This window comes from Thermonema lapsum (genome assembly GCF_011761635.1).
GTDB classification, from domain to species: domain Bacteria; phylum Bacteroidota; class Bacteroidia; order Cytophagales; family Thermonemataceae; genus Thermonema; species Thermonema lapsum.
Genome location: NZ_JAASRN010000003.1, coordinates 57051 through 114721, shown reverse-complemented (window position 1 = coordinate 114721; position 57671 = coordinate 57051). Strand labels below are relative to the sequence as shown.

At 48.1% G+C, this 57671-nt stretch carries 46 protein-coding genes, 1 tRNA gene and 1 other RNA gene (2 of these 48 cut by a window edge); 31 read left to right on the top strand and 17 right to left on the bottom strand.

The window, feature by feature from the left end; translation table 11 throughout:
- The 3 genes from FHS56_RS10130 to FHS56_RS10120 form a co-directional block, all read left to right on the top strand.
- On the top strand, nt 1-471 hold the end of the coding sequence (locus FHS56_RS10130; protein ID WP_166920435.1) for a penicillin acylase family protein. 2031 nt of this gene lie to the left of the window's left edge; the window shows 471 of its 2502 coding nt (coding positions 2032-2502); the start codon falls outside the window, past its left edge; it ends in the stop codon at nt 469-471.
- A gap of 111 nt (nt 472-582) precedes the next feature.
- The gene (locus FHS56_RS10125) at nt 583-933 is read left to right on the top strand and encodes a hypothetical protein (RefSeq protein ID WP_166920433.1); all 351 of its coding nucleotides are present in this window, start codon (nt 583-585) and stop codon (nt 931-933) included.
- A gap of 20 nt (nt 934-953) precedes the next feature.
- Nucleotides 954-3539, top strand: coding sequence for a ligand-binding sensor domain-containing protein (locus FHS56_RS10120; RefSeq protein ID WP_166920430.1), 2586 nt, complete (start codon nt 954-956; stop codon nt 3537-3539).
- On the opposite strand, the gene FHS56_RS10115 is transcribed toward FHS56_RS10120, so the two are convergent.
- Nucleotides 3536-4522: a GSCFA domain-containing protein gene (locus FHS56_RS10115; RefSeq protein WP_166920428.1), complete on the bottom strand. Its 987-nt coding sequence runs from the start codon at nt 4520-4522 to the stop codon at nt 3536-3538. The two genes, FHS56_RS10120 and FHS56_RS10115, sit on opposite strands and share 4 nt — an antisense overlap.
- Before the next feature lie 98 nt (nt 4523-4620).
- Between FHS56_RS10115 and FHS56_RS10110 the strand changes: the two genes are divergently transcribed.
- Both FHS56_RS10110 and FHS56_RS10105 read left to right on the top strand, forming a co-directional pair.
- Nucleotides 4621-6003, top strand: coding sequence for an exonuclease domain-containing protein (locus tag FHS56_RS10110; RefSeq protein ID WP_166920425.1), 1383 nt, complete (start codon nt 4621-4623; stop codon nt 6001-6003).
- Between the two features lie 297 nt (nt 6004-6300).
- Entirely contained in the window at nt 6301-6708 is a 408-nt protein-coding gene (locus FHS56_RS10105; RefSeq protein WP_166920423.1) for a DoxX family protein, read from the top strand.
- A gap of 77 nt (nt 6709-6785) precedes the next feature.
- Here the strand turns inward: FHS56_RS10105 and FHS56_RS10100 are convergent, their stop codons facing one another.
- The 8 genes from FHS56_RS10100 to FHS56_RS10065 form a co-directional block, all read right to left on the bottom strand.
- The gene (locus FHS56_RS10100; RefSeq protein ID WP_166920421.1) at nt 6786-8912 is read right to left on the bottom strand and encodes a penicillin-binding protein; all 2127 of its coding nucleotides are present in this window, start codon (nt 8910-8912) and stop codon (nt 6786-6788) included.
- Nucleotides 8913-8924: 12 nt separating this feature from the next.
- Nucleotides 8925-9299: an FtsL-like putative cell division protein gene (locus FHS56_RS10095; protein ID WP_166920419.1), complete on the bottom strand. Its 375-nt coding sequence runs from the start codon at nt 9297-9299 to the stop codon at nt 8925-8927.
- A gap of 74 nt (nt 9300-9373) precedes the next feature.
- The gene (rsmH, locus tag FHS56_RS10090) at nt 9374-10303 is read right to left on the bottom strand and encodes a 16S rRNA (cytosine(1402)-N(4))-methyltransferase RsmH (RefSeq protein ID WP_166920417.1); all 930 of its coding nucleotides are present in this window, start codon (nt 10301-10303) and stop codon (nt 9374-9376) included.
- A gap of 98 nt (nt 10304-10401) precedes the next feature.
- Nucleotides 10402-11085 (bottom strand): hypothetical protein, encoded by a 684-nt coding sequence (locus tag FHS56_RS10085; protein ID WP_166920414.1) that lies wholly within the window; start codon nt 11083-11085, stop codon nt 10402-10404.
- Nucleotides 11086-11141: 56 nt separating this feature from the next.
- A complete protein-coding gene (locus tag FHS56_RS10080; RefSeq protein WP_166920412.1) occupies nt 11142-14588 on the bottom strand; it encodes a S8 family serine peptidase in 3447 nt (1148 codons plus the stop codon).
- Between the two features lie 119 nt (nt 14589-14707).
- Nucleotides 14708-15520, bottom strand: a complete 813-nt coding sequence (locus FHS56_RS10075; RefSeq protein WP_166920409.1) for a DUF4843 domain-containing protein — start codon at nt 15518-15520, stop codon at nt 14708-14710.
- Between the two features lie 85 nt (nt 15521-15605).
- On the bottom strand, nt 15606-17033 hold the full coding sequence (locus FHS56_RS10070) for a RagB/SusD family nutrient uptake outer membrane protein (protein ID WP_166920407.1): 1428 nt from the start codon (nt 17031-17033) through the stop codon (nt 15606-15608).
- Nucleotides 17034-17052: 19 nt separating this feature from the next.
- Nucleotides 17053-20088: a SusC/RagA family TonB-linked outer membrane protein gene (locus tag FHS56_RS10065; RefSeq protein WP_166920404.1), complete on the bottom strand. Its 3036-nt coding sequence runs from the start codon at nt 20086-20088 to the stop codon at nt 17053-17055.
- A 575-nt stretch (nt 20089-20663) separates the two neighbouring features.
- Between FHS56_RS10065 and prfB the strand changes: the two genes are divergently transcribed.
- Both prfB and FHS56_RS10055 read left to right on the top strand, forming a co-directional pair.
- A protein-coding gene (gene prfB, locus FHS56_RS10060; protein ID WP_166920402.1) for a peptide chain release factor 2 occupies nt 20664-21762 on the top strand; the annotation gives its coding sequence in 2 pieces (ribosomal slippage) (nt 20664-20723 and nt 20725-21762; 1098 coding nt in all).
- A 150-nt stretch (nt 21763-21912) separates the two neighbouring features.
- Nucleotides 21913-24918: a glycosyltransferase family 117 protein gene (locus tag FHS56_RS10055; protein ID WP_166920400.1), complete on the top strand. Its 3006-nt coding sequence runs from the start codon at nt 21913-21915 to the stop codon at nt 24916-24918.
- Between the two features lie 69 nt (nt 24919-24987).
- Here the strand turns inward: FHS56_RS10055 and FHS56_RS10050 are convergent, their stop codons facing one another.
- On the bottom strand, nt 24988-25416 hold the full coding sequence (locus FHS56_RS10050) for a nuclease A inhibitor family protein (RefSeq protein WP_166920398.1): 429 nt from the start codon (nt 25414-25416) through the stop codon (nt 24988-24990).
- A 246-nt stretch (nt 25417-25662) separates the two neighbouring features.
- Here FHS56_RS10050 and FHS56_RS10045 point away from each other — a divergent pair, with 246 nt between their 5' ends.
- The 3 genes from FHS56_RS10045 (at nt 25663) to FHS56_RS10035 (ending at nt 29478) form a co-directional block, all read left to right on the top strand.
- Entirely contained in the window at nt 25663-26919 is a 1257-nt protein-coding gene (locus FHS56_RS10045; RefSeq protein WP_166920396.1) for an OmpP1/FadL family transporter, read from the top strand.
- A 31-nt stretch (nt 26920-26950) separates the two neighbouring features.
- Nucleotides 26951-28366: an SGNH/GDSL hydrolase family protein gene (locus FHS56_RS10040; RefSeq protein WP_166920394.1), complete on the top strand. Its 1416-nt coding sequence runs from the start codon at nt 26951-26953 to the stop codon at nt 28364-28366.
- Nucleotides 28367-28488: 122 nt separating this feature from the next.
- Nucleotides 28489-29478: a hypothetical protein gene (locus FHS56_RS10035; RefSeq protein WP_166920392.1), complete on the top strand. Its 990-nt coding sequence runs from the start codon at nt 28489-28491 to the stop codon at nt 29476-29478.
- Nucleotides 29479-29667: 189 nt separating this feature from the next.
- Here FHS56_RS10035 and upp read toward each other — a convergent pair whose 3' ends face one another.
- Nucleotides 29668-30336 carry a uracil phosphoribosyltransferase gene (gene upp / locus FHS56_RS10030; RefSeq protein ID WP_243844207.1) on the bottom strand — a complete coding sequence of 223 codons (669 nt, stop codon included), beginning with the start codon at nt 30334-30336 and terminating at the stop codon, nt 29668-29670.
- Nucleotides 30337-30364: 28 nt separating this feature from the next.
- A complete protein-coding gene (locus FHS56_RS10025) occupies nt 30365-32944 on the bottom strand; it encodes a PAS domain S-box protein (protein WP_166920390.1) in 2580 nt (859 codons plus the stop codon).
- 83 nt (nt 32945-33027) lie between these two features.
- Here FHS56_RS10025 and FHS56_RS10020 point away from each other — a divergent pair, with 83 nt between their 5' ends.
- The 4 genes from FHS56_RS10020 to FHS56_RS10005 all read left to right on the top strand — a co-directional run bounded on the left by FHS56_RS10020 (nt 33028) and on the right by FHS56_RS10005 (nt 37171).
- Nucleotides 33028-34503 carry a nicotinate phosphoribosyltransferase gene (locus FHS56_RS10020; RefSeq protein ID WP_166920388.1) on the top strand — a complete coding sequence of 492 codons (1476 nt, stop codon included), beginning with the start codon at nt 33028-33030 and terminating at the stop codon, nt 34501-34503.
- A gap of 96 nt (nt 34504-34599) precedes the next feature.
- A complete protein-coding gene (locus FHS56_RS10015) occupies nt 34600-35706 on the top strand; it encodes a bifunctional 3-deoxy-7-phosphoheptulonate synthase/chorismate mutase type II (RefSeq protein ID WP_166920386.1) in 1107 nt (368 codons plus the stop codon).
- Nucleotides 35703-36770 (top strand): 3-dehydroquinate synthase, encoded by a 1068-nt coding sequence (gene aroB, locus FHS56_RS10010; protein WP_166920384.1) that lies wholly within the window; start codon nt 35703-35705, stop codon nt 36768-36770. The genes FHS56_RS10015 and aroB overlap by 4 nt, the downstream gene beginning before the upstream one ends.
- Entirely contained in the window at nt 36767-37171 is a 405-nt protein-coding gene (locus FHS56_RS10005) for an OsmC family protein (protein ID WP_166920382.1), read from the top strand. Before aroB ends, FHS56_RS10005 begins: the two co-directional genes overlap by 4 nt.
- Nucleotides 37172-37173: 2 nt before the next feature.
- On the opposite strand, the gene rnpB is transcribed toward FHS56_RS10005, so the two are convergent.
- From rnpB to rbfA, 3 genes are all read right to left on the bottom strand, one after another.
- Nucleotides 37174-37591, bottom strand: an RNA gene (rnpB, locus tag FHS56_RS10000) — RNase P RNA component class A.
- Nucleotides 37592-37642: 51 nt separating this feature from the next.
- Complete coding sequence (locus FHS56_RS09995; protein ID WP_166920380.1) at nt 37643-38446, bottom strand: class I SAM-dependent methyltransferase; 804 nt, start codon at nt 38444-38446, stop codon at nt 37643-37645.
- Between the two features lie 2 nt (nt 38447-38448).
- Nucleotides 38449-38874 carry a 30S ribosome-binding factor RbfA gene (gene rbfA / locus FHS56_RS09990; protein WP_166920378.1) on the bottom strand — a complete coding sequence of 142 codons (426 nt, stop codon included), beginning with the start codon at nt 38872-38874 and terminating at the stop codon, nt 38449-38451.
- A gap of 145 nt (nt 38875-39019) precedes the next feature.
- On the opposite strand from rbfA, the gene FHS56_RS09985 reads away from it, so the two are divergent.
- Together FHS56_RS09985 and FHS56_RS09980 are read left to right on the top strand one after the other, a co-directional pair.
- On the top strand, nt 39020-40435 hold the full coding sequence (locus FHS56_RS09985) for a hypothetical protein (protein WP_166920377.1): 1416 nt from the start codon (nt 39020-39022) through the stop codon (nt 40433-40435).
- 98 nt (nt 40436-40533) lie between these two features.
- A complete protein-coding gene (locus tag FHS56_RS09980; protein ID WP_166920375.1) occupies nt 40534-40752 on the top strand; it encodes a hypothetical protein in 219 nt (72 codons plus the stop codon).
- Here the strand turns inward: FHS56_RS09980 and FHS56_RS09975 are convergent.
- Together FHS56_RS09975 and FHS56_RS09970 are read right to left on the bottom strand one after the other, a co-directional pair.
- Nucleotides 40732-41745 carry a glycosyltransferase gene (locus tag FHS56_RS09975; RefSeq protein WP_166920373.1) on the bottom strand — a complete coding sequence of 338 codons (1014 nt, stop codon included), beginning with the start codon at nt 41743-41745 and terminating at the stop codon, nt 40732-40734. The genes FHS56_RS09980 and FHS56_RS09975 overlap by 21 nt on opposite strands.
- Complete coding sequence (locus FHS56_RS09970) at nt 41730-42986, bottom strand: MATE family efflux transporter (RefSeq protein WP_166920371.1); 1257 nt, start codon at nt 42984-42986, stop codon at nt 41730-41732. Before FHS56_RS09970 ends, FHS56_RS09975 begins: the two co-directional genes overlap by 16 nt.
- Nucleotides 42987-43053: 67 nt before the next feature.
- Here FHS56_RS09970 and FHS56_RS09965 point away from each other — a divergent pair, with 67 nt between their 5' ends.
- The 15 genes from FHS56_RS09965 to FHS56_RS09895 all read left to right on the top strand — a co-directional run.
- Nucleotides 43054-44499: a DUF389 domain-containing protein gene (locus FHS56_RS09965; RefSeq protein ID WP_166920369.1), complete on the top strand. Its 1446-nt coding sequence runs from the start codon at nt 43054-43056 to the stop codon at nt 44497-44499.
- A gap of 359 nt (nt 44500-44858) precedes the next feature.
- On the top strand, nt 44859-46388 hold the full coding sequence (gene dnaB / locus FHS56_RS09960; protein WP_243844208.1) for a replicative DNA helicase: 1530 nt from the start codon (nt 44859-44861) through the stop codon (nt 46386-46388).
- Between the two features lie 27 nt (nt 46389-46415).
- Nucleotides 46416-47201 (top strand): lysophospholipid acyltransferase family protein, encoded by a 786-nt coding sequence (locus tag FHS56_RS09955; RefSeq protein WP_166920365.1) that lies wholly within the window; start codon nt 46416-46418, stop codon nt 47199-47201.
- A gap of 25 nt (nt 47202-47226) precedes the next feature.
- Entirely contained in the window at nt 47227-47514 is a 288-nt protein-coding gene (gene gatC, locus FHS56_RS09950) for an Asp-tRNA(Asn)/Glu-tRNA(Gln) amidotransferase subunit GatC (RefSeq protein WP_166920363.1), read from the top strand.
- A 20-nt stretch (nt 47515-47534) separates the two neighbouring features.
- On the top strand, nt 47535-50528 hold the full coding sequence (locus FHS56_RS09945; protein WP_166920361.1) for a tetratricopeptide repeat protein: 2994 nt from the start codon (nt 47535-47537) through the stop codon (nt 50526-50528).
- A 3-nt stretch (nt 50529-50531) separates the two neighbouring features.
- Nucleotides 50532-51245 carry an ABC transporter ATP-binding protein gene (locus FHS56_RS09940; RefSeq protein ID WP_166920359.1) on the top strand — a complete coding sequence of 238 codons (714 nt, stop codon included), beginning with the start codon at nt 50532-50534 and terminating at the stop codon, nt 51243-51245.
- The gene (ltaE, locus tag FHS56_RS09935; protein ID WP_166920357.1) at nt 51242-52279 is read left to right on the top strand and encodes a low-specificity L-threonine aldolase; all 1038 of its coding nucleotides are present in this window, start codon (nt 51242-51244) and stop codon (nt 52277-52279) included. The genes FHS56_RS09940 and ltaE overlap by 4 nt, the downstream gene beginning before the upstream one ends.
- A gap of 100 nt (nt 52280-52379) precedes the next feature.
- Complete coding sequence (locus FHS56_RS09930) at nt 52380-52934, top strand: cob(I)yrinic acid a,c-diamide adenosyltransferase (RefSeq protein ID WP_166920355.1); 555 nt, start codon at nt 52380-52382, stop codon at nt 52932-52934.
- A 19-nt stretch (nt 52935-52953) separates the two neighbouring features.
- A complete protein-coding gene (locus FHS56_RS09925; protein ID WP_208409674.1) occupies nt 52954-54012 on the top strand; it encodes a branched-chain amino acid aminotransferase in 1059 nt (352 codons plus the stop codon).
- Nucleotides 54013-54074: 62 nt separating this feature from the next.
- A tRNA-His gene (locus tag FHS56_RS09920) sits at nt 54075-54150 on the top strand.
- A 70-nt stretch (nt 54151-54220) separates the two neighbouring features.
- Nucleotides 54221-55174 carry a hypothetical protein gene (locus tag FHS56_RS09915; protein WP_166920353.1) on the top strand — a complete coding sequence of 318 codons (954 nt, stop codon included), beginning with the start codon at nt 54221-54223 and terminating at the stop codon, nt 55172-55174.
- Nucleotides 55171-55791 carry a dephospho-CoA kinase gene (coaE, locus tag FHS56_RS09910; protein WP_166920351.1) on the top strand — a complete coding sequence of 207 codons (621 nt, stop codon included), beginning with the start codon at nt 55171-55173 and terminating at the stop codon, nt 55789-55791. Before FHS56_RS09915 ends, coaE begins: the two co-directional genes overlap by 4 nt.
- An 88-nt stretch (nt 55792-55879) precedes the next feature.
- Entirely contained in the window at nt 55880-56092 is a 213-nt protein-coding gene (locus FHS56_RS09905) for a Sec-independent protein translocase subunit TatA/TatB (RefSeq protein ID WP_166920349.1), read from the top strand.
- Between the two features lie 22 nt (nt 56093-56114).
- Nucleotides 56115-57539: an Asp-tRNA(Asn)/Glu-tRNA(Gln) amidotransferase subunit GatA gene (gatA, locus tag FHS56_RS09900; RefSeq protein ID WP_166920347.1), complete on the top strand. Its 1425-nt coding sequence runs from the start codon at nt 56115-56117 to the stop codon at nt 57537-57539.
- A 94-nt stretch (nt 57540-57633) separates the two neighbouring features.
- Nucleotides 57634-57671, top strand: partial view of a lytic transglycosylase domain-containing protein gene (locus FHS56_RS09895; RefSeq protein WP_166920345.1) — the beginning only. 1327 nt of this gene lie beyond the right edge of the window; only the first 38 of its 1365 coding nucleotides appear in the window; it begins with the start codon at nt 57634-57636; the stop codon falls past the right edge of the window.

The following is a 57671-nucleotide window of genomic DNA, read 5'->3' as shown; positions in this document are numbered from 1 at the left end:
ATAGATACCACTGCCCGCTGGTTCGACGACCGCCAGACCATAGAAGTAGAAGACTACCGGGCAATAGCCATCCGCTCATTCCAACAGACCATTGACCAGTTGCAAAACAAATACGGAAATATAGGAGAGGATTGGCAGTGGTGGAAGCACAAAAACACGCACATAGACCACTTAGCAAAAATACCCGGCTTCGGCACTGGTCCCCTGGAAATAGGCGGCGGCAGCCGCATGGTCAATGCCACAGGCAGCACACATGGTCCCTCGTGGCGCATGGTGGTGCAATTGGGCGAAGTGGTACAGGCATGGGGCATTTATCCTGGCGGGCAGTCGGGCAACCCGGGTAGCCCCTTTTACGACAATATGATAGAGACATGGCGTGTGGGAAGTCTTGCCACCCTGCTCTTTCTTAGTCGCCCCGAAGAGATAGCAGAAAACAGATTGCTTTACCAACTTAAGTTGTCAAAGCCCTAAAAATAAATACTTTTCTTACACCGTTTTACCCACTCCTTTTGACTACTATCCCTCACAAATGATTATATTTATATCATTGTGAGGGATAACTTTATTGAAACCATGAAATATTTGCGCTTATCAATAATCATGCTTTTTTTGGGCAGTGGGTGTGTGCCCATGTACAAGTACCAAGCCCTGCAGCGGGAATTAGAGTCTCAACGCTATCTCGCTCTCGAAGGTAAAGCTTCGGTCTATGCCTACCGCCAACGGCTGGAGATGCTCGAAAATGAACGCGAAACTCTGGTCAAAGAAGTGCAAGTTTACGAAACAAAATATCAAAGCAGCCGCAACAAAGACGTACAAATCAGACAATTACAAGCCCGCATACAAGAGTTGGAACGAGAGTTAAAACAGCTACAAGGAAATAAAAAAGCTGTTTACAACAAAGAAGTAGAGAAAAAACAAAAAAGTTCTTACTAAGAAAAAAAAACCTTAACAAAATGCGCAGCGTTGGGCTCATTTTTTCAATTTTTTTGGCAGTAATTTACTCGGCAGCGGCTCAAATTTATCCATTTCGTAATTATAGCTTGGTAGAAGGACTCCCCGAGTCTCACATCCGTGCCATTGTAGAAGACTACAACGGCTTTTTGTGGTTGGCTACCGAAGGGGGCATTTGTCGCTTCGACGGCGCTACTTTTCAAGAGTACACCACCGAGCACGGCTTACCCAGCAACAACGTCAACCACATCATTCAAGACAGTAAACTGAATTTGTGGATAGCCACACGTGCCGGTGTTAGCCGCTTCGATGGGCGCACTTTTCAAAACTTCACCACCAAAAACGGGCTCGTCAGCGACGACGTTTACTACATCTTCGAGGACAACAAGGGTTTTTTGTGGTTTGCCACTACTGGCGGTGTCAGCCGCTTCGATGGAAAGAAGTTTACCAATTATACCACCCAAAACGGATTGCCCAGCAACCGCGCTTGGTATATTTACCAAGACAGGGAGCACTATATATGGATTGCCACTTCCAATGGAGTCGTTCGTTATGACACCCGTTACTTCAAAACATTCACCGAAGAGGACGGCTTGCCCAGCCGCATTGTGAACTGTATCATCGAAGATGAAAGTGGGTACCTTTGGTTCGGTACGTCCAATGGCTTAGCCAAAATGGATGCGCGAGGCAACATCTCGCCCATAGTACTTAATTTAATAGACAAAAACATATTCGCCGCAAGCAAGACACAAGATGGCAAACTGTGGTTTGGCAGCTTGGATGGTGCCTTCTCAATTGTCGCCGATACCATTCACGAGACACTCACCACACTGAACGGGCTCATCAGCAATGAGATAAACGTTATTTATCAAGACCGCAACCTGAATCTATGGTTTGGCACCGATGCGGGTTTGTCCAAATTAGCCAACCGGCGTTTCGACATATTGGCGCAACCTTTTGTCATAGGTAGAGCGGTTACCTCCATATTGCAAGACGTGCAGGGTTATTTGTGGTTCGGCACCTTGGGCAATGGTTTGGTACGATACGATGGTAAGCAAAACTTCAAGGTATTCACCAGCGAAAACGGATTGCCCAACAATTTTATACGCACACTCTTTGAATCGCAAGACGGTACCCTTTGGATAGGTACTGCCGGTGGCGGTTTCTGCCGCTATAGCAATGGCACCTTCAAAGTCTTCAACAATCCAGAAACCCGTGCAGACGATTACGTGTACTGTATTACCGAAGATGATTTGGGGCACATTTGGGTAGGAACCGACAACGGTCTGCTTCGTTTCGATGGTGAAAAGGTACTTCATTATACCGAAAAACAAGGGCTGCCCAGCAACTACATCCGCGCGGCTCTACGTGATAGCCGAGGGCGCCTCTGGTTTGGCAGTTACAAAGGCTTGAGCCGCTTTGATGGCAAAAAGTTCATCAACTTCACCGTTCAAAATGGATTAGCCAACAACTTGGTATTGTCTATCTACGAAGACCGTAGCGGCACTATATGGATAGCCACTGAAAATGGGCTTTGCCGTATGCACGACAACGCAAGCCCTACGCAAACCAACTGCTTCACCTGCTACGGCAAGAAAGACCAACTCAGTGCCCAAAATGTATGGTCTATCATTGAAGACAATGAAGGAAATCTGTGGCTCGGACACCGAAATGGGGTGGATAAGTTCGACAAAAAAAGCCGTTTCAAGTATTACGGCTATATCGATGGCTTCAAACTCATTCAGACATACCCCAACGCCGTAGCCAAAGACAAGGAAGGCAACTTGTGGTTTGGGGCTTTCAATGGAGTAGTGAAATACAACCCTAAAGAAGACCGTCCTAACCCGATGCCACCTATCACGCACATTACCTCGGTGCGTTTATTCGGCAAAGAAGTGGACTGGCGGCAATATGCCGACAGCATAGATACCTACTTCAACCTGCCCCGCCCAAAAGAAGGCGAAAAGTATGCTGTAGTGCTTCCCTACAACCAAAACTATATTACTTTTGAATTCATAGGCATACATTTTACTATTCCGGAGCGGGTACGCTATCAATACTATCTCAAAGGATTCGACAAGGAGTGGAGCGAATGGACCACACAGCGAAAAGCCACCTACACCAACTTGCCACCAGGTGAATATGAGTTTCAAGTGAAAGCCGCCAACAGCGACGGAGTAGAAAATAAAATATACACCTCTTTTGCGTTCAAAATAGCCCCTCCCTATTGGGAGCAATGGTGGTTCTATGCAGCAGAGATAGCTTTCTTTCTGAGCCTACTCGTTGCCTCTTTTTACTTTGGCACCAAAAAACGGGGGCATAAAGTCAGCATCATTCTGGCTATCACCACCTTGCTTATTGTGTTTGAGTTTATCAATGAAAATATCATTGAGGGATACATCGAACAAAAGGTGGGCAATGTTACCATTTTCAAGGTCATAGCCAATGTGGCATTGGCAGCCATCGTAAGCCCCCTCGAAAAGCTGATTTACCGTATTCTTTCGACCCAAAACCGCCCCAAAGAAGAAGACCCTGCCGAAAAAGCGAAAAACAATGTGTGGCAACAGGGTAACAGGGGGCGCATTTAATGAAACGTGTCGGCTTCTTGAAGCTGCCTTTGCACTTGGGCTATTTCTTCATGCAAAGGCAGTTTAGTTGACAAGCGCTGCAATGCTGAAAGCAGACGCTGCAGCCGCTGCTTGTTTTCTGCTGTATGCGGAAACAAGGCACGATGCGCAAGCTGTTGGCTTAACTTCCGCCACGCAACATAGGTCTTTTGCGTTTCTGCCTCGAAGCAATGGGCAGTGAATACGTCCCATATGTAGCCAATAGCCTGTGCGGAAGGGTGCACCAAGTCTTCGGCATAAAAACGATAATCCCGAAGCTCGTCTATCATGATTTCGTAAGAAGGGAAATAGAAGATGTTTTCATGCTGTTGCCGCCATGCTTCCACCGCCACACGCAGCAGCGATTTGCTGTATTGGTTTTCCACCAAACCCTCTTTCACATGGCGCACCGGGCTGACGGTTACTATCCAAGCTTTGGCACCTTTCCACAACGCATGTAGGTGGTTGAGTGCCTCCACTATTTCTGCAAGTTGCAAAGTGCGCTTGCGAAAAAGACTTGCCGGCTGCTTATGACAGTTCGCCACTACTTTACCACTCGCACAGTGCTCATACACAATGGAGGTGCCTAAAGTCAGCAATATGATTTCGGGCTGCCAAGCACGCACTTCCGCACCGATAGACATGATGCGCTCTATAAGCGACTGTTCAGAACTGCCATACACTTTGGAATGGCAGTCATAGTGTAGATAAAGGTCTTCGGATACTTTCAACACCCCTTCCTGCCATGCTGCTTCCTGAGCATACACAGCAGCCGAATAACAGCGATAAAGTGATACGGGATTGAAAAGCACCCCAAAAGGGTTGTTCAATACCGAGAATTTAGCTTCTGTCAATAATTTCCCCATTTCATCGGCAAAGCAAGAACCAATGCAAAGAATACGCTGCCCATAAGAGAGCATCGGCAGACGAAGCGTTTCAAACGACAGGGGCGTAAACCATTTCATATGTTTTTTATTGTTTCGCCAGAGCAAAAGCAAAGCACCTATGGTAATCCTCGCAGCTTGGGTAAAGTTATTAACTTTGCAGCATTATGTGCTAAAAGATGTTATACGCAGTTGTTGACTTAGAGACGACGGGAAGTCGCCCGCTGCTCGATAAAATCATAGACATAGCCATCATCATCCACGACGGAAAGCGCGAAATCAAACGCTTCAGCAGCTTGGTCAATCCAGAAAGTAAAATACCGCCAGCCATCAGCCGACTTACAGGCATATCTGATGACATGGTGAAGGAAGCACCTCGTTTTTTCGAAATTGCTAAGGAAATAGTGGAGCTTACTGAAGGCTGTGTGTTTGTGGCACACAATGTTCAATTCGACTATTCATTTCTCAAAGCCGCCTTCCATGAGTTGGGCTATCGCTATCGTCGCCCCACCCTTTGCACCCTGCGACTGTCGCGCCTGCTGATGCCGTATCTCCCCAAACATGGGCTAAACACCATAAGTGAAGCCCTCGATATTCCCAACCGCGCCCGCCATCGGGCTTTGGGCGATGCCGAAGTAACTGCCACCTTGCTGCAAAAGCTAATTCAAATAAGCGAAACACAAGCCCAACAGGCGATTGTGCAAGAAGAAATTCAAGCTGTAAGCCTTCCGCCCTACATAGAACGCTGCGAGATAGAAAATCTTCCCGAAGACACGGGTGTGTATTTTTTTAAAGACGAAAACGGAGAAACGCTTTATTTGGGCAAAAGCCGCAACATCTACCGGCGCGTGTTGCAGCACTTTCAAGTAAGCGAGAAACAAGGGCGGCGACTGCGCTTAAAAGAAAGAGTGCGGGCAGTGGATTACCGCCTCACCGGCAGCGAGCTTGTAGCTCTGTTGTTAGAAAACCACCTCATCAAGCAGCTTAAACCGCCTTTTAATCGTGCACAAAGGCGCAAGCATTTTCAAGCTGTGTTGGCAATGACACCCGACGAAGCCGGTTATTTACGTTTAAGCATACAAAAAACCGAAAAGCTACGGGGCACAGCCCTGCAATTTTTTCCTGACATAGCCAAAGGACGCGAATATCTTTACCACTTGGTCAAAAAACATGAATTGTGCATGAAACTGTCCCACCTGTACGACAGCCGCCATGCCTGCTTTGACTACCATGTGGGTTTGTGCCGAGGGGCATGCATAGGAGCTGAACCGCCCGAAAGCTACAATCAAAGAGTACAACAGGCATTCAGTCACTTAGCCGGTGCTGCCTCTGGCAATATGCTTATCTTTGAGCGTGGGCGCCACAGCCATGAAAAAGCCTTCGTTTTAATCGAAAATAACCAGTACTTAGGATTTGGCTATGTACCTGCTCAGCTGAGTGAGGAAGAGATTTTGGCTCAAAGACATGATTTCCTGCAGGCATATCCCGACTACAAAGACCAACATCATATTATCAGAAGCTACCTAAAGAAGCATCCACACACGCGCATTCTGTATTTTTAAGCGAAGAAAAACGCCACTCGCTGCAACCACAGCGCTTGTTTTGCATCAGGCAGCGCCATAGCACAGACTGCATTTCAAATGGAGCGGAGCGTAGTGCGAAATTTCAGGCTCCTCCTTCCCAACCACCACAAGCAATAGGTTGCTCGCTATGGTTCGAAATGACAAAAAGGAAAATAAAACAGACAAAGCGACATAGTCGCAAGGGCAAACACACAAAACACCTACGACCCACACTTATGCAGGCATTTTTTATTTTTTCGCTAACTTTCCTTGACATTCACCAAAAAGACACGCAAAATGGAAACATTTACTCACTCTTTGGCTTTACTACAATGCTTAGGCGCAGCATTTTTTGCTATTTTGTTCCTGCAATCGGGCTTGGACAAAGTGTTTGACTGGCAAGGCAATCTTAGCTGGCTCAAAGAACACTTTGCCAAGAGTCTGCTCAAAGGGATGGTACCCTTGCTCTTAGGCGTGCTCACCCTGATGGAGGTAGCTTCGGGAGTAGTATCCACCGTAGGGGTGGTTTGGTTGCTCTTTAGCGGAAATAGCGAAGTAGCTTTTTGGGGTGTGCTACTCTCTGCTATTTCGTTGCTCATGCTTTTCTTTGGGCAACGCATGGCAAAGGACTATGCCGGCGCTGCTTCTTTGGTGCCTTACTTTCTGTGTGCTCTTTTTGTGCTCTTTTTATTCTTGCACCAATAAGCAGCCTTTGTTTTTACTTATTTACACGCAAGCCCAAAAAAGGGAAGGCACTCCTTCCCTTTTGTCATTATCCAATGTTATGGATGCTCCAGATGCAGAGTAACGGACTGCCCTCGTTGGATAGCCCTACCCGGCTCGATGCTTTGATTCACTACCTTACCTTTGCCCTTCACCCACACATTCAAGCCTTTATTTTCAAGGATAAAAAGTGCATCGCGCAGGCTCATGCCACGCACATCTGGCATATTATCGTCATCGAGCAGCAGCGGTTTCCAAATCACCGTACTGTCGGAAGCCGTAGAAGAAAACACCCAGCTGTATTCATCTACGCCTTCCATTTTCTTTTGTGGAATGCCCAGCTCATCGAATATACGCCACAAATCCCCTGCCCTGCCTATTTCATTATAGGGAATTTGCTTGTTCTTTACACGGTGGCGCGTGATTACCTTATCGCTGTGAAGGCTGAGGTCCATACTATAAATTTCATCGGCTATCTTGCGAAAGACGGGCGCTGATACTTCGCCCCCGTACTGCAAATTGCGCCGGGGATTGTCTATCACCACAATGCAGCTATATTTGGGTTTGTCGGCGGGGAAATAACCAGCAAACGCCGTATGGTATTCTTTGATGTACTGCCCATTTTTGAATTTTTGAGAAGTACTCGTTTTTCCTGCTATCTTGTATCGATTGCTTTTGATATTCTGCGCAGTGCCTCTTTCCACTACACCTTCCAGCAGGCGCCGGGCTTTGTCGAGGGTTTGGGGTGAGCAAATCTGCTCGCGCAATACTACGGGTTCATAGTCCACAATTAAACGCCCATCTTTATCTCTGATTTCATCTACAATGAAGGGCTGAATCATCTTTCCATTATTTGCCACGGCATTGTAGAAGACAAGTAGCTGCAGCGGCGACACCACCGTTTCATAGCCTATGGCTATCCATGGTAGCGACAGACGGCTCCAAGTGGGGTCGTTGGTGTTTTTGATGTAGGGTTTGACCTCGCCTACCAATTGAAAATCAAGGGGGGTGCTCAATCCAAACTGATGCAAGTAGTTGATAAAGCGTTGGGGGTTGGCTTTGAAGTGTTCATAGACCAAGCGAGCTATGCCTATACTTGAAGAATACTCAAAGGCTTGCTGCAGAGTGATGGTTCCGTAACCGCTGGGTTTGGGGTCGCGCAATACTACATCCCAAAAACGATATTGACCGTTGCCGGTTTCCACCAATGTATCGAGTGAGAGCTGTGGATTATCTTCAAAAAGTGCCATCACAGAAGCCAACTTAAACACAGAACCCGGGTCGGTGCTGCCTTTACTGCCTATGGCATAGTTGTAGTCTTCGGCATAGTGCGCGCTATCTATTCGCCCGAGGTTGACCATAGCTTTGATAGCCCCAGTTGCTACTTCCATGACCACCACACAACCAAAATCAGCATCATTTTCTATCAAGGCTTTGAGCAAAGCATGGTGTGCTACATCCTGAATGTTGATATCGAGGGTAGTATAAACATCCATGCCGTCTTGTGGTTCTATGTATGAACCATCGTGAAAGGGCACCCATTGGTTGCCTGCCGAACGCCTATACACTGCTTGTCCGGGCTTTCCCCGCAAATATTTATCGAAACTCAGCTCGATACCTACGATTCCACGCCCTTCGTTGTTGACGTAGCCAATAGTGCGGCGTGCTAGTGAATGAAAGGGATTAAAGCGGCGCGTTTCCTGCTCAATGATGATGCCACCTCTCAGGCGCCCCTTGCGCAAGATGGGCCACTGTATAATTTTCTGCATGGCACTGTGGTCCACTGCTTTGTCGCCCAGAGGCAAGTAACGGCGTCCTTGCTTTCGGGCATTCACAAACAGCTGTTTGTATTGCTGGGAACTACGGTCTTGAAAGAAGCTGGCAGCATACCACGCCAAAGAGTCGATGCCCGCCTTGAAAGTAGCTTCATCGGGCGCCATGGGGTCGAAGGCTATTTTGTAAAAAGGCAATGAGGTGGCAAGCAGACGTTGGTCATCTGCCAGTATATTGCCACGCAGGGCGGGGATAGGTTGTAAGCGCACGTCGCGGCGCTCGGCTTTCTGTCGCCAATAATCGCCTTCCACGAACTGCAAGTACACCATGCGCGCCACAATTGCCGTTGCCACTGCTGCTACCATCAAAAAAGAAAGGCGCACACGCAAAAGTATCGATTGCTTGATATTCAAGGCTTTGCTTTTTTAGTCGTCCAACCGAATGACATAAGGGGGTTTGTGCCCGCTTTCCAGTCCCAGCTTTTGTGCTTTTTGCTTCACCACCGACTGGCGGGTCAAGCTCATATAATCTGCTTTACGGGTGGTGTATTCCGTACGCAGGTTGTTTACCTCCCTACGCAGCTGCATCAGACGGTGCTGACTACGCTCGGCATAGTGCCTGTTGGCGATATAAACGATTGCCAGCAATGCCGAAAAAAGCAGATAAGGCACTACGTTCTTTCGGTGTTTGTCATCGAGCAAAAAGTCTAAATTCAACAATTTGTCTATCCAACGAAACAGACCGCCAGGGCGTTTGCTTTCTGTTTGAAAAGGCGGCTTTTTGTATGTATTTTCTGCCATGGTATTTCTTGTTGCAGCATTTAAAGATGCACAGAAAGGGGCTAAAAAGCAAACCTACAGCTGGCGGTAGGTTCCTATGTTATCCGCTCAGCCACCCGCAGTTTGGCACTGCGGGCACGTGGATTGCGCCGTATTTCTTCTTCGGACGGTCCCAAAGCCTTACGGGTTACCGGCTGCAAGGGAGTCAGTAGGTTGCCATACAAATCGCGCGGGGGCTCCTGTCCACGGAAACTACCCGTAGCAAAGAAGTGTTTTACCAGACGGTCTTCCAAAGAATGATAAGAAATCACGACAATACGTCCACCGGGGCGCAAGTATTTGGCAGCCTGCTTAAGCATTTCACGCAGCGCCCCCATTTCATCATTCACCTCTATGCGTATTGCCTGATATACCTTGGCAAAGTACTGTTGGGCTTTATGGCGGGGGGCGTGCTTCTCTATTACTGCATTTAAATCGGCTACTGTACGTAAGGGACGCACCGAGCGGGCAGCTAAGATGCTTTTTGCCAAGGTGCGGGCATTTTTTACTTCACCATACCAGCTCAATACCCGCTGCAACTCTTCGGCACTGTAGTTGTTCAAGATGTCGGCAGCAGAAAGCGGCGCCTGCCGGTTCATGCGCATATCGAGCGGCTCTTGGGGAAAGCGAAAAGAGAAGCCCCGCTCCGGAGTATCGAACTGATGCGAGGAAACCCCCAAGTCTGCCAAAATAAAATCGGCGCCTTCTTGGGCTTGCGCTTCAAGGAATTGACCGAAAAAACGAAAATTTGCCTGAAAGAATCGAAAGCGGGGGTCGGTGATTTGCTTGGCTTGCATGGCAGCGTCGCTGTCTTGGTCGAAAGCCCACAGAGCCGCCCTTTCGGGCATGTTTTGCAAAATAGCGCGACTGTGCCCTCCGCCTCCAAAGGTTAAATCTAAAAACAACAAAGATTCTTTGGGCTCAGTAAATGCAGGCACAAACGCCAGTACCTCCTTCAACATCACCGGCTCATGATAATGACTCATAGCTGTTTTTTTCTGCAAAGATACAGAAGCCAAGTACATCAATAGCAAAAGCCCCCACCTGGGGGCTTTTGACCTTTTCTTGAAAGCAGGCTTTTTGCTTACATGGACTCTACGGCTGCCATCAGCTGAATGATTTCCTCTTCTTTCTTCAGCTTCATTTTATTTTTTGCTGCATATGCTTCTGCCGCTTTGTCGTTCAATGCATTCAATATGTCTTTTTTATTGAGAAGTACCGGATGCATTTTGCCATCTTTGTAGATATAATAGCGCTTCTTGCGCACAAAAGATGTTTCATTTACAGCAGAACCATAAGTAGGTGCATTCTCAAAAAGCTCTACTTTCGTGCGATACAAGAAGACAGCTTTCTTGCCTTCATACAGCACCCTGTAGAAGGTGTTTTTACTGTTATTATCTACTTCCGGGTAGCCATTCTTATACACGTAAGGCTTGGCTTCCAAATCCGAAGATTCAGGAACATAGACCACAAAGCCCCGAATGGTTGCCGGGTTCAGTCGAAAACTTTTTCCCTCTTTGAACAGTACTACGTCATCGGCATACTCATCGTAGCGCAGCTTTACATTTTTCAGGCGCTGCTCACCTTCACCCCAGACTTCCCCATCCAGCCAGGCATCCACCAGCCAAGGCGAACCTTTTACATTCGGATACCTGTTTTCTTTAATCGGTGTGCCATCAAAGGCTGTTAAATTTGAAATTTGGGCGTAGCCTGCAACACAGAGAAGTGTAAGTAGGGTAGTCGAAATAATTTGAAATAATCGTAGCATAAGAGATGGATATTTTAACAGTTTAACTCTTTCACTCAAACGAAAAGTATCAAGATTTATTGCTTTACGATGCGTTTATGAACTAAGAAATCATCGGTTTTAATGGTAAATATGTAAACCCCCGGTGACAACTTCACAGGTAAGGTCTCTACAAAGGAGAAGCCTTTTTTAGTTTTTTTACAAGTTTGTTGTGTGCGTCCTGCGAGGTCGGTAATGATGATTTCCAGCTCACCCTGCCATGCATGGCTTAGCTCCACATGCAGCTCATCAGCAAATGGATTGGGATACAACTCTATACCCTCCGATATCTCCTGGGCAAGCCCATTTACAAACAAGGGTTGGGTTCGGTAAGCACAATTGGTATTGCCTACCACTGCATAGTAATCCCCAATACCATAATTACCTACTGGCAAGCCATTGCTGGTGAAGTCAGGAATAAGAACACCGTCTTTGAACCAACGGTAAAAGCCAACATTTCCATTCACATACAACTTTCCACTTACATATGACAAATAAGGTTCAGAGGTATAGTTGTAGTTGTTTACCTGAATGGTCTTGCTGTTTATGTGCGTATTGGTGCCATCGGAGACGGTAAGAGTAACCAGATAGTTACCCATCGTCGCATAAGTATGCGTAGGATAAGGCTCAGTTGAGGTGGCACCGTCGCCGAAATCCCACAGATAGCTTTGGATATTACCACTGGATTGATTATTAAAGAAAGTAGTTCCTCTTGCTACACAAGAATATTGGGCAGTAAAATCAGCAAACAGTACCTCGCCGCAAGCTTGCTGCAACCACCCGCTTGCATTGGTCAATGTGCTTTGCGTAGCAGTAGCCACCAATGGAGCTATTACGTTTACATCATTAATCACTAAATGAGAAGCGCATAGTTTCATGTTATTCATTGACGATAATTGGGCACTTCCGCCTACACCGGAAAGCGTAGTAGCATTGGAAGCACTTCCCGTGATAGCAGAGCCCTCGCCTATCGACAAGGTTTTGGCAGCCTTTATTCGAATAGCAGTAGCCGGCATGGCTGTAAGCCTTTGCACGGCAAGGTCATTATTCACTATCAAGCTGCCGCTGTTGAGTGTCAGGCGTTTCAAAGAAGCTCCATCTAAACCATTCACAGATAGCGTAGCCCCATTATCGACCGTAATGTCGAAGTCATAGATTTGGTTTTTCAGAGACAAAGAAACAGTGGCTGAAGGTGAGGTATTGATGCGGGCACCTGCCGACACAACATTCAAGTTGGCACTGTTGAGGTCGATGTCTTGCTCAACGGTAAGCACCGCATTCTCTAAGTTCAGCTTTTTCTGCGAGTTTCCACTGGGGTAAATGTTTTGCACCCTGAAAGTCTCACCGGAGAAGTCGGCTTCTCCTTGATAGAGGGTAAGCGTACCCAATGAAGCTACATTTTGAAAGTCAGCTTTGGCATTGGGGTCCAGCATCAGCACAGAGACGTTAGCCATGCTCCAATCCGATTCGTTCAGATTGGCTATTAAATCTCCGGAGTTGCTACCCAATAAGACAGTGCCGGCTCCGGTAACATTTAGCTTTCCTCCATTTATTAAAAACGAACCTCTTACATTGAGCGTATTGCCTTGCAGATTCAGCTGCTGGTTCCCAGAAGCTGTCCAATAGATTTGAGCGGCATCGATATCTTGCGAGAGCGTCAGGAGGTTGCCATCACCTGTAAAAGCATTGGCACCAAACACCAAACGTTTGGTAGCATCGGGCATGCCGGAGCCTGTGCCATCAGGAGCGGTTGCCCAACGAGTAGGGTCTGCCAAGTCGCCGCTGCCGCCCTTCCAATAAAGCACCGCACTGGATGCCGAGGCATCCGGCGCTTCCAAGATAATAGAAAATGCTTGAGGTGCGTTTTCAAGCGTGCCTTTGTGCGACACTATCACAGTATAATTTCCTGGCGCCGCTGGGGTAAATTCTATTTTTTCCACGTTGTCCACATTGTTCACCCCCTTAGTAGCCGGTCCGGTAGGCGTAGTAGGACCAATCCATGGGAAATACACATTGGAAGGGTCAGAAGCATCGATAATCTTCACATCCAAGTCGTTGACCAAGGTGGGCGTAGGGTCGTCCAGTCCGCTTGACAGATGGTTGCTCGGCACATCGGTCCAGCACAGGGTAAGCACCACCGGGGCAGTTCCGTCTGTATAAAAAGTAAACGAATAGGTGCTCCCGTTGTTCAATGTGGATTCTATGATGCGAATGTTCTGCCCATTTTCTTCCCATATCACTTTGGCAGCATGCTCTATGTCGGCGAGCCCCCAACCATACCAGTGGTCGGGTCCAGGGTGAGCGCCTGCTTCTTTGGCAGTTTGAATCACCAAGCCTTTAAGGGTTGCCGAGCGCATGTATCGCCCATGCAGCTGATAATAAAGCTGCTGGAGCAAAATCAAAGAACCCGATAAGTTTGGGGTAGCCATAGAAGTGCCGCTCATTGGGCCGTAGGCATTATCGGCGCTGCTCACCGAGGAGGTAAGGTTCACACCAGCCGCTGTAATGTCGGGCTTGATGCGTCCGTCGTCGGCGGGTCCTCGAGAACTAAAGTTTGCCAGCTCCACGCTGGAAGGTCCAGTGTAGTTAGAGTTTGTTCGTACAGCCCCTACTGCCAAAATATTTTTAGCCATTCCTTCCGGTCCTATGCAGTCGCCACCGTCAATGGAACAATCGGGTGGCTGTGGTCCGATACCGACATCATTATTATCATTGCCAGCAGCCCAGCAGATCAGGTAATAAGGTGCGTTGTATGCCACGTTGTCAATAGCTCTTGACAGCGCGGTGTAAGCCCCAAAGTCGGGGTCTTCGTTTCCGCTGCCACCGGTCCATTGCCATCCGGAGCCACTGTTATACCACCCCTGCACGGTGCCATAGGAGTGATTCGATACCAGCAAGCCGTTGGCTGCCTCCTGCGCCATCTCTGCCAAATCGTTGTTCCAGTAGTAGGTGTGGGCTTCGGCTTCGGGCGCCATGCCTTTGGCAGCAGGGTTCACGCCGGCAGCTATCATGGTGCCCGTTACGTGGGTAGCGTGTGCGCTGAGAGAGGGTCCGTCGTTGGCAGCGATTACCCGCCCTCCGAACTCCTGGTGAGAAGCACGCACATTGCCGCCATCCCACACGCCTACGAACATGCCTTTGCCGGTGAGGTTAAGCCCCAGCCTGCCTCCCGGATGCAAGTGGTTGGTGCCTATGGTGGCGGCTGCTCCTGCATTCTTGGTTTCTCGGTAAATGGGCTGACCGTCGGGGGTTACATCTACTATCTCTATGACTTTGCCGTTGGGCAATTCCACCCGGGTCCTTACTCCCTTAGCAGCAGCGTATTGTGCCACCCGCTCGCGTGCCGCCTCATATTCATGGGTATACTGCTGCGCCAGCTCCAGCAAGCGCGCTTTGTTGGTTTGTTGCTGGGCATACACTTGCCCCCCCAGCAAGAAAACACACAACATCCATAGCCGAGTGACCTTCTCAAAGAAGTAGTTCATGGTTTTCTTGATTTTATGATGAAATTCTATGTTTCAACATCAATGAAGCCCTTCTCTAAACGACTATAGGCATCTTGCGATGCCTATAGCCTCCAACCTACATAAAATAAAGTAAGAAGTTATCTCTTAGTGAAGGTATGAGTATTATTCTCAACAACTCCTCCTGCCTGGAAGCGCACCTCATAGTCCACCTTGAAAGAGCCACTGCAGGTGCTAGGCTTTGAGGGGCTTGCGCCATCTACTACTAAGTTGTAAGGTCCATATACAAACGGTTGAGTGGGAATGGTTACTGAGCTACCATCTGCGGCAAAAACGTAGTTAATCTGCGCCCCTACATCCCAGAAATTATCGTTTTTAACAGTTGTTCCGGAAACTCGAGTGAACTTTACAGGATATACCTTGTAACCCGGCTCATCGCAGTTGTAATTACCAGTGAAGGTATTAATATTAAAAGGACATACCCCAAAGACATAAGGCAAGTTTTTAAATTTCTCAGCAGGTACGTATCCATCTCCACCCTCAAGAACGAGCCACAACGTATCAAACCGCCCTACAGTTAAATTATCATCTAAGATTTCGACTACTAGATTCCCAGATGTTTGTCCGGCAGGAATGGTAACCTCCGTGCTGGGCAAGTTATAATGTGTTCCGGCTACGGCAGTAGAAGCGCCCAATACAGAGACCTTAATCTTCACTTCTTGCTGGGGAACTTTTCCCACTAAGTTTATTTTAAAAGATTTCACCGTAGGTACACCATCCTCAACAATATCGATTCCATCTGGTGGAAGTACATTACCTGAGGTAAGAATATCAAACTCGACAAAGGATTGTCCATCATACTTGATGGAGGTACCGGGGTCTTCTATTTTACACGAGCTTAGCAAGAAAGCACTCGTGACAAATACGCCCATGGAATAGAGTATCTTTTTCATAGTTCTTTAACTTTTTAATGCTTCTATAAATACACAAACCAATGAAGAGGTAACCGGCAAGTAGCCGGCTACCTCAAAATAATTATTAATTGTATCCGGGGTTTTGTTTTAATACATTACCCGAGGTAATGATGTCCTGGTTAGAAAGCGGTGCCAACACTTTGAAGTCGTTGTAGGGCAAGGGAGCTCCATCGTCTTTCCGGATGTCTAGCCCCAAGCGTTTGAGGTCAAAGAAACGATGCCCTTCGAACATCAGCTCTTTACGACGCTCATTCATGATGAGGTCGATAAGTGCTGAACCAGTGTCTGAAGTATTTGGCAAACCGCGGTTGCTACGCAAGGTATTGATAGTAGTTTGAGCTTCAGGGTCTTTACCTTGGCGCGCTTCGGCTTCAGCTTGAATCAGCAATACCTCGGAGTAACGAATGACCGGGATGTTGCGGCAGTTGGGATCTCCTCCTTTACCGCCACGCCACTTTCTCAATCTATAGAACCCAGTTCCAGTGTCTTGGTCCCAAAAATTTTTGCGAACGTCGGCGCCACCTTCCGAATTCAACAGCGTCAACAGGTCGGCTGATGCCTGCACGCTAAAGTTGTTACCCGAAGTGTAGTTGTTAGTCAATGAACTCAAGGAATTGTTCACGCCATCTACAGTGCTCCAGTCTGTGCCGGGGTTGATATCCAGCTCAAAGATGGACTCCCGATGGGGGACATTAGCAGCAGCCCAATCGCTTACTACACTAGCAGCTGGTGAAATCGTAGCCGTTGTGGAACTTAAAGCGTCCTGTGCATAAGTTTCGGCGTTAGCCCAATCACCTTTGTAGAGATACAAGCGAGCCAAGAGGGCTTGGGCAGCGGCTTTGTTTGCGCGACGCCGTACATCTGTTGGGTTAAATCCATCCAACAAAGTAATGGCTTCTAATAAGTCCTGCTCTACTTGCGCATACACCTCTGTGTTGGTAGCACGAGGTTTGGGTTGGGCATCTGAAGCCCCTTTGATAGGTGCGGTGCGAATAACAGCACTCAAATCCCAGCCATTCACTTCTTTTCCCGGCTCATAGCCATAAGCGCGAGCAACATCAAAGTGGCAAAGCGCACGCAAGAAAAGCGCCTGCCCTTTGATTTGGTTAGCAGTAGTTTGTCTAATCTTACCTGCGTTCAACAGCTCGTCTGTTTTGGCTATGGCGTAGTTAGCATAGTTGATGACAGCATAAGCATTGAACCAGAAGGTATAGTGTGCATAAATCTGATTGGCATTTTGAGCCACATAGCGCCCTGTGTTATTGGCAATTTCAGCGTTGTCTGCCAGCACATCGCCCATGACCATCATTTGTTGACCATAATAGCCAAAGACGTGCATGTTTCTATAAGCTGAATTCAAGAAGCCAAGTGCTACAGTCGAGTCGGTTAAAAGATCCTCAGTTACCGCTGTGTTGGGCTTTACGTCCAAGTCACAGGAGGTAATACCTCCCATGAGCAAGGCGCTCAATATGAACAAATATATTTTTCTCATAGTCTGATTGTCTTTTGAGTTAGAAACCTAACTGGATACCGGCACTAATTTGTTTGGGGTTAGGATAGTTGATGATGGTTGAAGCCAAAGCACCATTCAAGGCATTGGCATTCACTACCTCGGGGTCCATCAGGTTGGACTTGGTCCAGGTCCACAGGTTCAAGCCCTGCACATACACGCGCAGGCTACGAGCACCTATCGACTTCATGATGTTTTGTGGCACATCATACGATAGCGTCAGCTGCTTCAAGCGCACATAAGAAGCATCTTCCAAATAGAAGCTTGAAGCGAAGAAACCACCACCATTCGAATACACCCCACCTTCAATAGGTTTGGGTATATTGGTAATGTCACCCGGCTGCTGCCAGCGGTCCAGAATCAACACAGACTGGTTGCTGCCGTCAGGTGCACCGTTCAAGAGGTTTGCCCAGAAGTCGCCGTTGAAAGTTTTGTTGCCAATTTGGTACTGGAAGAACACAGTCAGCGACAGTCCCTTGTAGGAGAAGACGTTGTTCCAGCCACCAAAGAATCTGGGAGTATTAGAGCCCAAGAATTTATTGTCTTGCAGGGTAGGCTGATAGGTAATGTTTCCGTCGACATCATAGTACATCGGAATACCATTTGCCGAGTTTACCCCTGCATATTCGGGCAACCACCATACGCCTATGGGCTGTCCTTTGTGCAAGGTAGTGACCCCTACACTCAGGCGCTCTTGATTGTTCGGAAGTTGCTCTACTTTGTTTTGCAAGAAAGAGATGTTAAAAGAAGAGGTCCATTTGAAATCGCCTTTGTCCAAGGGTATACCTCCAATCTCTATGTCTATCCCACGGTTGCGGATGACTGCATCGGTATTGCCGGTGATAGAGTTAGGACTTCCTGCATCGTCCACCAAATCCACGGGCAAGAGCAAGTCTTGGTTCTTTCTATCCCAGAGGTCAATGGAACCATACAAGCGATCAGCAAACAAGCCAAAATCCAAACCTATGTTGGTTTGATAAGAAGTCTCCCATGTCAAGAGATCATTACCCAACACATTGGGACGAAGTGCAGGACCCGCCAAATACTGCCCACCAGAAGCAAAGGTAGTGAGGTTACGGAAGTTACCAATTTCGGCATTGCCCACTTTTCCATAGCCCACACGCAGCTTCAAGTTAGACAAGAAAGCTACCCCGTCCATAAAGTCTTCCTCAGTGATAGCCCATGCGCCCGACACACCCCAGAAAGTACCGTAGCGATTCTTTGCACCGAAACGCGAGGTACCATCCCGACGCAGGGTGGCATCTAAGTAGTATTTGCCAGCATAGTTGTATTGTACTTTACCAAAAATACCTTGGCGTATGTATTCACTGGTAGCACCACTTACAGCAAGAGGAGTAGCCACAGCATCTAAGCCGGTCAAGCCTTGGTTGGGTAGGTTTCTTCCTTGTGCGAAGGTTCTGGTAAATGTCTCGCGACGCACCTCACCCCCTGCAATGGCAGCTACGTTGTGTACATCTGCAAAGGTACGCTGGAAGTTTAAGGTGGCACTGGTATTGTAGTCAAAAGTACGGCGATAAGTTTCTGAAATCAAACCATTGTTGGCAGCAAAAGCAGGAATAGTAGCTGGGCGGAAGTTGAAGTCTTTGTTCACCGAATAGTCTATACCACCAAAAGCCACCAGTCTCAGCCCTTCTACAATCTTATAGTTCATCTGCACGGAGCCTATGGTTTTGAAGATAGAGCCTTCACGACGCTCCTCGTTCACTCCTTGCACGATGTTGTAGTTAAAAGCCCACAAACCATCGGTGCGCCGAGCATAGCTACCATCGGGGTTATAAGGACTGGTAGTAGGCGTACTCACAAAGGCACCAAAGAATGGCGAGTTCAAGAAATTTCCTACTGTTCCACTCGTTACAATGTCATTAGAAATTGCCCCAAATATTTCCTGGTTCGATACGTTCAAAGTCATATCCACGGACAAGCGATCCGAAAGCTGTTGCGAGGTATTCAAACGCAAAACGTAACGTTCCCAGTAGTTTTTGATGATTTGTCCATCTTGTCTGTCATAGGCACCGCTCACAAAGAAGGAGCCTCTGTCATCCCCTTTGCTTGCAGACAACGAATAAGAGCTTAGGCGTCCCGTCCGGAACAGCTCATTCACCCAGTCGAAGTTGGTCAGGTTCGGGTCATTAGGGTCGCCATAGCGGGCTGCCCCAGTAGGATAGTAGGTACCGGGTCCGAACCTGTTTTCCCAAGCTTCTTTCTTGATTTGTGCAAATTGAGGTCCATTCAATACTTTGTAAGGGTTCAAGGGCTGGTTGATACCTTCCTGCACATTTAAGTCAAATCTGGCTTTGCCCTTGCCACGTTTGGTGCGAATAATCACTACCCCATTGGCAGCCTGTGCACCATAGATGGCAGCCGCCGAGGCGTCTTTCAATACCTGAATAGACTCAATGTCGTTGGGGTTGATACCGCCCAACACGTTGTTAGAGCCTTGTGCAGAAAGACCACCTTCTCGTATCTGTACACCATCCACTATGTAAAGCGGTGCATTAGAAGCCAAAGCAGAGCCTGTACCACGGATACGGACCGTCAAAGCGCCACCGGGTGCACCACTGGTAGCTTGCACCAATACACCTGAAAGGCGCCCTTGTACGGCGCGGTCAAAGGTTTGCAGCGGCAGGTTTTCAAATTCTTCGCCTTTGACCGCCGCTACCGCACCACTGATGCTCAGCTTGTCGATGGTACCATAAGAGGTAACCACTACTTCCTTCAAGCCGATGGGCTTAAGCGCTACATTCAAAGAGGTTTGGGTACCTACGGCAATCACCTGCTGTTCATACCCTACGAAATCCACCACCAGAGTAGCGCCCTCGGGCACGGTCAGCGTAAAGCTACCGTTGGCATCGGTCACTGTCCCAATGGAAGGATTGTCCTTCACATACACGCTGGCTCCGGGCAGGGGTTGTCCCTGGTCATCTTTAACAGTACCGGAGATTGTTCTGTCTTGCGCAAAAGCCCAGAGGCTTGTCAACAGCGCCAAGACAAAACTCATGAGTACACGATTTCTCATAAGACTTTTTTGTTTTTGTTTAAAGATAAACATACGGTCCAAATATATATATTTTCTTTTCATGAAACCAAATTTTTAGACAAAATTTAAACATCACACAAGAATAAGCAGGCATCTTTTTCATACAAAGCAAAATATCTTTTTAAGCAAAAGAAATGAAAATTGCTTTTTCAAAATTTTACCACGAGAATCATTACATGCATCAAAATAAAAATATGTACTATTCTTTTGTGCGGCTGTCTGCTTTCAAGCAGCTCCTTTTCCTATGGTCCCTTGGTTATTTCGCCCTGCCCAATGGTGATTTTGGGTCTCCCTCTTCGTTGTTTCGAGCGCAAGCCGGCAATCGCTTCCTTCTTGTTGCTTGGTTAAGAGGGAGCTTGCTTACTGCGCCGTGCTGCGTTTACCACGACAGGCTGCCTAAGGAAATGACAAAAGCCGCTACATGAAAGCCAAAATGACAAGCGATACAGTGCTCTGTGCAAAGAGACAGGCAGCGCTTGTGGTTTCTTTTGTCTCTTATAATAATTAAGTACGAATCACGTATATTTGCAGAAAAACAAAACAAGCGGTCAATCATGACACAAGAACAACTAAAGGAATTAAAAGCCGGTGTTGCGGCTTTGGGAGGTTATCTTTGACTACGCTCGGCGAAAAGAAGAAATCCAACAATTAGAGAAAAAAACCACACAAGCCGGCTTTTGGGATGCCCCCGAAGAGGCACAAAAGACCATGCAGCAAATCAAGCGACTCAAGGGATGGGTGCTTCCTTATGAAGCGCTGCTGCGCAAAGTAGAAGACTTGGAGGTGCTCTATGAGTTCATGGAACTGGGCGAGGGCAGCGAAGCCGAGGTGGAGCAAAGCTACCAAGAAGCACTGCGCATGCTTCAAGACCTGGAGCTCAAACGCATGCTTGGGCGCGAAGAAGACGCACTCAGTGCCATCTTAGAAATCAACCCGGGTGCCGGCGGCACTGAAAGCCAAGACTGGGCATCGATGCTGCTGCGCATGTATATGATGTGGGCAGAAAAGCATGGCTACCAAGTGCACGAGCTCAACTATCAAGCCGGTGAGGTAGCCGGCATCAAATCGGCTTCTATAGAGGTAGAAGGCGATTTTGCCTATGGTTACCTGAAATCCGAAATAGGCGTGCACCGCTTGGTGCGGGTATCGCCCTTCGATGCCAGTGGGCGCCGCCATACTTCTTTTGCTTCGGTGTTTGTGTACCCGGTAGTAGACGACAACATAGAAATAGAAATCAACCCTGCCGACTTGGAGTGGGATACCTTCCGCTCCGGAGGTAAAGGCGGACAAAACGTAAATAAAGTAGAAACTGCCGTCCGGGTACGCCACCTTCCGTCGGGCATCGTAGTAGAATGCCAGCAAGAGCGCTCGCAGCACCAAAACCGGGAAAAAGCCTTGCAAATGCTGCGCTCCCGCCTCTATCAGTTGGAATTGCAAAAGCGCGAAGAAGAACGTGCTAAGATAGAAAGCACCAAAAAGAAGATTGAATGGGGCTCGCAAATCCGCAACTATGTGCTACACCCCTATAAGTTGGTCAAAGACCTGCGCACAGGAGTAGAAACCAGCGATGTGCAGTCTGTATTGGATGGCGAGCTGGACGATTTCATCAAAGCCTATTTGCTGCAAGAGAGCAACGCCGCAGACAACGTATAGTGTTTCATTCCCTTCTTTGAATGACCAGACCGCCGCAACAAGCCGTTGTGGCGGTTTCTTTTGTCTTTGGGTTTTTTGTAATATTAAGCCGCCAAAGTGTATGGTGTTTTTCTGAATTCTAAAAAAGCAAAACAACAAAAAACTACAGCAATGCAGCATTTTCAACGAATGAATACCATAGTCGGCTGGCTTGTTTTTCTCATTGCCACCACTGTCTATTGGCTGACACTGGAACCTACTGCCAGTTTCTGGGATTGCGGCGAATTTATCGCCTGTTCATACAAACTGGAAGTACCTCACCCACCGGGGGCTCCTTTCTTCTTGCTTTTTAACCGTTTGTTCTCTTTTTTGGCAGCCGGCGATGTGTATAAAGTAGCTTACTACATCAACTTAAGCTCGGCGCTTGCCAGTGGTTTCACTATCCTTTTCCTTTTCTGGAGCATCAGCATGTTGGCGCTCAAGCTGCTGCCTGCCGAGCGTCGGCAAGCCCCCTCTGCTGCCGACACCCTGCTGGTGATAGGGGCTTCGAGCATCGGTGCGCTTGCCTATGCTTTCAGCGATTCGTTTTGGTTTTCTGCCGTAGAAGCCGAAGTGTACGCTATGTCCTCGTTCTTTACGGCATTTGTCATTTGGGCAATGCTTAAATGGGAACGAGAAAGCGACGTTCAAAAAGCCCAACGCTGGCTGTTGCTCATTGCTTATATGGTAGGACTTTCCATCGGTGTGCACATCCTCAACTTGGTATGCTTGCCTGCCCTTGCTTTGATTTATTATTACAAAAAACAGCAGGAAAAACAAGCTGCGCCTACCTTATGGGGCGCGCTATGGGCAATGGCTATTGGGGGTGCCATCATTCTGGCAATCATCGTATTTATCATTCCGGGCTTGCCCGAACTTGCTGGCAAGTTCGAAATCTTCTTTGTAAATAGCTTGGGGCTGCCTTTCAACAGCGGTCTCATCTTCTTTAGCCTTTTGCTGTTGGGGGGGCTGGTCTGGGCACTGGTCTTTAGCTTACGCAAGCAAAAACACGCCCTCCATTTGGCACTGCTCATGCTTACGCTCGTTTTGATAGGCTACGGCTCCTATGGTATTGTGTTGATACGGGCGCAATTCAACCCACCTATCAATGAAAACGCCCCCAGCGATGCCATACGTATCGTTTCTTACTTGAAACGCGAGCAATATGGCGATCGTCCCTTGCTTTATGGTCCGGTGTTTACCGCTCGCCCCATCCGCAGCGAGAAGGTAGCGCCGCTTTATCGGAAAGATGAAGCACAGGGCAAATATGTAATTTACGACTACAAAGAGAAATACATCTACAACAAAAACATGCTCTTCCCGCGCATCTATAGCCGAGAGGGGAATCATGGGCGTGTGTATCGTCAAATATTGGGCTTGCGAGAAGGGGAAGAGCCCACCTTTGCCGACAACATCGCCTTCTTACTGAAGCACCAAATCGGGCATATGTATTTCCGTTACTTTATGTGGAATTTTGCCGGCAGAGAAAGCGACATTCAAAATGCTGGTTTCTTGGCACCTTGGGACAGCAACCAAGATTTACCCGAGCTGTTAGCGAAAAATAAAGGCAGAAACCAATACTATAGCCTGCCACTTCTGTTGGGCATCCTGGGCTTATTTTTTGCTTATGGGCGCAACCGTCAAGTGTTTTATTTCACCCTTCTGCTCTTCTTTTTTATGGGCATTGCCTTAGTGCTTTATCTGAATTCCCCGCCCGTTGAGCCACGCGAACGTGACTATATTTATGTAGGCTCATTCTACGCTTTTGCCATGTGGATAGGCTTCGGCGTGATGGCTTTAGCCGACTTGGTAGGCAGCTTCTTGAAAAATAAACAGCTGCAAGCTGCTTTGGCTACTGTGCTGTGCCTGCCCGTGCCGGGTATCATGGCTGCCGAAGGCTGGGACGACCACGACCGTTCGGACCGCTACTTCCAAATCGATATAGCAAAGAACATACTGAACTCCTGTGCGCCCAATGCCATCTTGTTCACCGCAGGCGACAACGATACCTTCCCTCTGTGGTATGTACAGGAAGTAGAAGGCTTCCGCACCGACGTGCGCGTGTGCAACCTCAGCCTCTTTGCTACCGACTGGTACATTTCGCAAATGAAAAGACAAGTGTATGAATCAGCGCCCCTGCCCATTTCGATGGAAGAAAAAGACTTTGCTGCCGGAGTCAACGAGCAGGTGATTGTTACACCAGCACCACAGCTGGGCGAAACCCAAGCCAAGGCGCTCTATGAAAAAGGGGTCGACCTGAATACTTTCTTCAAGCTGTTGCAGGAAAACCACCCTGTAGTGCGTGTACCCAACCCTGAATATGGACAGGCAATTGCCATTCTCCCCTCTAACAAGGTATATTTGAAACTGAACCTAAACCCTGAAAAAGTAAAAAACTGGCTGCCCGCAGGCAAAGCCGAAGACCTACCTGCGCAAATGGAATGGACCTTGCCCACCGGGCAGTTCTTCAAAAACAGCTTGGCTGTCTTAAATGTGATAGCTACCAACAATGCCAACGGATGGGAACGCCCCATTTACTTTGCCCCTACCTTGGGTAGCTCCGACTACATGGGGCTGGAGCCTTACCTGCAAGTTGAGGGCTTTGCTTACCGTCTTACCCCCATCAAGCTGGGCGCTGCAGGCGACCTATTCGTAAATACCGACATCATGTACGAAACCATGATGCAGAAGACGTTTTGGCGAAATCTTGACCGCCCTGACATACACTACAACGAAGACTATCGCCGCTTTGTACTCATTGCTCGCAATGCTTTTGCCCGCTTGGCAGAACAGCTGATTATGGAAGGTAAGAAAGACAAAGCCCAAAAGGTGCTACTCGAAAGCCTGCGCCTCATGCCCGACGCCTCGGTTCCTTACGATGTGTATTCCGTTCAATACATTCAACTGCTCTTGCTGGTAGATGAAACCACCAAAGCCAAAGAAATAGCAGAGGTCATGGCAAGAAGAGCCAAAGAGGAAATAGAGTACGCGCTCCGACAACAAGACCTTTACTCCAACAACCTCATGGCAAACTTGTACACACTCAACCATATCGTACAGGTCTTTGAGCAGTACAAGCTGCCAGAAGCTACTCAATACAAACAGTGGCTTCAAAAATATGAAGGATTGTTGCAATAGGCACAGCTACCACCCAAACAACAAAAGCGGGGCGTTTTTACTTGCCCCGCTTTTTGTTTTTCCTCCTCATCAGGTCTCTACTATCTTCGTTTTTAAGCCTGCCCAGAAGTTATGTTCTTTTACCTTGCCTACAATATAAACCTCTTTCTCCACCTCGCCGCCCACCACAAACACTTGTGGCTTGCGTAGCAGCTTCCGAAGCTCAAAAATCATCTCTTGGAATTGGTTTACCAACTCCAACTCTTCTTCACTATGCCAGTCTTGCGGTACTGCTACAGGGTAAAAGAAAGCATCGAAGCGACGCTCTTCTATGGGCACCTCGTCCGGCAAATCCAATATTGCACGCACCTCTTCTTTCGTAAGAGCACCTTCTGTTTTTTCTATCAGCCAGTAAAAACCCTCAAAAGGTTCATCTGTTTCGCTTGGATATAACAAATTGGCAGCGATGGCATCTAAGCGAAGAGCAATTTCTGCTGCTTTGTCTTCTTCCTGTATCATAGGCACTGGAACTCTTTTTTCAGTTTTTTCAACTTACAATATTACAAAACATATGAAAATTCATCCTACTATGTTATGTATTGTAGGCTTCATGCATTTTTAATTTTTATAATTCTTTGCTTTCTCAGTATAAAAAACCACAAAAGTTGCATAGTACAATTAAAAAATTGCAATTTTTTTTATCATGAATGAATACTTATTTTATATTTGCTTTGTATTATCAGTAAAAACAAAACGTAATGTATTATGAAAAAATTAGTACTTAGCCTATTGGTCGGTGCTAGTAGCTTTGCGGCTTACGCCGGCGGCTTCCAAGTGGTATTGCAAGGTGTTAGGCAAACCAGCATGGGCAATGTAGCCACTGCCGTGCCCGATGCAGCCAGTATGTTCTTCAACCCTGGGGCTGTGGCGATGCTCGAGGGTAACGTAGTATCGGCGGGGGTAAGCCCCATTATCTCGCGCGTCTCCTACTTAGAGAGTGAGCCTTACTACTCCGAAGCCAAAACCGACAACCCGGTATCGCTGCCTTTCTACCTGTATGCAGCTTTTGGCTTTGGTCCAGAAAATGCCAATGGTGTGAAGCGCCTGAAGGCAGGGGTTGGCGTTTTCACTCCCTTCGGCTCTACTGTCAAGTGGGAAGATGGGTGGGCTAAACAATCCTATTTGCGCGAATTGTCATTGCGCGCTATTTACATTCAGCCTACCGTTTCATTTATGCTGAGCGACTACATAGGCATTGGCGCCGGCTTGGATGTGGTCGTGGGTAGCATCGACCTCAAAAGAGGCATTCCCGATCCGACCACTGGGAACTTCGCCGAAGTAAAATTCAGCGGCACTACCGAAACAGCCCTTGGATACAATCTGGGCTTGTTCGTAAAATCGCCCGATGGGTTTTCTTTTGGTTTGAACTACCGCTCGAAAGTGACGTCGGAAGTAAAAAATGGCGATGTAACTTTTGACCTGACCGGCACAAGCCAAACATTCCAACAAAATGCAAACTTGCAAGACACCAAGTTCAGCTCTTCGCTGCCTCTGCCGGCTGTGCTCACCCTTGGTTTTGCCTACAGCAACGACAAGCTTACTGTGGCTACCGACTTACGCTATACGCAGTGGAGTGATTACAAAGAACTGAAGTTTGAATTCCAAGACCCCATAGCCGGTGCTACCCGGTCTGTATCGAAACGTAAATACAAAGATGCTTTGACCTTGGGCATTGGTGCTGAATATGGTGTAACCGATGCGCTCAAAGCACGTATCGGTGCTTATTATGACTTTACACCTGTTCCTCAGGGCTATATGACTGCTGAAACCCCCGATGCCAACGCTTTGGGCTTGACTGCCGGCTTGGGTTACTCCTTGGGCAAGCTGAACATCAACGCAGGCTTCTTGTTCGTAAACAAAGAAAAGCGTAGCCAGTTGGCAGCCAGCGATGCCAATACTATCAGCGGCACCTTCAAAACTCAAGCATACATCCCCTCGTTTGGCGTATCTTACAATTTCTAATGATGTAAAAGTGTAAAAAAATAGAAGAGCCATGAAGAAGAACATATTATACATAGCCATAGCAGCTGCCTTGGGCTTTACTGCCTGCCAACCTGAAATAGACTCCCCCATCAGCAAAGGCAGCGAAATCGACCTGACCAAGTACGTAGCCGTAGGCAACTCGCTTACCGCAGGCTACATGGATGGAGGTCTTTATAACGAAGCCATCGAAGCTTCTTATCCTAACTTGATTGCTAAGCAATTCAAATTGGTAGGTGGGGGAGATTTTGTGCAAGCCTACTTCCCCGAAGGAAAAGAAAACGGCAGTGGTTACTTCAAAATAACTGGCTTCGACAGCAATGGCATACCAATCGTAGGAACAGAAACCAACAATTTGGCTACTACGGGTCAAACGTTGCCCGGTGGAGCACAACTTACCGCTTATAGCGGTCCGCTACCCAACAACTTGGGCATTCCGGGTATTGCAGTAGCCCACCTACAAAACGCAGCCTATAGCCAAGCCAATCCTTTCTTTGAACGTTTGAAGCCGGGAACGCCTACTTCTTATATTGACCTGGTAGGCGAGGCTTCGCCCACTTTCTTCACCTGCTGGATAGGCAACAACGACGTATTGGGCTTTGTAACCAGTGGTGGCAGTGGCACTATTACCCCTAGTGCTACCTTCCAAGCCAACTATCAAGCTTTAATTGACAAGCTCACAGAAAATGGAGCCAAGGGCATCATTGCCGACATACCCAACGTAACTTCTATCCCTTATGTGTATGCACCCAATACTTTAATTCGCCAGCAAAATGGGGGAAACTTCCCCGTCATCCCGATACCAAATGCAGCTACAGCTGCTGCCTTCAATGCTGCTTACCAAGCAGCTGGCTATAGCAACCCCAACTTCGTAGCAGGCAATAACTTTCCCGTGATAGTGGTGGACGACCCCAGTACTCCTACAGTAATAGAAGTACGTAAAATGAACCCATCTCAAGACTTACTACTTTATCACTTCCTAAACCCTGCCAACCCCACGGGCTATGCAGGTCAAATAGCCACGGGTCTCGGCTGGATGAGCGATACCGATAGCGACAACGTTCCAGACACTCCTACCCCTATTGCTGACAGAGACGTGTTGGACCAAGGCGAGCTTGCTCAAGCCATCGCTGCGGTAACTACCTTCAATACCATTATTCAACAAATTGCAAGTGCCAAGAACATTCCGGTAATAAATTCTAACTCTTATCTCTTACAAGTATTGAGTGGCGCAGGCATCGAGGGTGTACAAGTCAATGGCAATCCTTTCAGTGGTGGTTTCTTCTCTATAGACCAAGTGCACCCCACGCCTAAAGGATATGCCATCTTGGCAAATATTTTCTTGCGTCGTATCAATCAGGCTTACAATGCCAACATTCCTTTGATTGATATCAATGGAATGAATCCCAGAGGCGTAAAATTCCCCTAAGATTTACAAAGCCTCATGAATTTCCCAAAACCTGCCTTAAAGGCAGGTTTTTTTGTGTTAAATATAAGCATGGCACAAAATTTGAAAAGCATGCAAGAGTGCAACAAAAACTATTTTGTCCTATGAGAAAAATGAATTTAATCCTACTGAACTTACTGGTAGCAGCCAGTGTCGTATTTCTTAGCTCTTGTAAAAAGGACCCTGAAGCCCCGCTACCTACTATTGACTTCACAAGCACACCAGATGCTACCTATGCTTTCAACACTGGCACCACCTTCACATTAGGTGTAAAAATCTATGCTCCAGAAAAGCTAAGATTGGTGAATGTGGAGCTAATTGTCTCCGGCTTGCCGGTTCAAAACCTTGAAAACTACCCCAAGAAAAGCGGCTTCACCGAAGACAATACTACTTATGAAGCTACTTTAAATGTCCCTGTTTCCAGCAACTTGATTAACGGCACGCGAGTACAAGTACGGGTAAGTGCCAAAGACAGAGGCGCCAACGGCGGGCGTACCGTAGAGCGTTCGTTCTTCTTTACGGTGGGTCAAGCTGGCAGCGGTCGAGTAGAAAACGTGAATGTTGGTTCCGGAGGTTCTGCACCACTTCTTAGCAGCATAGTAACAGTTACCTTAGGAGACCAAGGTGCTATCGAAGGCAGCTATCTGCGCACTGACAACGGAACAGTATATACCACTTCGCAAGTGGACGCTCTTTCCAACACCGATGCCAGCAAAATAGATATTACGCTCGGACGAACTACCGGTGGCAGCGTAGGTCCCGATAAAATTGTCCTAATCTCTCCTGCTTTGCGCGCTTCCGATAATGATGCTGCCTTGTTTGGCACCAACTTCAACTTTGGTTCTGCCGGGGCAAACAAATCTTCCAGTACCAACACCTATTTTGCCACCACCACGCTAAGCCCCGCTACTGCCACTGCCGATGATGTGGACGAATTAAGCTTCAGCAGCAGCCAAGAATATATAGTCATTACCCAAGGTGGAACATATTCTTTCGTTAATGATATGGGCAAAAAAGGGGTGATAAAAGTAGAAAGCATTGAAAATTCAGGCACAGGTAAGAGGGTGGTAATGAAATATGTAGTGCAAAGATAAACGGCACCTTCACAAGCCAAAATACTTAAAAAGAGGGGCTTTCTTAAAGTCCCTCTTTTTTTATGCCTCTGAGAAAAACGCTGGTATGCCTACTTTCCTTTTAATCGGAGCACAAAGGAGCATGCCATTGCTCACTTCATGTAACAAGGCAATAAAAGCGCAAACACAGCATTCGGGCTTGTGCTTACATTACAGTTTCTCGCCAAAAGCCAAATCGCCGGCATCGCCCAAGCCGGGTACAATGTATGCCTTATCATTCAGGGCAGGGTCTAAGTCTGCTGTCCAGCAATGCACGCCGGGCAGATGCTTTTGCACATACTCGACCCCTTGACGAGCCGCAATCACCGAGATAATATGCAAGGCTTGTGGTGTACCTCCCTTGTCTGTCAGGGCACGGTAAGCCGTTACAATAGACTTGCCAGTAGCCAACATGGGGTCTATCAAAATGAGGGTGCGCCCTGAAAGCGAAGGAGTAGCAGCGTAAAACTGCTCTATTTCTACCCCTGCTGCTCCTTTCTTTTCACTTCCTTCTTTGCGATATTCCCCTACAAAAGCGGTATCGGCTTCGGGGAACATACGACGCACCCCTTCGTAGAGAGGAATAGCCGCCCTTAAAATAACTCCCAGCACCAGAGGCGACGACAAGCAATAGTGCTGTTTGGTACCTAAGGGGGTGGTCACGGTGACCCACTCATAGCGAAGTTGCTTAGAGAGCTCGTAAGCCAGCAAATAGCCCAGGCGTTCCATGCTCTCCCAAAAAAGACGCCGGTCTCGTTGCTTTTCCAATGAGCGTACATCTGCCAAAAAGTGATGGGCAATAGATGGCTGTTCACTCAAAACAAACAGTGTGGACATCATTTTATATAGTTGAAACAGCCCAAAAGTACTAAAGCTGTTTGAGCTCTTCAATATTTCGCTCTAAACGATAAACTTTTTTCTCGAGAGCTTCCACTTTTGCTTGCAAATCTATCTCGCGGTGTTTATCTGCCGACAAGTCTAAACCAATGAAAAAGACGTGCTCTATTTCTTGATTGATGTTTCGGGCAGCCACTGCAGTCAAGCGCACATATTTGTACTGAAAATCTTGGGCAGCCATCAGTACATCGCCACTGACTACCTCATCTTGCTCAAGGCGGCGGAGGAGGTCATCAAAATCAAGACGCCCCAGCACCAGTTCATCGAGATGAGCATGCAATGCTTGCTCACGTTCAATGCCCAACAAACGACAGGCATACTCATTGATGTCCAAAATATGAAAATGTTTATCGGTTTCTATACTAATGCATGCGCGCTCAAAGGCAAGCTGCTTGGCACTCAACTCCTGTTGCGAACGCATCATGCGCTGCGTGCTTTGCACCTTACCCGTGATGTCGGTGGCTATACACAATACTTTTTTGAATTCACCTTTTTCGTCATGGATAGGGAACAACTGTGCGCGCAACCAAAAAGGCGTACCGTCTTTACGGGAGCGTTTGAGCTCTTTTTCCAGATAAACACCGCTGCTCAACTGTGACCACAGCAGGTTAAATTCAGCGGGGTCAGCGTCTGCCGGCGCATATATCATGCGCGACTTACCGAGAAGGTCCTCTTTCTCGAAGCCAGTGATTTCACAAAAACGCTCGTTTACGTAGATAAAGTTGCCGTTGCTGTCAAACTCCATCACAATGGCTTTTTCACGAATGGCATCCAGCAAGGTGCGATATTCTTTGCTCTCATATTTCAGTTGTCTGACTTCTCCTACCAGACGGTTAATTTCCTTTTGCAACTCTTCTTCCTGCAGGCGCATCTGTTCGGTAATGAGGCGCGACTCTTCCAACAGACGGCGCGTTTGTTCGGCGCTTTGCAACGAAAAGAGGGTTGAGCCTATGTCGCTTGCAAGCTCTTCGACAAAACGACGCTCTTTTTCACCCATCGGATGAAAAGAAGCCAGCTCCAACACCCCTAAGGTTCTGTCGCGTGCTTTCAAGGGTACTATCAACAAAGAGCGAGGCTTTTCACTTCCCATGCCACCACTAATTTCTACATACTGCTCCGGCACCTTCAGTAAATAGATGGTGTTGCCTTCCACCCAGCATTGCCCCACCAAACCTTCTCCTTTGCTTATCTCTTTTTTCATCAGGCGTTTGCGGTCAAAAGCGTAAAAAGAGGTCAGTTCCAAGTGCGTCTCTTCGTCTTCTTCGCTTTTCAAAACGAAAAGAGCGGCTTGTTGAGCGCCCACATAACGCACCAGCTCACGCATCAATTCATCGTACATCGCCTGTACGTCGTCGGTACGACGCAATATATCGGCAAAGAGATTTAAGCCTTCGGTTATCCAACTGCGCTCTCTTTCTTGCTGAGCCACCTCGATGAGCGCCTGCCGCATCTTCTTCAAGGAAACCGCCACCTCGCCTTCGGGCAAGCCTTCCAACTCAGCTTCTAAGTGCCCTTTGGCAACCTCTTCGGCAAAATTTCGGATAATCTGCATGTTTTCACGTATTTGTATCCCATCAACGCACAAACGCCCCAGCTCGTCTTGTGAAACAGGCACTGTTGCGGGCACATTCGTCTGAGCCAACTCAGCAAAGAAATGATGCAGGCGACGCAAACCAGAAGATAAGCGCACATAAGCCCAGCGGCTTCCCAAAAGCATCAACACAAACAGGACAATCAAAACAATCACCCCTTCTATAATCATCAGCAGGCGATTGCGGGCGACCAGCTCGCGCGACAAACGCAACTGCCCGTCGAAGTTCAGCAACAGGCGTGCTGTCTCTGCCTGCACTTTATCGGCTATAGGTGCCACTCTGCGTTGATATTCCTGCAGCAAAGGATTGCTGGTTCTTGTTTCTGTGGGTGCATCAAGCAAGCTGCTTTCTTTCCCGTCAGAGGGGAAACCCTCTGGTAGCTCTTGCGGCAAGGAGTCTGTAACAGCGACTTCGGCAAGCGAATCTTTCACCACGGGAGTATTGAAAAGGCTGGGCGTAGCGCCTTCTCGCTTCACTTCTTCCAATGCCTGCTCATACATTTCCTGCTCACTCTTGAAAGCCTTGTCTATTTTGTACTTTTTAATAAAAGCAAACTGCTGAATATAAAGCTTCTGCAGGCTGATGGTTACATCTTGGAGCAAGGTGCGGTCATCAACACTATGCCAAGTGCGCTCTTGCGCTTGGAGGCTATCCATCAGGGGTTGTATTTCATATTTCCACAGCCGACTATGCTCCAGTTCATATTTTTCATCATCAAACAAGATGCGAAAAAGTGTGGCTTGGTTGGTACGCTCAACCAAACGGCTCACTGAAAGCAAGTGCCGCTGCGAAGGGTACAACACTTCTTCTATGTAGGCATGCTCGTCCTCGGTAGTCTGCCATAAGCGCCACGAACTCCAAACTGCAAACATCACCAAGAGGGTAGCCGCAGCAGTACTATAGAACATGCGCCTGCGAATAATAGAAGGAAATTTGTTCTGAACCGCCTTGCCTTTCATAAAAACACTTTGAAAAACTGCACATACTTATTCCAAAAATAAAAATTATTTTCAATTTATTGCGTTCAAAAAAGCATGCGCTTATGCATACACGTCTTTACAAGGAATCGTTGAGCCTGCATACCGACTTCTACCAAATCACGATGGCTTACGCCTACTGGAAAAGCGGCAAAGCAGAGCAAGAAGCTATTTTTCATCTTTATTTTCGCAAACATCCCTTTCAGGGTGGATTTACCATAACATGCGGTTTAGAAGACGTCATAGATTACCTGCAGCATTTCTCTTTTACCGATGCCGACCTACACTATTTGGCAACACTCACCGGCAACGACGGCAAACCTTTGTTTGAGGAGGCATTTTTGAATTTTCTAAAAAACAGCTGTTTCAGCTGCGACCTGATGGCGGTACCCGAAGGGAGCGTGGTTTTTCCCAATGAGCCTTTATTGCGCATACAAGGTCCTTTGTGGCAGTGCCAGATATTAGAAACGCCCCTGCTCAACATCATGAATTTTCAAACACTCATAGCCACTAAGGCAGCCCGCATCCGATTGGCAGCTAAGGAAGACCCAGTGTTGGAGTTTGGTCTGCGTCGTGCCCAAGGTATCGACGGGGGCTTTTCTGCTTCGCGCGCCGCCTATATTGGCGGGTGCGACGGCACCTCCAACGTGCTGGCAGGCAAGCTGCTGGGTATTCCTGTCAAAGGCACCCATGCCCACAGCTGGGTGATGTCGTTCGACAGCGAAGCAGAAGCCTTTCAAGCCTATGCGCAAGCCATGCCCAACAACTGCATTCTGCTGGTAGATACCTACGACACCATCGAAGGGGTGAAGAAAGCCATACAAGTAGGACAAGCACTGCGTGCCCGGGGCTACGAGTTGGCAGGCATACGCCTTGACTCCGGCGACTTAGCTTATTTGAGCATAGAAGCCCGCAAGCTGCTCGACGACGCCGGCTTCCACAATACCAAAATTGTAGCCAGTAACGATTTAGACGAGCACATAGTCGAGAGTCTCAAACAACAGGGGGCACGCATCGACATATGGGGCATTGGCACCAAGCTGGTTACAGCCTTTGACCAACCTGCTTTGGGTGGCGTGTACAAAATAGCTGCGCTGAAAGATACCCAAACAGGCAAATGGGAATATAAAATCAAGCTATCGGAGCAAAGCGTCAAGGTGTCAATACCCGGCAAGCTGCAGGTCAAGCGCTTCTACGATGCCTCGCGCGGGCTTTATGTGGGCGACATGATTTATGATGAACTGAACCCACCCACAGGCAACAGCTTCACCATAGTAGACCCCCAAGACCCCATCCGACGCAAACGCCTTTCAAACGAAGCCTTCGAAAGCAAAGATTTGCTAATACCGATATTTGAAAAAGGCAAACTGATATATGACCCACCTACCTTGAAAAGCATTCGCCACCACAGGCAAAGCGAACTCGATAAGTTGCACAGCAGCATCAAGCGTTTTGTAAATCCACACCTTTACCCTGCGGGCTTGGAAAAAAGTCTCTATCACTTACGCGAAGACCTCATAGAGCAACTACGCCCACATTAGTCTCGTACAGAACTATGCGCCGGCTTGCTTTGTTGTATTTTATTAAGCAAGCCGCTTTCTGTACTTTTGTGGAATATAAACCCAGAACTCACAGCTATGAGTGTACAACTTGACATTGCCGACTTAAAAACATGGCTCCCACATCAAGGACCCTTGGTTATTGCCGGTCCCTGTAGTGCCGAAACCGAAGAGCAGCTTTTTGAAACCTGCCTCAAATTGAAAGAGGTAGGCGTGCATGCCCTACGCGCAGGCATATGGAAACCACGCACACGCCCGGGCTCTTTCGAAGGGCACGGCGCCAAAGCCTTGCCTTGGGTGCAAGCCGTAAAAAAAGCCACAGGGCTGCCTTTCTGCATAGAAGTAGCCACCCCTCAGCACATAGAACTGGCACTTAAACACGAAGTAGATGTTTTGTGGATAGGCGCCCGCACTACGGTCAACCCTTTCAACGTGCAAGACATTGCCGATGCCCTGCGTGGAGTAGATGTACCTGTGATGATAAAAAATCCTGTAAACCCAGACCTTAAATTGTGGTTAGGCGCCATAGAGCGCCTACATGGGGCGGGCATCCGTAAGATGGCTGTGATTCACCGGGGCTTTTCTACCTATGAAGAAAGCAAATACCGCAACCCGCCCATGTGGCAGATACCCATTGAGCTGAAACGCCTGTTGCCCAACATGCCGCTTATCTGCGACCCGAGCCACATAGCCGGACGGCGCGATCTGCTATTGCGTATCGTGCAGAAAGCATTGGACTTGAACTACGAGGGCATGATGATTGAGGTGCATCGCAATCCGAAAGAAGCGTGGAGTGATGCTGAGCAACAAATCACCCCTTACAGCCTGCGCGAACTACTGCAACGGCTCGAGCTGCGCCACCCCAACATAGAAGACCCCTTAGATGCCAATATATTGGAAAGTCTGCGTCAAAAAATAGACAACATAGACTACGAAATAGTGGAGCTGCTTGCCAAACGTATGGACATTGTAGAACAGATTGGAGAGTACAAAAAAGAAAAGGGCATTACCATCTTCCAACTTGAACGCTGGAACCAAGTCTTCCACAGCCGCTCCGAGTGGGCAAAACAAAACGACTTGAATACCGAGTTGATAGCAGAAATCTACAAGCTGATTCACGTGGAATCTATACGCATACAAACAGAAGTCATGCAAAAGCCAAGCAAAGACGAAGCCCGACCATGAATCCACTTGATTTGCCATTGCCTTATCCTGTGGTTGTCGAAGACGATATAAGCGGTAGCCTCTCTTTTTTTCTAAGCCGGCAGATTTATTCCCAACTGTTTGTACTTTGCGATGAAAACACGCAGCGCTACTGCTACCCTCTCTTGCAAGAAGCACTGCCCCCTCATACTTTGCTGTGCGTTCCGGCAGGTGAAGAGCATAAAAACCTCGATACTTGCCGGGAAATATGGGCGCAACTGACAACGCATGCTGCTGACCGCTCTGCTCTGCTGCTTAACTTGGGAGGTGGCGTGTTGTGCGACATGGGTGGATTTTGTGCCGCTACTTACAAGCGCGGCATCCGCTTTGTGCACTGCCCCACTACGCTGCTCTCACAGTTGGATGCCAGCATCGGCGGCAAAGTGGGCATAGATTTCATGGACTTGAAAAACCACATCGGAGTATTTCAGAATCCCATCGCGGTGTTTATAGGCAGCATTTTTTTAAACACACTTCCTCAAAAGGAAATAATAGCCGGTTTTGCCGAACACATCAAACATCTTTTGATTGCCGACGCCGACGAATGGCATAAGCAGCTACAAGCAAATAGCCTAAAGGCAACGCCCGATGTCATAGCCCGTTCGCTTGGCATCAAGTCGGCAATTGTAGCCGCCGACCCTCATGAAAAAGGATTGCGCAAAGCCCTGAACTTCGGACACACCATAGGGCATGCCATAGAAAGCTATTGCCTGCAAAGCCATTCGCCTTTGTTGCACGGTGAAGCCGTAGCGTTGGGTATCAAAGCAGAAGCTTATATAAGCCTTCAAAGGCAATATATCACCCCGCAAGAATATCAGCAGCTTGCCACCTTCATCGACACCCATTACCCCAAGGTGTTGTTCAGCTCGAAAGACATAAAAGCCATCACCCAGCTGTGCACTCAAGACAAAAAAAATGAAGGTGGCAAAATTCTTTGTACCTTGTTGGGTAAAATAGGGCACGCACTGGTCAATGAGGAGGTATCCGGAGAGGAGATAGAAGAAGCCATCCAGCAAGTAGCTATCAATCAAATCCATAGTTTATGACTCAAAAAACCACACTCACAGCTTCTATTGGGAAAGAACACTACCGCGTGCAACTTAAAGCGCGCCAACACACTTTTTTGGCAGATGAGCCCATAGAATCCGGCGGTGCCGACAGTGGACCTACACCGGCAGAATATATACTGGCAGCCTTGGCAAGCTGTACTGCCGCCACCCTGCGCATGTATGCCGACCGCAAGGGTTTCGAGCTCGATGGCATAGAGTTGGAATTATCGATAGAAACCGAAAAGGGGCAACCACCAGTAACGCACATCTACCGACAGATAAAGCTGCTGGGCAAATTGGATGCTGACCAACGGCAACGCCTGCTGGAAATAGCTGAAAAGTGCCCTGTACACCGTATTTTAAGCAATCCTATTGACATCCACACCAAGCTCCTGTAAAAGGAGCGGGCAAGCCTGTAAGCCGGGTTCTGTTCCCTTCATCTAATAAGAAGGGCGCTTACCATTTATCTAGGCTTGGCATCGCTGCCAAGCTCCAACGACCTACCCACTGGCGTCGGGCGAGCCACCCTTAGTACCTTCTCATGAACAGGTACTTGCCAGCCTATTTGGTCTTTCAGCGCGTAAGGTTTACCGTGCCTCCGCATGTCACCACCGGAGCGGTGGGCTCTTACCCCACCTTTTCACCCTTGCCTGTACTCCGCTTGCGCAGGAGCCATCGGCGGTTTGTTTTCTGTGGCACTGTCTGTCCCCTACCCTCATCAGGCAGGAGCCTTCCTGTTAGGAAGTACGCTGCTCTATGCTGCCCGGACTTTCCTCTACTTGTGCTTTTCGCCAAGCAGCGGTAAGCCAGCTTGCCCGTTTTTTGCAACACCTACCGAAAGATGGAAAGTTCCCGGCAGTATGAAAACTTTATTTGAATGCCATTGCCAAGATGGCTTCACCTTCTTCATGGTTGCCCCACATATCAAGATAGTTCAATACCACGCACACCGGATAAACCAGCAAGTAGTATAGAGGCAGGAAAAAAGCTGCTTTTTTGGTATAATTGAGCCACTGCATGGGGAGTTTCACCGATAGGCGCCACGACCAAATGCCCGGCTTAGCATAGACATAACGGACTTTGATATGGCGGAAGCCGGCAGCTCGTAGTTTGTTGCATAGCTCTTCTTTGCTATAACCAGCACGCACCTGCTCTTCGCAGAACGGTTTATTGTTCTTGCCTTCACGCAAAGACATCAGAGAGGGCACATATACCAGCAACATGCCATCGGGGCGCAAGGAGGTGTAAAAGTTGCGAAGCACCACCTCGTCTTGTTCTATGTATTCGAGCACGTCGATAGCCAACACCAAGTCGAAGGCATCGGGCTGCGAGAAGGTGAGCAAGTCGGCTGTTTTGAAATACAGGTTCGGGTATTTCTCGCAGTCAAAGAGGCGGTTGTTTCTGCAAATATCAGTAACGTTGACATCCACCGCCAGCACACTCCAGTCTTTACAGCGGCTTGCCAAGTAAAAGGCGTGTTGCCCCAAGCCAGCGCCTGCATCCAAAATATGTTGCGGCTGCCCTTTCCTGTGCTTTGCCCACTGACGGATAGCCCGGCGCACATACCACACCCGCAACAAAATCATGCGTAAAAGACCAAACAGCAGCTTTCGCAAAAAAGGACGATGCTGGAAGGTATCGCTGATTCGTTGTTTTACAGGATTGTAACGCATGCTTATTCTTCTTCGTCTTTTGCTCCTTCGAGGTCATCCAACTTTTTGTAGGCGTCCAAGCCGTAATCTTTATCTTCAGGGGGGATTTCGATGCTCTTCAGTATTTTTTCTATCTTTTCGGCTTGTTCTAAGGTATCATCTAACAAAAAGCGCAATTCGGGCATGATGCGTATCTGTTTGCCAATGCGCAGTGCCAACTGATGACGTATCCACTTGGCTTGCTCCTGTATGTCTGCCAATACTTCCTTCTTGTCTTGTGTTGCGTAAATACTCAAGTATATTTTGGCAATGGAAAGGTCGGCGGTTACTTCGGTGTGTGTGACGGTAATAAGTGCTTTTGGAAGGATGCCTTTGGTGTCGTTCTGAAAAATGTCGGCTACCTCTTCTTGGATAAGGTGAGCCACGCGACGCTGTCTTCTGGTATTCATCTTGTTGAATTCGTTCTAATTGCAACAGCTAAGCTAACCTTTTGGTTTCTATGCTGTTCATGCGTGCAAAGTTAAGACAAATTTATTTCAATAAAAAGTTTAATTTTCGGCAGGATTTGTTATTTAAACAACGACAGCCTTGCTCTTGGTTCGCTTACTCAGAAACGACAGCATTCTGCACTATTTGTTACTGATTGTTTTGTTTGCAGCTTTCCGGATATTGCTTTTTCTGCAATACCCCGAGGCACTCCCCGAAGAGATTTCCTTCATAGAGATAGGCAAACGCCTGCAAGAAGGCGACCTGCTGTACAAAGACCTCTGGGTATCGACCTCGCCTCTGTCGGCAAGCGTTTATTGGTTATTGTCTTTATTGGATGATTTTCCTTTGTTTGCCTTCCGTCTGGTGGCTGCTGTCTTGGGCTTGTGGGTCCTTTTGCGATTCAATGCTTTGTGCATGCAACTGCGCCTTTATAACCAGCGACATGTGCTCACCGGCTTTTTTATGGCTGTCTTTTTCAATGCTCACCCTGCTTTTTTGGTGCTCAGCCCCGAACTGATTGCCCTGCCCGCCCTCACGTGGGTAATTTATTATAGCATACGGCAAATAGAAGAAGGAACACAAAAAAGCTATCTGCTGGAAGCCGGCTTTTTTATGAGCTTGGCAATGCTTGCGCATTTGCCCTATGGGTGGCTGATACCGGCTTGTATTTTTGCCTATTTCCTTTACTCCAATACCAACATCACCCAACAGCTGAGTTTTGTATTCACGGCAAGTATGCCTTTACTGTTGGTAGTACTCTTCTTTTACTGGCGTGGCGAATTCAGCGATATGGCAACCCATTGGCTATTGCAGGCAGTACAACCGGCACGAAGCGTCTTTCTCAATACCGACAGCATGCTGAGATGGGGCACCTCTCTTGCGCTTTGCGCTGCTGTCTTTCTCATTGGCACTTGGCAAAGCCCTCAGTTCATCAACTATCAGGTGCGTGCGCAGATGACCTTCTTTTGGATGGGCATTGCCGCTTTCTTGCTTTTTTGGTTCGGTGATTTCAGGCAGTGGTATAATTTCTATTTGCTGTTGACCATAGTGGCTTTTTATGCTGCCCACTATTTGCTTCTCTTGAAGAAAAAATGGATTCAAGAGCTTTGTGCCTGGATTCTACCGCTGTGGGGAGGCAGTCTGTTGTTTTTCGGTACAACAATAACAAGCAGCCATACACCTCCAGTATTACAGGCACAAATGCATGGAAGCACGCGGGTATGGGTCATTGGTTATGATTATGAATGGTACCGGCACTACCGGAGCGCTACCCCTTTCTTCGACTACAAACTAAGCCGCCGCTACTTGGACCAATTGAACCATTACGGCAGCTGCGAAGGTCTTGCCCGAGCACTCTTGCAGTCGCCCCCTGCCCTGATTGTCGATAGCATGCATCGCTGGGAAGAAATCAGCAAGCGCATCCCCCTACTGGCAGCCCACTACCGCCCCACGGAGGTGCCGCATGTTTATCGATATGCCCCACAAACAAAAGACATTCCCCGCCTACGCCTCGTTGACTAAACTCACTCAAGGCGTTAGCTTTCAATGATGCCGGTCATTTGGCTGTGCCGACCAAAACCATAGCTTTGGGTATCGTAAATACCAAAAGCACAACTACCATGAGTCAGAAAGCCAAATACCGACTGTTTGTCAGCTCGCTGGTGTTGCTACTTGTTTTGACGCTATTCTTAGTGCTCTTTTTTGTTTTGGGTGCTGACTACGCCGGCGAGCTCACCCTGGGCGCTTTGGTGTTCGTATCTATTTACTTTATTGTGTTGGCAGGGGTCATGGGCGATGAGGACATGCCCCACTCCGCTTCATCGCAATCTACGACATAGAGAATGGCGACAACGCAAGTAAAACAGGTAAAAAGGACGCCAGTAGCCCAAAGAAAGTAGTTTGCCCATCATCCATGCCGGGCGAGACAAGTAAGCACGCAATGCCGAACAGCGCAAGACTTCTTCAAAGCCTTGCGCTGCTTCTTTGTCACCCACATAGATAGCTAAGCGCCAATGATAAAAGGTACGATAAGCCAGCGCCCGGTATTCCTCTTCGGTTTGACACAAAGACAGGGCTTTGTGCGTAACTCGCAGAGTGCTGCGCAAGTGGGCATTGGGGGCAGGTGCATAAAAACCACTGCCGTGTGAAACGGCGGTCTGCCGCTTCATGACTGTACAGGCATCTACAAACAAAAAAGAGGTGCAAGCCGATGCCCGCACCCAAAAGTCAAAATCTTCATAACTCAACGACTCATTGTAGCCCCCCAAGCGATGCAGAAGGGCTGAACGTATCACCATAGTAGGCGTGCAGATAAAAGCACTACGCAAAACAGGCACTTTCACGTTGCCGGAAGGTACTGCTATTTTGGCGTGCTCTGCTTCATCTATGGGGTAATGCGTGCCTAATACCTTGCCTTGTGCGTCTATATACCATGCGTTGGAAAAACTCACACCCGCTTCGGGATGCTGCTCGAGCTGCCGCACATGGGTTTCTATGTGCTTTTCAAGCAAAACATCATCCGTAGAAAAATCAATAACGTACTTTCCTTTTGCCCATTGAAGGGCATAATTGAAAGCCCGACAGTTGCCTTTGTTCTTTTCAAAAAAGAAAGTGCGGATAGCTCTCGGCTTGATGCTCTGTCGTGCACATTCATGGTAGTAGTTTTCCATCCACTCGATGATGCGCACTTTGGATGCATCGCGGCTGGCATCATCTACTATTAGCAACTCCACACAAGGATAAGTCTGCCCAACCACCGACCACAGCGCCTGTTCCAAATAAGGAGCATGGTTGTAACACAAAGCAATGACAGACACTAAGGGCGTTTCCATAGTATGTAAGCATAGAGTGCTGCTGCATATACGAGGTGTTCAATAGCATATGCCATAGGAAGTGCCTCCACGGCATGCAGCTGATACAAGGAAGCTAAAGATAGCAAATAAACCACAACCGACAACAATTGCATGACTAAATACATCATCAAAGATTGCCTTGCCAACAGCAGCAGCGCCCCCCAGCAGCTCAGCATACGGAAGAAATCGCCCGTGAGCTGCCAGTGACTCCATGCAGCCGCTCGCACAAAAGGAGCATCATACAGTAAAGCCAGCCACCACTCGCTGCTCAGCCAAAGCAAAAACATCACTACCAAAACTAAAGGGACTGCCACCCGTAACTGACGGACAGTATAAACCCATGCGCTTCTGCCATCGGGCATTTGGCAAGCCATTGGATAATAGGCAGCCGCCAAGAAAGCCAAAAGCATACCTACCAGCAATTCCGACACCCGCACCAGTGCCTGCCAATAACCGGTGTCAATGATGCCGAAGGTATCGACCGCCCACAGACGTACTTCGAAAGCAAGCAGCTTGTCGAGTAGCACACCTACCAGCGCCAGCAGAATGAACTGCCAATATATCTGGTAGTCTTCGTACAAAGCCAACCACCACTTTTTTTGCAAAGGGGGCAATGGGGGAGCAGCCATCAATACCACCAACAACAAAGGAAGCCAGTAACTTATCGCCAAGGCGGTAAGTACAAAAGAGAGCTCACCGAAACGGCTTGCCCAATACACCGCTAAAAAACTACACGCCGATAACAACACATTGACCATGCCATACCAAACATAGGACCTTGCCCACAAGAAATACTGCAGAAAAAGGTGCAGAAAAATATACGCCAGTATCGATGCCAAAACGCCAAAGTATTGCAGAGCATCAAAATAAAAAAGACTAAGAAAGTGCCGTAAAAAAAATGTGGGAACGACAATGATAACTAAGAAGATTGCAATATCCCAAAAATGGGCGGCTATCCACAGCTCTGTATTGACCTGCAGCGGCTTTTTGCCTGCGATGCTTAGCCATGCCCGGTGTACGCCTTCGATAGGCAAAAAGGACAACAAAGCCACAAAATTCAAGAAGTGCATCAGTACTGTAATGCCCTCTTCGCCAAAGACTAATGCCACTTGCTTGGATATCAAAAAATTGAACAGTATCTTGACGCCTAAAGCAAGCAATATCCAAAAATAACGATGGCTTGCTACTGACCATCTTTGCTGCTGCGAGTCTATCCTCATGCGTTTTCGATTTCAACTTTTTTCAATAGGTTTGTTCAAAGATACGTAAAGCCAACCATAGAAACATATGGAACAAGCAAACCCCACCCCCCAGCCCTCGAATAAGCAGCTGTGGCAGCAAATCAAACACGAACTACTGAACTTGCTGCAACACCGGTTTTCCTTGCAAGAAGACCTCGACATAGAGAGCAGTGCCAAAGCCATCGCCAAAGACATTTACTTCAGCGGGCACCGCGTGTGGATACTTATCTGCTCTATATTCATTGCTTCTATAGGCTTAAATACCAACTCTACTGCAGTGGTTATCGGTGCCATGTTGATTTCTCCCTTGATGGGTCCTATTTTAGGTGTAGGCATGGCAATAGGCACCAACGACTTTGTCATGCTCAAAAAAGCCGTACGCAACTTCATTTTGATGGTTGGGGTCAGCTTGTTTACGGCAACCCTTTATTTCTTGATAACCCCCATCGATACAGAACAAGCCGAACTGGTAGCCCGCACTCAACCCACTATCTTGGATGTAGGCATTGCCTTCTTCGGGGGGTTAGCGGGCATCATTGGTACCACACGCAAAGAAAAAGGCAATGTGATTCCGGGCGTAGCCATCGCCACTGCACTTATGCCACCACTCTGCACCGCCAGCTACGGCTTGGCTCATATGAAATGGAACTTCTTTCTGGGTGCCTCCTACCTCTTCTTGCTGAACTGTGTATTTATAGCTTTAGCTACTTACCTGATAGTGCGTTACCTACGTTTTCCGTATGCTCAAGTGCCAGACAAAGAACAAGCTAAGCGCTTTCAGAAGTACATAATAGTGAGTGTGTTGCTAATTGTATTGCCCAGCGCATGGTTATTTTGGGGAGTGGTGCAAAAAACTATTTACGAAACCAATGTAAACAGATTTATCAATGCAATACAGAAAAACGGAGACATAGAAGTGGTATTGAGCAAAATAGAATACGACGCAAACAACCAATTACACCGCCTACATGTGTATCTGTTGGGCAAGCAGGTGGACTCTATCAAATACGAAGTGCTGAAAGGTAAACTAAATGACTACGGGCTGAAGAACACAGAGCTTATCTTGCACCAAGAAGACGGAATCAGCTTCTCGGAGTTGTCTCAAATAGAAAGCCGACTGGCGAGTGAAGTAGGCAACCGTATTGAAAAGGAACTCATGCAAAAGATGTTTTCGAAAACCGAAGAAGAGTTGCGCCGTAAGCAAGCGCTCATCGACAGCCTGCAGCATTGGGCTCAAACTCAACAGCAGAACTCTCTTGAAAAAGAAGCCTTTGTACGCGAAGCCTACACTCAATACGAAGGACTGAAAGCGCTAAGCGTAGCCGAAGTGGTGAACCTCTTGCCTGAAGGTAACAAAGACACAATACCTATTTTACTCATACGCTGGGAGCATACAGTGCCGCACTACAAACGACAAGAACAAGAGCAGAAGCTGAAAAAATGGGCACAAACACGCTTCAGCTTCAACAACATAAAAATATTGCACTACTAAGCCCTCTCATATATCAAAGCTTGCAAAAGGCAGGTATCTGGAAAAGAAACCTGCCTTCTTTGTAGGTTTTGGGTTCTATTTGCCTACAAAGCAAGCAAAAAATGCGGCTTCTTCCCTTCTTTAAAAAAAAGCAACCGGCAAAAACAAGGTACTTTGCCCATGGCAGAGGACTCCTTTTCTTTTTTTCAATAAAAAGCCCATGCCACAAAAGCAGGAGCTTTGCATTTTTGCAGCCTATTCGATTTCTTATCTTTGCATAAAAACCTTTTCTCTCAAGTAACGTAACCCAATAACCTCCTCTTATACCGGCTATGGCACATTCCTCTATAAACCCCAAAAAAGACATAGAATCCTACAGAATGCTTCAAAAAGAGCGCATACAATCGCTTCCACAAGCTATAGAAGTGGAAGAAGCGGTGTTGGGCGCTTTGCTGTTTGAAAAAGAGGCTATTGTAGATGTAGCTGATATCCTCACACCCGAGAGCTTCTACCGTCCACAACACCAAGAGATATATCGGGCTATTGAGCAGCTTTTCAAAGAAGGGCACCCTATTGACATCATAGCCGTCACCGACGTACTGCGCAAGGCAGGAAAGCTGGAAATGGTAGGGGGTCCTGTTTACTTGGGTGAACTCACCACCAAAATCAACTCGGCTGCCAACCTCGAATATCATGCCCGCATCCTCAGCGAATACGCACTAAAACGCGACTTGATTCGCATCTCGGAAGAGATTCAGCAAAAAGCCATAGAAAACAAAACCGATGTGTTTGAGTTGCTCGATTATGCCGAACACTCGTTTTTCAAGGTGTCGGAAAAAAACATACGACGCAACTACTTAGACATACAGAGCGTAATACAACAGTCGTTGCGCGAGCTTGCCAATAAAAAAGACATGAACGACGGGCTCACAGGCGTGCCTACCGGATTCACAGAACTAGACCGCTACACCGCCGGCTGGCAGAAGTCCGACTTGATTATCATTGCTGCACGCCCGGGGATGGGTAAAACGGCTTTCATCCTTTCGGCACTGCGCAATGCAGCTGTGGATTTCAACCTGCCCGTAGCAGTATTTTCTTTGGAGATGTCTGCTGTGCAGCTTATCAACCGTTTAATTGCAGCCGAAGCCGAAATAAGCAGCACACAGCTCAAACAGGGTAAGTTGAGCGAAGCCGAATGGAGCCGTATGCACCAGCGCATTGCCAAACTGGAGCAATCCAAAATATTTATTGACGACACCCCCGCTCTCTCGGTATTGGAGCTGCGCGCCAAAGCGCGACGCCTCAAAGCCCAACACAACATCCAGTTGATTGCCGTGGACTACCTGCAGTTGATGAGTGGTGGCGAGCAAGGCAACAAAGGCAACCGCGAACAAGAAATTGCCTACATTTCCCGCTCGCTGAAAAACATAGCCAAAGAGCTGGATATTCCAGTAATTGCGCTGTCGCAGCTGTCGCGCGCCGTGGAGCAACGTGGTGGCGACAAACGCCCTCAGCTCTCCGATTTACGCGAATCGGGCTCTATTGAGCAAGACGCCGACCTAGTACTCTTTCTTTATCGCCCCGAATACTATGGCATCACCGAAGACGAAGAGGGCAATCCTACGGCAGGTGTGGGTGAGGTGATTATTGCCAAGCACAGGAATGGAGCGCTGGGCAGCGTTCGTTTGCGTTATATCAACGAGTTCACCAAATTCACCAACCTCGACAACTTCAATCTGGGGGCTTTTGCTCATGAACCTGCTTTCGTAGACCACGTGCAGCCCTTCACACAAAGAGCGCAGACAATACGGGTACAAAGCCGCCTGAACGAAGATTTGGAAGACGATTCCTCACCCGACAACAAGCAACTACCACCAACCGACCCTTTTGACGACATGCCACCATTCTAAAACAAACTTCGGAACCCCTTATCCCCTATGACAACATTACTACGCAGAATTTACTCCATATGGTGCTTGTTATGGTTTCTTATTCCTTTTGTATGTCTGTATCCTTTGTTTTGGCTTGCCTATTATAGCCGTGCCTATGCTCTGATTGGCTATCTGAACCGATTTTGGGCATGGTGCTTTTTGAGGGGCAGCGGACTGCCCTTCGAAGTACACTACCACTTCCACCCTTCGTCTCGGGCAGTGTATGTGCTTTGCAGCAACCACAACTCCTATCTCGACATCGTCTTGATGGGTCTGATAGCCCCCCCAAGACATGTGTTTGTAGGCAAAGACAGCCTAAGCCGAATCCCTCTTTTTGGGCGCATGTTTGCCAAGCTACATATTCCCGTGAAGCGGGAAAGCACAACCGCCTCCTACAAAGCACTGCTTCACATGCGTAAAGCCGCACAACAAGGGCGCAGCATCATCATCTTTCCCGAAGGAGGCATACGAGTGCACGAACTCGACCGGCTGGCACCTTTCAAAGATGGTGCTTTCAAAGTAGCCATCGACTTGCAAATCCCCATTATACCCATTGCTTTTCCGTATAATTGGAAAGTGCTGCCCGACGACCACCGCTTTTTGCCCCGCTACCATCGTCTGGAGGCAGTGGTTTTGCCTCCAGTGCAAACCAAAGGATGCACCGAACAAGACCTCGAGCACATCAAACAGCGCACCTATGATGCCATCTACCAAGCGTTGAAAGCCTACTACCCTGACTTAAAATACTGTGCCCCATCCAATGGAAGAAATTCTGTAGCTTTGCGTAAGTAAGCGCAAATCGAAAAACATAATTCCTATGAAAGTATCTTTGGACACCTTGCAGAAAATAGCACATCTTGCTCGTCTGGAGTTTGATGAATCAGAAGCCCAAACTATGTTGAATGACCTGAATAAAATCATCGAATGGGTCGACCAACTCGAGAAAATAGATACCAACGGAGTAGAGCCGCTTATCCACATGTCGGAAGAAAATAACGTACTACGCGAAGATGAACCAGCACCGGCATTGCCTCATGCGCGTGCGCTGCGCAACGCCCCCAAAAAAGACAGCAACTACTTTCGTGTGCCGAAGGTCATTGAATAGAATCCACAAAAAAATGCCCTATGCAGCGTCAAACCATTCTTTCTTATTTTTTATTCTTCCTTTTAGCCACCTGTATCGTTCTTTTGCTGCACGGGTGGCTTTCTGGTTTTGAATTGCAGCTTCCTTTCACCATAGACGAACAGCTGGCTTTCATTACGCTGCCATTAGAGCAGCTACAAGAGGGACTCTTCTTGCTGCCCGTAGAGGTGGACTACCCCGTTTACGAACAATTGTTCAATGCAAAAGAATGGCAGTTCTCGCCCCTTTATAGCCTGTTGTTTTCATGGGGCTGGGTGGTGGCGTTGAGCCTCCTGCTTGCACTTGTCGGTGCCATGAAACGAGAACAGTGGATGGGCGCTTCGTTGATAGCTGTTTTGTATTACGCACTCTCATCCCTGCCTCTGTTGAAACTGCGCCTGCCTTTCCCTACCATAGCCTTGGTCATTGGCATGAGTGTTGCCACACCTGCCCTGCTTTGGTGGATGCAAAAACGCAAGCCAAGAAGTAGCTTTTTGCAGCGCTTCATTGTGTTTTTTACCCTACATGCTGCCTTCCTTGCACTCATTATGCTGCGCAGTACCTACCCTGCCCCCCTTGCCTTTGCTGCGCATTTTAGCCTTTGGGTGCCTTTAAGCATCGCCTTGATATTCATATTTTTAATCTCTGCGCAAATTCCTTATGCCCTGCTTGCCCTCACTGGGCGCTCCGAAGCTGCCGACACTCAAAGCAATTTAAAGCACTTCTCATGGTTTACCCTTCTGTATCTGTTGAACTTGGGCTTGCTGCTTGCTCAGCACATGCATTGGTTCTCTACTGACTGGGCGCTCATCCATACGAATGTGTGGATGCTCCTTGCACTAACCGCCGGCTTTTTCTTTATTGATAAGTCACCGGCTTGGCGAAAGATATGCCCCACACCTTCACAAAGCAAAGCGCTGTATCTCGTCTTGGCAACCATCAGCGTAGGTGTGCAAGCCTACGCCTACCAAATAGGTGAGGCATCTCTGCAAAAAGCCTTTCAAGTCGTGGTCTTGCTGAGTTTTTCTGTCTTTGGGCTTGTTACTTGGCTCTATGTGTTTGTCAACTACCGCCGCAGCCAATCAGCCAATTTGTACGATATACTCTATCAAGACGAAAGCCAGCATGCTATTCCCAACTACCTTGCCCGCGGGATAGCTTTCTTTATCATCACTATATTGGTTTATACGGGCTATCTTACCCCCATCAATCGCATACAGGCTGCTTATTATGCACTGACAGGCGACAGTTACCTGCTAAACGGCGACACTGACTTTGCTGCTACTTACTACGGGCTGTCCAATCGTTACAATACCAAAAACCCACACGTACACTATGCCCTTGCCTTTATAGAGCTTAGCAAAAAAAACACCGAAGGATATCTAAATGCTCTGTTCTACAACATGGAACAAGAGCCTTTGGAGCAAAGCTTTTTGAAAGTAGCCGCCCAATATGCCGAACGACAACTTTTTATCCAAGCAATTGAAAAGCTGAAAGAAGGCAGCCGATGGTTTCCTCATTCCAATCGCCTCTATAATAACCTCGCTTTGGCTTACGCTCATTTTGGGATTGCTGACTCGGCTCTTTTCTATCTTGAAAAAGCCCAAAAAGCAGGCTTGGGCAGCAAACTGTTTGCAGCCAACTTGTCAGCTGTTCTGGGGCGTCATCCTCTTGGGAAGGAAGCCATCCCCCATAAGCTGCTCGCTACCACAGAAGAGCCCGCTGCCTTAGCCAATGCCTATTTAGCTGCCCTACGCACCGGCGATAGCTTGCCACTTCCTTTTAAAGAAGAATGGTTTAAAGACAGCAGCCTCACCTATGCCGAAAGCATGTATTTGGCAAATTATACTCTGGCGCATATCAACAGCGGCAACGAGCCCCCTTCCTTGACCTACCTCGAACGCTGCCTTTCCTACATACCATGGCGTGAAGCCTTTGGGCAGGAACTGCTGCTCGCCAAGGCTATTTATCTTTACTACGGGTCCAAACGTTGCGGCGACGCCTTCAGCGCGCTGCGCAGCCTCACACAAGGTGGGGCAATGCATGCGCCCTTGTTGGCAGCTTGGTACATAGAACATGGCAATTACGAAGCAGCTGCCCAAGCCGTAGGTTACGCCGCCAGTTTGGGACAGCCCAAGGCTCAGCTCACCCTGGCACTGGCACTTACAGCCCAAGGTAAGATACAAGAAGCATTGCCATGGTGGAAGCTGCTGGCAACACAAAAGGCACAGCCTTTGGCGTACATGCAAGCTTTCATAGATGCTATGCCGGAAGTACTGCAAGCGGCTGCCCCCTCCACCGACTGGGAAGAATGGAAAACCTTTGCTTTCTTGTATTACCGCAACGACTTAGCGCCCGACAAGCTGCATGAATACCTCGACTACTTGCAGAGCCCCAAGTATAAGCTATGGGCACAATACCACTGGGCAGAACGCCTGCTGGCAGCTGGGCAACTGCAAGAAGCCAGCAAATACCTGATAGCACCTCCTCAAAGCCTGCAGGCGCCTTGGCTGAAGAGCCTGTATGCACAGCTTGCTATACGGCAAGCCGCCGAAACAGCCCAAGTGGCACGCTTAGCCGAACTCATACAAAGCTACGAAAGCCAAATGTCTGCTTTCGACCGTCTGTATGTATATTATGCGCAAGGCGTGTTAGCAGAATCGAAAAAACAGACCCAAGAAGCTTTGCAATGGTATCGTCGCAGCAACGAAGCGCTGCCTTTTTACGCCCCTGCTTACTTACGTGCTGTAGCATTGCTCAATGCAGAAGGCAAAGAAATGGAAGCCTACCATTTGCTCATCACAGCTTTGCGTCAAAACGAAAACTCCATCCCCTTGACAAAGGCATATGTACTGCAAGCGTTGCGCATCGGTGCCACTTCCTATGCCGAACAAGAACTGAAAAACTTGCAGCGCCTGATGCCCGAAAAAGATTTCCGGGAGTTTCAGGCAATTTATGAAAAACAACAAGCGTTTCTTGAGCAAAGAACCCAATAAGTTATGAGCGATACGCCCACCATCATCGAAATGCAGCATATTCGAAAGGTGTATATCATGGGCACCCAACAGGTAGAAGCCCTTAAAGACATCAACATACAAGTAAAGAAAGGAGAATATGTAGCCTTTATGGGACCCTCCGGCTCGGGCAAGTCCACCCTCATGAATATCATTGGTTGTTTGGATACGCCCACTTCGGGACGTTACTTCCTTAACCAAAAGGATGTGAGTCAAATGAACGAAGACGAACTGGCAGAGGTGCGCAATAAAGAAATAGGCTTTGTGTTTCAAACTTTCAACCTGCTGCCACGCATGAATGCCCTTGACAACGTGGCACTCCCGCTGATTTATGCAGGATATAAAAAGTCGGAGCGCATAGCGCGCGCCATGCAGGCACTCGAAAATGTAGGGCTAGCAGATAGGGCACACCATAAACCCAACGAGCTGTCGGGCGGGCAGCGGCAACGCGTGGCTATTGCCCGAGCACTTGTCAACAATCCCAGTATTTTGCTTGCCGACGAACCCACCGGTAACTTAGATTCGAAAACTTCCTACGAAATCATGGAGCTGTTCAACCAGATTCACGCACAAGGCAATACCATTATCATGGTTACCCACGAAGACGACATTGCCAGTTATGCCGAACGCATCGTACGCCTGCGTGATGGTTTGATTGAAAGCGACTTGCCCAATCCGCAAAAAGTGAGATTGCCATGATAGTTGATTTGCGCAGTGATACTGTCAGCCGTCCTACAGCGGGTATGCGCGAAGCCATGCTCCAAGCACCCGTAGGCGACGACGTGTATGGCGAAGACCCCACCGTCAATGAACTGGAAGCTTTTGCTGCACGCTTATTCGGTGTAGAAGCAGCTCTTTTTTGTGTTTCGGGCACCATGAGCAACCAAATAGCCATACGCGCCCAAACACAACCCAACGACGAAGTGATATGCGACCGCCTTTCGCACATCTACTTGTATGAAGGCGGCGGTTTAGCCTCCAACTCGTTGGTGTCGGTGCGCCTAATAGAAGGCAACCGCGGGCGCCTGACCGCCGAACAGGTCGCTGCCCACATCAACCCCGACGACGTGCATTTTCCTGTCAGTCGTTTGGTTTCACTCGAAAATACGGTCAACAAGGCTGGCGGTGTGTGCTATGATTTGGATGAAATCCGTCGAATCAAAGAAGTGTGCCTTAAGCATGGGCTAAAACTGCACCTCGACGGCGCCCGACTGTTCAATGCCATTGTAGCACAAGGCAGCGACCCACAAGACTTCGGTCGGCTGTTCGATAGCCTTTCGGTGTGCTTATCTAAGGGCTTGGGCTGTCCTGTAGGCTCCCTCTTACTTGGTAGCAAAGAACTCATACGTAAGGCGCGCCGCATACGCAAAGTCATGGGGGGTGGCTGGCGACAAGCTGGTATGCTGGCAGCCGCAGGGCTTTATGCGCTCCAACATCACATCGAACGCTTACAAGAAGACCACCGGCGTGCCAAGCTATTGGGCGAATTGCTCCAAGCGCATCCCGACGTGCAGGAAGTGTATCCTGTAGAAACCAACATAGTCATTGCCGAGCTGCGGGCTCCCTTAAAAGCCCATAAGTGGCAAGCCGCCCTCAAAGAACGTGGCATCCTGATTTCTACCTTCGGCGAGCGAGCAATACGTATGGTTACCCACCTTGATATTCACGATGGGCACATTTCCTTTCTGTCGGAAGTGCTACCACGTTTTAGTATCCAAAAAGAGCACAAGTAAAAACAGAAAAAATACAATTTTCATTGAAGTTTTTTTTGTACATTCGCAAGCGTGATGGCAACCAGCCTCCTCCTCTTCACCTGATTAAGATGCACCTTCCATGGCACGTATTTACACAAAAACAGGCGACAAAGGCGAAACCTCCATTTTGGGTGGCACACGACTGCCTAAATCACATATTCGCATCGAAGCCTACGGCAATGTCGATGAACTGAACGCCTATATAGGCTTGCTGCGCGACTTGCCAGAACACAGCGCAAGAAAGGACATCATGCTCGACATCCAAAATAAACTGTTTGTGATTGGCTCGCTGCTTGCTGCCGACCCCGAACGCAATAAAATGGAACTTCCTCCATTGGAAGAAGACGCTATAACCAAGCTCGAAAAGCTCATCGATGACATCAATGAGCGCACGCCGCCTATGCGCTATTTTATCCTGCCGGGCGGACATCTGAGCATCTCCCACACCCATGTGGCACGTTGTGTGTGCCGGCGTGCCGAGCGTGCGGTTGTCGCTTTACATCAACAACAGGCGGTAGATGAGCGCATCATTCGTTTTCTGAACCGCTTGTCGGACTACCTATTTGCCCTTTGTCGTTTGTTGCATGTAGAGCTCAACATAGACGAGACACCTTGGAAACCTTCAAAGCTGTAATTCAAAAATAAACGACCTAATGAACATAGAAATACAAACGACTGCAAAATCGCGTTTGCCCGAAGTGGACTTCGACAATCTGCGTTTCGGGCATGTTTTCTCCGACCATATGCTCGTTGCCGACTATGCCGACGGGGAATGGAAGTCGTGTAAAATAGTACCTTTTGCCCCCTTGACTTTCAGCCCGGCAATGGCTACGCTCCATTATGGTCAATCTATTTTCGAAGGCTTGAAAGCATACAAAAGCGAACAAGGCGAAATTTTGGTTTTCCGCCCCTACGACAACTACAAACGCATGCTACGTTCTGCCGAGCGCATGTGCATGCCGCCCATTCCTGAAGAGATATTTATGGAGGGCTTGCGCGAGCTGTTGAAACTGGATAAAGACTGGATTCCACAACGCGAAGGCTACTCGCTCTATATCCGTCCGTTCATGTTTGCTACCGATGAGTTTATAGGCGTACGCCCATCCAATACGTACAAGTTCATCATCTTTACTTGCCCTGTGAGCAAATACTACATCGAGCCGGTGAAGGTGAAGATAGAAACCCACTACACGCGTGCTGTAGCCGGCGGCACCGGTTATGCCAAAGCCGCAGGCAACTACGCCGCTTCTTTGTACCCTGCTCGTCTGGCACAACAACAAGGTTACCATCAGCTGATATGGACCGACGGCAAAACACACGAATACATAGAAGAAGCCGGCACCATGAATATCATGTTTCGCAAAGACAATCGCATCATCACCGCCCCTCTGAGTGATTCCATTTTGGCAGGCATCACCCGCGACAGTGTACTTACACTCGCCCGCGAATGGGGGTATGAAGTAGAAGAACGCCCCGTACCCGTAAAGGAGATTATTGGTTACTTGGAAGAGGGTTCTTTGAGTGCCGCCTTTGGCGTGGGCACGGCGGCTACCATTGCCCACATCGTAACCATCGGCTACGAGGGCAAGGACTATCAGTTGCCACCTTTAGAAGGACGCGTATTTGCCAACCGTGTGCTCAAAACCCTCGATGACATCAAATACGGGCGTGTGGAAGATACCCACGGCTGGATTTGGAAACCGGAAGCATAATTTTTCCCTCAAAACCATTGCGCCGTATATTTCATTTCTCTATATTTGCATCGCAAATACACGGAGGTTGTAGCTCAGTTGGTTAGAGCGCCAGATTGTGGCTCTGGAGGTCGCGGGTTCGAGTCCCGTCTTCCTCCCCCTAAAAAAGCTGTGATAACTCACAGCTTTTTTTATTTTTGCCCAAGATACGACTGTTTTGCGCCTTCTTATGAAGAAATTTCTCTTTACAGTATGGACCGCCTTCTCTGTTCCCTTTCGACAGCTCACTTCCCAAGATATAAAAGCTCTTGCGGTATGCATGCTGCTTTCTACTGTTTTTTGGTTGTCTGTTACTCTTAGCAAAACCTACAGCACTTCTTATACGCTCCACATACGCTTACTGAGTCAGGTGCATCCTGTGCAAGTAGAAATAAAAGGGAGCGGATGGAGCCTGCTCCGTCTCTCCTTTCGCCCATTGCTTGATACCCTCGCTTTTACGCTACCCTCCGATGTAGATGTACTGCCAGCCCGTCGCCTGCTTCCTATTATCAAACAACATTTTCCCGACGACTTAGAAATAACTATTATCTCACCCGAAAACATAATACTGTACGAACCCTCACGCCTGACAACCAAAAAAATTAGGTTACTCCCTCCTACAGAGCAAATAAACGAGCTGCTTTGCGACAGTTGTTATATAGCATCTGCACCGACAGTGGAACCCTCCCATTTGATTGTAGAAGGTAAGAGCGAGAAAATAAAGCTGCTGCCCGACACGTTGGTGCTTCCACTCTATGCTCTCTCCATCAACGAAGACTTCGATATCTCCTACCGCAGCCGTCAATTGATTTCGCAAAAAGACATACAGCTTCAACCAGATGCCGTCCGTTTACACTTCCGTGTAGGTTATTTTCAACAAATCACCTTGCAGCTGCCTGTGGAGCTGAAAGACTTTCCGGAAAAAGGGCACTGGCAAATACATCCCTCAAAAGTAAAAGTGCAGCTGAGCGGTAAAGCCGAAGATTTGGAAGCACTCAAAACATCGCCGCGGGCAATACAGGCATGGGTATCTTTTGAGGAAAGCAGTTCTCGCGATTCGTTGCGCGTACAAGTAACAACTTCCTTAAACGGCATACAGATAAAGGCAATCACCCCTTCGCAAGTCAAACTATTACAACCATGAAACACCCCTATCAAGTAGGCATCACCGGTGGCATCGGCAGTGGCAAGAGCCTAGTGTGCCGCATTTTGCATCGAGGCTTCGATGCCCCTGTGTATGACGCCGACAGCCGCGCCAAATATCTCATGCAGCATAAACGAGAGCTAATAGAACAAATCATACAACATTTCGGCAAAGAAGCATATACCCCCGATGGGACACTCAACAACGCTTACTTGGCAGAACGCGTCTTTCATGATGTTCAAGCCGTCAAACAACTCAATGCGTTGGTGCATCCTCAGGTAGCTTTGGACTACCAAGCATGGTTGATGACACATAAGCAGGCGCCTTATGTGGTGCGCGAAGCTGCCCTTATGATAGAAAGCGGAGCACATGCTTCACTCGACTTATTGGTGCTGGTAACTGCTCCCGTAGAAATACGCATCCGGCGTGTGCTGCTGCGCGACCCGCACCGCAATAGAGCACAAGTCGAAGCCATCATAGCCAAGCAGATGAGCGAGGAAGAAAAGCGACGTTATGCCCACTATGTCATAGAAAACGACGGCAGCCGCCCACTGCTGCCAGCGGTGGTGGCACTTCATGAGCTGATAAACAAGAAGATAAGAACTAAAAACACTTGATTGTAAACTAGAAAAAGCTTTGTATCTTTGCACCAACTCCCCTTAGGTCTTGTTTTAAAGGGGAATACAAACCAAAACTCTTAGAACTATGGTAAGCTTGGCTAATGTATTGCTCTTCTTGGGAAGCATTGGAGGCACAGAACTCATTCTGATACTCTTCATTCTGTTGATTTTCTTCGGTGCAAAGCGCATTCCTGAATTAGCTCGCGGGCTGGGACGTGGCATCCGCGAATTCAAAGATGCTACTCGTGAGGTAAAAGAAAACATCGAAGAAAGCGTAAAAGAAGACAGCAAGAAGTAAATAACCTAAAAAAGATATCGCTTTGAAAAATTATCTTTCGCTTGCTGAAATACGCCGCGATATAGAAGAGGGTTTGCTTAATTGCGAAACCCTCGTTCGGCATTACCTGAAGAATATAGAAGAGAAAAACCCGCAACTCAATGTATTTGTGAGCGTTTATGCCGACGAAGCGCTCCAAAGAGCCCGCCAGATAGACGAAAAGATAAAAGCAGGCACAGCCGGCAAGTTGGCAGGCTTGGTGGTAGGTTTAAAAGATGTCATTTGCTACCAAGACCACCCACTGCAAGCCGCCAGCAAAATACTTGATGGCTTCGTGTCGCAGTTCTCTGCTACGGTAGTTGAGCGCCTTCTTGCCGAAGATGCTATCATCATTGGGCGGCAAAACTGCGATGAATTTGCCATGGGCTCCTCTAACGAAAACTCCATATACGGAGCTACCCGCAATGCTGCAGACCCAGAGCGGGTGCCCGGCGGCTCCTCCGGCGCCTCGGCAGTAGCCGTACAAGCCGACATGTGCCAGCTCTCTATTGGTTCAGATACCGGCGGCTCGGTGCGCCAGCCGGCAGCTTTTTGCGGCGTAATAGGCTTAAAGCCAACCTATTCGCGCATCTCTCGCTGGGGACTTATCGCCTATGCTTCCTCTTTTGACTGTATCGGCTTGATAGGCAAAAGCCCCGAAGACATAGCCCTCACTTTGGAGGTAGTAGCCGGCGCCGACTCGCACGACAGCACCGTATCGCAGCGCCCAGTCCCTGCCTATGCTCAACTGTTGCAAGATGGGCAAACCCCAAAATATCGTATCGCCTGCTTGCGCGAAGGCGTAGAAAGCGAAGCTGTAGCACCTGCCATACGCCAAGCCATGAAAGCAAGCATTGAAAAGCTGCGTGCACAAGGGCACGAAGTCGAAATTATCGACTTCCCTATACTTCAATACATTTTGCCTACCTATTATATCCTGACCACTGCCGAGGCGAGCTCTAACCTTGCCCGCTATGACGGCGTACGCTACGGCTACCGCAGCCCCCACGCTACCGACTTAGAGAGTCTTTACAAAAAGACCCGTTCCGAAGGCTTCGGCAAAGAAGTAAAACGGCGCATCATTCTGGGTACCTTTGTACTGAGCGCCGATTATTATGACGCTTACTACACCAAAGCACAACGCGTGCGTCGTATTATCAAAGAACAAACAGACAAGCTATTTGAACAATACGACTTTCTGCTGACTCCTACCACACCCGACACTGCCTTCCCCTTGGGGTCTTTCCAAGACGACCCGGTAAAAATGTATTTAGCAGACCTGTTTACGGTACAAGCCAACGTAGTAGGCGTGCCTGCCATTTCCATCCCTGCCGGAAAAGACGAAAAAGGCTTACCTATTGGTATTCAGTTCATTGCCAACCGATTTGAAGAAGAAAAGCTACTAAAAATCAGCCGTATTTTATTGTAAAATTAACTATTTTCTTGCATGATAGGGTGTTTTACCGTAACTTATCGCTCGTGTTTCCGGTAAAACACCCTATAAGTTTTTGAGTTCAAAGTTTATGAAAAGACTACATATACTCTGCTGCTTGTTGGTTAT

Bases quoted from the DNA above. Each gene is read 5' to 3' on its own strand.
- FHS56_RS10085 (WP_166920414.1), bottom strand. From the start codon at position 11,085: ATGCTACGATTATTTCAAATTATTTCGACTACCCTACTTACACTTCTC.
- FHS56_RS09955 (WP_166920365.1), top strand. From the start codon at position 46,416: ATGACAACATTACTACGCAGAATTTACTCCATATGGTGCTTGTTATGG.
- FHS56_RS10005 (WP_166920382.1), top strand. From the start codon at position 36,767: ATGACTCAAAAAACCACACTCACAGCTTCTATTGGGAAAGAACACTAC.
- FHS56_RS10120 (WP_166920430.1), top strand. From the start codon at position 954: ATGCGCAGCGTTGGGCTCATTTTTTCAATTTTTTTGGCAGTAATTTAC.
- FHS56_RS09965 (WP_166920369.1), top strand. From the start codon at position 43,054: ATGGAACAAGCAAACCCCACCCCCCAGCCCTCGAATAAGCAGCTGTGG.
- FHS56_RS10050 (WP_166920398.1), bottom strand. From the start codon at position 25,416: ATGATACAGGAAGAAGACAAAGCAGCAGAAATTGCTCTTCGCTTAGAT.
- FHS56_RS10110 (WP_166920425.1), top strand. From the start codon at position 4,621: ATGTTATACGCAGTTGTTGACTTAGAGACGACGGGAAGTCGCCCGCTG.
- rsmH (WP_166920417.1), bottom strand. From the start codon at position 10,303: ATGAGTCATTATCATGAGCCGGTGATGTTGAAGGAGGTACTGGCGTTT.
- FHS56_RS09905 (WP_166920349.1), top strand. From the start codon at position 55,880: ATGGTAAGCTTGGCTAATGTATTGCTCTTCTTGGGAAGCATTGGAGGC.
- upp (WP_243844207.1), bottom strand. From the start codon at position 30,336: ATGATGTCCACACTGTTTGTTTTGAGTGAACAGCCATCTATTGCCCAT.
- FHS56_RS09940 (WP_166920359.1), top strand. From the start codon at position 50,532: ATGAGCGATACGCCCACCATCATCGAAATGCAGCATATTCGAAAGGTG.
- FHS56_RS10040 (WP_166920394.1), top strand. From the start codon at position 26,951: ATGAAGAAGAACATATTATACATAGCCATAGCAGCTGCCTTGGGCTTT.
- FHS56_RS10025 (WP_166920390.1), bottom strand. From the start codon at position 32,944: ATGAAAGGCAAGGCGGTTCAGAACAAATTTCCTTCTATTATTCGCAGG.
- gatC (WP_166920363.1), top strand. From the start codon at position 47,227: ATGAAAGTATCTTTGGACACCTTGCAGAAAATAGCACATCTTGCTCGT.
- dnaB (WP_243844208.1), top strand. From the start codon at position 44,859: ATGCTTCAAAAAGAGCGCATACAATCGCTTCCACAAGCTATAGAAGTG.
- FHS56_RS09925 (WP_208409674.1), top strand. From the start codon at position 52,954: ATGAACATAGAAATACAAACGACTGCAAAATCGCGTTTGCCCGAAGTG.
- ltaE (WP_166920357.1), top strand. From the start codon at position 51,242: ATGATAGTTGATTTGCGCAGTGATACTGTCAGCCGTCCTACAGCGGGT.
- aroB (WP_166920384.1), top strand. From the start codon at position 35,703: ATGAATCCACTTGATTTGCCATTGCCTTATCCTGTGGTTGTCGAAGAC.
- coaE (WP_166920351.1), top strand. From the start codon at position 55,171: ATGAAACACCCCTATCAAGTAGGCATCACCGGTGGCATCGGCAGTGGC.
- FHS56_RS09915 (WP_166920353.1), top strand. From the start codon at position 54,221: ATGAAGAAATTTCTCTTTACAGTATGGACCGCCTTCTCTGTTCCCTTT.
- FHS56_RS10045 (WP_166920396.1), top strand. From the start codon at position 25,663: ATGAAAAAATTAGTACTTAGCCTATTGGTCGGTGCTAGTAGCTTTGCG.
- FHS56_RS10095 (WP_166920419.1), bottom strand. From the start codon at position 9,299: ATGGCAGAAAATACATACAAAAAGCCGCCTTTTCAAACAGAAAGCAAA.
- FHS56_RS10115 (WP_166920428.1), bottom strand. From the start codon at position 4,522: ATGAAATGGTTTACGCCCCTGTCGTTTGAAACGCTTCGTCTGCCGATG.
- FHS56_RS09995 (WP_166920380.1), bottom strand. From the start codon at position 38,446: ATGCGTTACAATCCTGTAAAACAACGAATCAGCGATACCTTCCAGCAT.
- FHS56_RS10035 (WP_166920392.1), top strand. From the start codon at position 28,489: ATGAGAAAAATGAATTTAATCCTACTGAACTTACTGGTAGCAGCCAGT.
- FHS56_RS10070 (WP_166920407.1), bottom strand. From the start codon at position 17,033: ATGAGAAAAATATATTTGTTCATATTGAGCGCCTTGCTCATGGGAGGT.
- FHS56_RS09970 (WP_166920371.1), bottom strand. From the start codon at position 42,986: ATGAGGATAGACTCGCAGCAGCAAAGATGGTCAGTAGCAAGCCATCGT.
- FHS56_RS10055 (WP_166920400.1), top strand. From the start codon at position 21,913: ATGCAGCATTTTCAACGAATGAATACCATAGTCGGCTGGCTTGTTTTT.
- FHS56_RS09945 (WP_166920361.1), top strand. From the start codon at position 47,535: ATGCAGCGTCAAACCATTCTTTCTTATTTTTTATTCTTCCTTTTAGCC.
- FHS56_RS09980 (WP_166920375.1), top strand. From the start codon at position 40,534: ATGAGTCAGAAAGCCAAATACCGACTGTTTGTCAGCTCGCTGGTGTTG.
- FHS56_RS10075 (WP_166920409.1), bottom strand. From the start codon at position 15,520: ATGAAAAAGATACTCTATTCCATGGGCGTATTTGTCACGAGTGCTTTC.
- FHS56_RS10015 (WP_166920386.1), top strand. From the start codon at position 34,600: ATGAGTGTACAACTTGACATTGCCGACTTAAAAACATGGCTCCCACAT.
- FHS56_RS10065 (WP_166920404.1), bottom strand. From the start codon at position 20,088: ATGAGAAATCGTGTACTCATGAGTTTTGTCTTGGCGCTGTTGACAAGC.
- FHS56_RS10020 (WP_166920388.1), top strand. From the start codon at position 33,028: ATGCATACACGTCTTTACAAGGAATCGTTGAGCCTGCATACCGACTTC.
- rbfA (WP_166920378.1), bottom strand. From the start codon at position 38,874: ATGAATACCAGAAGACAGCGTCGCGTGGCTCACCTTATCCAAGAAGAG.
- FHS56_RS09975 (WP_166920373.1), bottom strand. From the start codon at position 41,745: ATGGAAACGCCCTTAGTGTCTGTCATTGCTTTGTGTTACAACCATGCT.
- FHS56_RS10105 (WP_166920423.1), top strand. From the start codon at position 6,301: ATGGAAACATTTACTCACTCTTTGGCTTTACTACAATGCTTAGGCGCA.
- FHS56_RS10080 (WP_166920412.1), bottom strand. From the start codon at position 14,588: ATGAACTACTTCTTTGAGAAGGTCACTCGGCTATGGATGTTGTGTGTT.
- FHS56_RS09930 (WP_166920355.1), top strand. From the start codon at position 52,380: ATGGCACGTATTTACACAAAAACAGGCGACAAAGGCGAAACCTCCATT.